This window comes from Streptococcus sp. ELY_86 (genome assembly GCF_058314495.1).
Genome location: NZ_JBZFUK010000006.1, coordinates 1 through 57,671, shown reverse-complemented (window position 1 = coordinate 57,671; position 57,671 = coordinate 1). Strand labels below are relative to the sequence as shown.

Annotated in this window: 55 protein-coding genes, 2 tRNA genes and 1 pseudogene; 47 read left to right on the top strand and 11 right to left on the bottom strand. The window is 42.4% G+C overall.

Features of this window, described 5'->3' with window-relative positions; genetic code table 11:
* The first annotated feature begins 124 nt into the window (after positions 1-124).
* From AC4HAN_RS08495 to AC4HAN_RS08480, 4 genes are all read left to right on the top strand, one after another.
* Positions 125-844, top strand: a complete 720-nt coding sequence (locus AC4HAN_RS08495; RefSeq protein ID WP_491092136.1) for a metal ABC transporter ATP-binding protein — start codon at positions 125-127, stop codon at positions 842-844.
* Positions 845-1,693 carry a metal ABC transporter permease subunit gene (locus AC4HAN_RS08490; RefSeq protein ID WP_491092135.1) on the top strand — a complete coding sequence of 283 codons (849 nt, stop codon included), beginning with the start codon at positions 845-847 and terminating at the stop codon, positions 1,691-1,693.
* A 22-nt stretch (positions 1,694-1,715) separates the two neighbouring features.
* Positions 1,716-2,633, top strand: coding sequence for a metal ABC transporter substrate-binding lipoprotein (locus AC4HAN_RS08485; RefSeq protein ID WP_491092134.1), 918 nt, complete (start codon positions 1,716-1,718; stop codon positions 2,631-2,633).
* A 110-nt stretch (positions 2,634-2,743) separates the two neighbouring features.
* Positions 2,744-3,397, top strand: a complete 654-nt coding sequence (locus AC4HAN_RS08480; protein WP_491092133.1) for a metal-dependent transcriptional regulator — start codon at positions 2,744-2,746, stop codon at positions 3,395-3,397.
* 190 nt (positions 3,398-3,587) lie between these two features.
* Here AC4HAN_RS08480 and AC4HAN_RS08475 read toward each other — a convergent pair whose 3' ends face one another.
* Entirely contained in the window at positions 3,588-4,274 is a 687-nt protein-coding gene (locus tag AC4HAN_RS08475; RefSeq protein WP_491092132.1) for a helix-turn-helix domain-containing protein, read from the bottom strand.
* Between the two features lie 242 nt (positions 4,275-4,516).
* On the opposite strand from AC4HAN_RS08475, the gene AC4HAN_RS08470 reads away from it, so the two are divergent.
* The 14 genes from AC4HAN_RS08470 (at position 4,517) to AC4HAN_RS08405 (ending at position 17,177) form a co-directional block, all read left to right on the top strand.
* Complete coding sequence (locus AC4HAN_RS08470) at positions 4,517-4,783, top strand: ACT domain-containing protein (RefSeq protein ID WP_491092131.1); 267 nt, start codon at positions 4,517-4,519, stop codon at positions 4,781-4,783.
* Positions 4,784-4,800: 17 nt separating this feature from the next.
* Positions 4,801-6,138: a PFL family protein gene (locus AC4HAN_RS08465; protein WP_491092130.1), complete on the top strand. Its 1,338-nt coding sequence runs from the start codon at positions 4,801-4,803 to the stop codon at positions 6,136-6,138.
* A 72-nt stretch (positions 6,139-6,210) separates the two neighbouring features.
* On the top strand, positions 6,211-6,921 hold the full coding sequence (locus tag AC4HAN_RS08460; protein WP_491092129.1) for a histidine phosphatase family protein: 711 nt from the start codon (positions 6,211-6,213) through the stop codon (positions 6,919-6,921).
* Positions 6,905-7,657 carry a M15 family metallopeptidase gene (locus AC4HAN_RS08455; RefSeq protein WP_491092128.1) on the top strand — a complete coding sequence of 251 codons (753 nt, stop codon included), beginning with the start codon at positions 6,905-6,907 and terminating at the stop codon, positions 7,655-7,657. Before AC4HAN_RS08460 ends, AC4HAN_RS08455 begins: the two co-directional genes overlap by 17 nt.
* Before the next feature lie 3 nt (positions 7,658-7,660).
* Positions 7,661-8,248 (top strand): glycoside hydrolase family 73 protein, encoded by a 588-nt coding sequence (locus AC4HAN_RS08450; RefSeq protein WP_491092127.1) that lies wholly within the window; start codon positions 7,661-7,663, stop codon positions 8,246-8,248.
* Between the two features lie 366 nt (positions 8,249-8,614).
* Positions 8,615-9,649: a heat-inducible transcriptional repressor HrcA gene (gene hrcA / locus AC4HAN_RS08445; RefSeq protein ID WP_491092126.1), complete on the top strand. Its 1,035-nt coding sequence runs from the start codon at positions 8,615-8,617 to the stop codon at positions 9,647-9,649.
* 76 nt (positions 9,650-9,725) lie between these two features.
* Positions 9,726-10,268 carry a nucleotide exchange factor GrpE gene (grpE, locus tag AC4HAN_RS08440; RefSeq protein ID WP_491092125.1) on the top strand — a complete coding sequence of 181 codons (543 nt, stop codon included), beginning with the start codon at positions 9,726-9,728 and terminating at the stop codon, positions 10,266-10,268.
* Between the two features lie 498 nt (positions 10,269-10,766).
* Entirely contained in the window at positions 10,767-12,599 is a 1,833-nt protein-coding gene (gene dnaK / locus AC4HAN_RS08435) for a molecular chaperone DnaK (protein WP_491092124.1), read from the top strand.
* A gap of 5 nt (positions 12,600-12,604) precedes the next feature.
* On the top strand, positions 12,605-13,048 hold the full coding sequence (locus AC4HAN_RS08430) for a hypothetical protein (protein ID WP_491092123.1): 444 nt from the start codon (positions 12,605-12,607) through the stop codon (positions 13,046-13,048).
* A gap of 215 nt (positions 13,049-13,263) precedes the next feature.
* The gene (gene dnaJ / locus AC4HAN_RS08425; protein WP_491092122.1) at positions 13,264-14,400 is read left to right on the top strand and encodes a molecular chaperone DnaJ; all 1,137 of its coding nucleotides are present in this window, start codon (positions 13,264-13,266) and stop codon (positions 14,398-14,400) included.
* Between the two features lie 251 nt (positions 14,401-14,651).
* Positions 14,652-15,401 (top strand): tRNA pseudouridine(38-40) synthase TruA, encoded by a 750-nt coding sequence (truA, locus tag AC4HAN_RS08420; RefSeq protein ID WP_491092121.1) that lies wholly within the window; start codon positions 14,652-14,654, stop codon positions 15,399-15,401.
* Positions 15,391-16,155 (top strand): bifunctional hydroxymethylpyrimidine kinase/phosphomethylpyrimidine kinase, encoded by a 765-nt coding sequence (locus AC4HAN_RS08415; RefSeq protein WP_491092120.1) that lies wholly within the window; start codon positions 15,391-15,393, stop codon positions 16,153-16,155. Before truA ends, AC4HAN_RS08415 begins: the two co-directional genes overlap by 11 nt.
* Complete coding sequence (locus AC4HAN_RS08410; RefSeq protein WP_491092119.1) at positions 16,145-16,612, top strand: ECF transporter S component; 468 nt, start codon at positions 16,145-16,147, stop codon at positions 16,610-16,612. Before AC4HAN_RS08415 ends, AC4HAN_RS08410 begins: the two co-directional genes overlap by 11 nt.
* Position 16,613: 1 nt before the next feature.
* The gene (locus AC4HAN_RS08405) at positions 16,614-17,177 is read left to right on the top strand and encodes a TIGR01440 family protein (protein WP_491092118.1); all 564 of its coding nucleotides are present in this window, start codon (positions 16,614-16,616) and stop codon (positions 17,175-17,177) included.
* Positions 17,178-17,224: 47 nt separating this feature from the next.
* On the opposite strand, the gene AC4HAN_RS08400 is transcribed toward AC4HAN_RS08405, so the two are convergent.
* Positions 17,225-18,088 (bottom strand): mechanosensitive ion channel family protein, encoded by an 864-nt coding sequence (locus AC4HAN_RS08400; protein WP_491092117.1) that lies wholly within the window; start codon positions 18,086-18,088, stop codon positions 17,225-17,227.
* 184 nt (positions 18,089-18,272) lie between these two features.
* Positions 18,273-19,088, bottom strand: coding sequence for a formate/nitrite transporter family protein (locus AC4HAN_RS08395; RefSeq protein WP_491092116.1), 816 nt, complete (start codon positions 19,086-19,088; stop codon positions 18,273-18,275).
* Positions 19,089-19,324: 236 nt separating this feature from the next.
* Here AC4HAN_RS08395 and tig point away from each other — a divergent pair, with 236 nt between their 5' ends.
* The 12 genes from tig (at position 19,325) to AC4HAN_RS08335 (ending at position 30,475) form a co-directional block, all read left to right on the top strand.
* Positions 19,325-20,608: a trigger factor gene (gene tig / locus AC4HAN_RS08390; protein WP_491092115.1), complete on the top strand. Its 1,284-nt coding sequence runs from the start codon at positions 19,325-19,327 to the stop codon at positions 20,606-20,608.
* Positions 20,609-20,851: 243 nt separating this feature from the next.
* Positions 20,852-21,514 (top strand): HAD family hydrolase, encoded by a 663-nt coding sequence (locus AC4HAN_RS08385; RefSeq protein WP_491092114.1) that lies wholly within the window; start codon positions 20,852-20,854, stop codon positions 21,512-21,514.
* A gap of 113 nt (positions 21,515-21,627) precedes the next feature.
* A complete protein-coding gene (rpoE, locus tag AC4HAN_RS08380; RefSeq protein ID WP_491092113.1) occupies positions 21,628-22,215 on the top strand; it encodes a DNA-directed RNA polymerase subunit delta in 588 nt (195 codons plus the stop codon).
* A 153-nt stretch (positions 22,216-22,368) separates the two neighbouring features.
* The gene (pyrG, locus tag AC4HAN_RS08375; protein ID WP_491092112.1) at positions 22,369-23,973 is read left to right on the top strand and encodes a CTP synthase; all 1,605 of its coding nucleotides are present in this window, start codon (positions 22,369-22,371) and stop codon (positions 23,971-23,973) included.
* A 901-nt stretch (positions 23,974-24,874) separates the two neighbouring features.
* A tRNA-Leu gene (locus AC4HAN_RS08370) sits at positions 24,875-24,960 on the top strand.
* Between the two features lie 132 nt (positions 24,961-25,092).
* Positions 25,093-25,974, top strand: a complete 882-nt coding sequence (locus tag AC4HAN_RS08365) for a class II fructose-bisphosphate aldolase (protein WP_027975487.1) — start codon at positions 25,093-25,095, stop codon at positions 25,972-25,974.
* A gap of 102 nt (positions 25,975-26,076) precedes the next feature.
* Positions 26,077-26,388, top strand: a complete 312-nt coding sequence (locus AC4HAN_RS08360; protein ID WP_491092111.1) for a hypothetical protein — start codon at positions 26,077-26,079, stop codon at positions 26,386-26,388.
* A gap of 56 nt (positions 26,389-26,444) precedes the next feature.
* Positions 26,445-26,517, top strand: a tRNA-Thr gene (locus AC4HAN_RS08355).
* A 222-nt stretch (positions 26,518-26,739) separates the two neighbouring features.
* Positions 26,740-26,928: a 50S ribosomal protein L28 gene (rpmB, locus tag AC4HAN_RS08350; protein WP_027975489.1), complete on the top strand. Its 189-nt coding sequence runs from the start codon at positions 26,740-26,742 to the stop codon at positions 26,926-26,928.
* A 98-nt stretch (positions 26,929-27,026) separates the two neighbouring features.
* Positions 27,027-27,392: an Asp23/Gls24 family envelope stress response protein gene (locus AC4HAN_RS08345; protein ID WP_027975490.1), complete on the top strand. Its 366-nt coding sequence runs from the start codon at positions 27,027-27,029 to the stop codon at positions 27,390-27,392.
* Positions 27,392-29,053: a DAK2 domain-containing protein gene (locus AC4HAN_RS08340; RefSeq protein ID WP_491092110.1), complete on the top strand. Its 1,662-nt coding sequence runs from the start codon at positions 27,392-27,394 to the stop codon at positions 29,051-29,053. Before AC4HAN_RS08345 ends, AC4HAN_RS08340 begins: the two co-directional genes overlap by 1 nt.
* A 204-nt stretch (positions 29,054-29,257) precedes the next feature.
* Positions 29,258-30,475: an MFS transporter gene (locus AC4HAN_RS08335; RefSeq protein WP_491092109.1), complete on the top strand. Its 1,218-nt coding sequence runs from the start codon at positions 29,258-29,260 to the stop codon at positions 30,473-30,475.
* Between the two features lie 4 nt (positions 30,476-30,479).
* Here the strand turns inward: AC4HAN_RS08335 and AC4HAN_RS08330 are convergent, their stop codons facing one another.
* The gene (locus tag AC4HAN_RS08330) at positions 30,480-31,358 is read right to left on the bottom strand and encodes an Rgg/GadR/MutR family transcriptional regulator (protein WP_491092108.1); all 879 of its coding nucleotides are present in this window, start codon (positions 31,356-31,358) and stop codon (positions 30,480-30,482) included.
* Between the two features lie 304 nt (positions 31,359-31,662).
* Here AC4HAN_RS08330 and AC4HAN_RS08325 point away from each other — a divergent pair, with 304 nt between their 5' ends.
* The 5 genes from AC4HAN_RS08325 (at position 31,663) to AC4HAN_RS08305 (ending at position 37,319) form a co-directional block, all read left to right on the top strand.
* Positions 31,663-33,366, top strand: coding sequence for an acetolactate synthase large subunit (locus AC4HAN_RS08325; protein WP_027975494.1), 1,704 nt, complete (start codon positions 31,663-31,665; stop codon positions 33,364-33,366).
* Positions 33,359-33,841 carry an acetolactate synthase small subunit gene (gene ilvN, locus AC4HAN_RS08320; protein ID WP_003090251.1) on the top strand — a complete coding sequence of 161 codons (483 nt, stop codon included), beginning with the start codon at positions 33,359-33,361 and terminating at the stop codon, positions 33,839-33,841. Before AC4HAN_RS08325 ends, ilvN begins: the two co-directional genes overlap by 8 nt.
* Positions 33,842-33,897: 56 nt before the next feature.
* The gene (gene ilvC, locus AC4HAN_RS08315) at positions 33,898-34,923 is read left to right on the top strand and encodes a ketol-acid reductoisomerase (protein WP_491092214.1); all 1,026 of its coding nucleotides are present in this window, start codon (positions 33,898-33,900) and stop codon (positions 34,921-34,923) included.
* Positions 34,924-35,118: 195 nt separating this feature from the next.
* Positions 35,119-36,369: a threonine ammonia-lyase IlvA gene (gene ilvA / locus AC4HAN_RS08310; RefSeq protein WP_491092107.1), complete on the top strand. Its 1,251-nt coding sequence runs from the start codon at positions 35,119-35,121 to the stop codon at positions 36,367-36,369.
* Positions 36,370-36,431: 62 nt separating this feature from the next.
* Positions 36,432-37,319 carry an SPFH domain-containing protein gene (locus AC4HAN_RS08305; protein ID WP_491092106.1) on the top strand — a complete coding sequence of 296 codons (888 nt, stop codon included), beginning with the start codon at positions 36,432-36,434 and terminating at the stop codon, positions 37,317-37,319.
* A 115-nt stretch (positions 37,320-37,434) separates the two neighbouring features.
* On the opposite strand, the gene AC4HAN_RS08300 is transcribed toward AC4HAN_RS08305, so the two are convergent.
* From AC4HAN_RS08300 to AC4HAN_RS08275, 6 genes are all read right to left on the bottom strand, one after another.
* Positions 37,435-38,073 (bottom strand): TetR/AcrR family transcriptional regulator, encoded by a 639-nt coding sequence (locus AC4HAN_RS08300; RefSeq protein WP_491092105.1) that lies wholly within the window; start codon positions 38,071-38,073, stop codon positions 37,435-37,437.
* A gap of 22 nt (positions 38,074-38,095) precedes the next feature.
* Complete coding sequence (locus AC4HAN_RS08295; protein WP_491092213.1) at positions 38,096-39,307, bottom strand: ABC transporter permease; 1,212 nt, start codon at positions 39,305-39,307, stop codon at positions 38,096-38,098.
* Positions 39,307-40,026 carry an ABC transporter ATP-binding protein gene (locus AC4HAN_RS08290; RefSeq protein ID WP_491092104.1) on the bottom strand — a complete coding sequence of 240 codons (720 nt, stop codon included), beginning with the start codon at positions 40,024-40,026 and terminating at the stop codon, positions 39,307-39,309. The genes AC4HAN_RS08295 and AC4HAN_RS08290 overlap by 1 nt, the downstream gene beginning before the upstream one ends.
* Positions 40,027-40,256: 230 nt before the next feature.
* Complete coding sequence (locus AC4HAN_RS08285; protein WP_491092103.1) at positions 40,257-40,865, bottom strand: VanZ family protein; 609 nt, start codon at positions 40,863-40,865, stop codon at positions 40,257-40,259.
* A 119-nt stretch (positions 40,866-40,984) separates the two neighbouring features.
* A complete protein-coding gene (locus AC4HAN_RS08280; protein ID WP_491092102.1) occupies positions 40,985-41,725 on the bottom strand; it encodes an amino acid ABC transporter ATP-binding protein in 741 nt (246 codons plus the stop codon).
* A complete protein-coding gene (locus AC4HAN_RS08275) occupies positions 41,725-43,278 on the bottom strand; it encodes an ABC transporter substrate-binding protein/permease (RefSeq protein ID WP_491092101.1) in 1,554 nt (517 codons plus the stop codon). The genes AC4HAN_RS08280 and AC4HAN_RS08275 overlap by 1 nt, the downstream gene beginning before the upstream one ends.
* Positions 43,279-43,590: 312 nt before the next feature.
* Between AC4HAN_RS08275 and AC4HAN_RS08270 the strand changes: the two genes are divergently transcribed.
* From AC4HAN_RS08270 to AC4HAN_RS08260, 3 genes and pseudogenes are all read left to right on the top strand, one after another.
* Entirely contained in the window at positions 43,591-44,436 is an 846-nt protein-coding gene (locus AC4HAN_RS08270; protein ID WP_491092212.1) for an ABC transporter ATP-binding protein, read from the top strand.
* A complete protein-coding gene (locus AC4HAN_RS08265) occupies positions 44,429-45,142 on the top strand; it encodes an ABC transporter permease (RefSeq protein ID WP_491092100.1) in 714 nt (237 codons plus the stop codon). The genes AC4HAN_RS08270 and AC4HAN_RS08265 overlap by 8 nt, the downstream gene beginning before the upstream one ends.
* A gap of 337 nt (positions 45,143-45,479) precedes the next feature.
* Positions 45,480-45,720 (top strand): annotated as a pseudogene (locus AC4HAN_RS08260) (hypothetical protein).
* Between the two features lie 433 nt (positions 45,721-46,153).
* Here AC4HAN_RS08260 and AC4HAN_RS08255 read toward each other — a convergent pair.
* A complete protein-coding gene (locus tag AC4HAN_RS08255; protein WP_491092099.1) occupies positions 46,154-47,056 on the bottom strand; it encodes a helix-turn-helix domain-containing protein in 903 nt (300 codons plus the stop codon).
* Between the two features lie 178 nt (positions 47,057-47,234).
* Here AC4HAN_RS08255 and AC4HAN_RS08250 point away from each other — a divergent pair, with 178 nt between their 5' ends.
* The 9 genes from AC4HAN_RS08250 to sufB all read left to right on the top strand — a co-directional run bounded on the left by AC4HAN_RS08250 (position 47,235) and on the right by sufB (position 57,245).
* Positions 47,235-49,130 (top strand): DUF2207 domain-containing protein, encoded by a 1,896-nt coding sequence (locus tag AC4HAN_RS08250; protein WP_491092098.1) that lies wholly within the window; start codon positions 47,235-47,237, stop codon positions 49,128-49,130.
* A gap of 49 nt (positions 49,131-49,179) precedes the next feature.
* Positions 49,180-50,025: an undecaprenyl-diphosphate phosphatase gene (locus tag AC4HAN_RS08245; protein WP_491092097.1), complete on the top strand. Its 846-nt coding sequence runs from the start codon at positions 49,180-49,182 to the stop codon at positions 50,023-50,025.
* Positions 50,026-50,116: 91 nt separating this feature from the next.
* Positions 50,117-50,845, top strand: coding sequence for an adaptor protein MecA (mecA, locus tag AC4HAN_RS08240; protein ID WP_491092096.1), 729 nt, complete (start codon positions 50,117-50,119; stop codon positions 50,843-50,845).
* A gap of 5 nt (positions 50,846-50,850) precedes the next feature.
* Positions 50,851-52,008 (top strand): glycosyltransferase family 4 protein, encoded by a 1,158-nt coding sequence (locus AC4HAN_RS08235; protein ID WP_491092095.1) that lies wholly within the window; start codon positions 50,851-50,853, stop codon positions 52,006-52,008.
* 74 nt (positions 52,009-52,082) lie between these two features.
* A complete protein-coding gene (gene sufC / locus AC4HAN_RS08230) occupies positions 52,083-52,853 on the top strand; it encodes a Fe-S cluster assembly ATPase SufC (RefSeq protein WP_491092094.1) in 771 nt (256 codons plus the stop codon).
* Positions 52,854-52,889: 36 nt separating this feature from the next.
* Positions 52,890-54,152 carry a Fe-S cluster assembly protein SufD gene (gene sufD / locus AC4HAN_RS08225; protein ID WP_491092093.1) on the top strand — a complete coding sequence of 421 codons (1,263 nt, stop codon included), beginning with the start codon at positions 52,890-52,892 and terminating at the stop codon, positions 54,150-54,152.
* A gap of 1 nt (position 54,153) precedes the next feature.
* Positions 54,154-55,395: a cysteine desulfurase gene (locus tag AC4HAN_RS08220; RefSeq protein WP_491092211.1), complete on the top strand. Its 1,242-nt coding sequence runs from the start codon at positions 54,154-54,156 to the stop codon at positions 55,393-55,395.
* The gene (gene sufU / locus AC4HAN_RS08215; RefSeq protein ID WP_491092092.1) at positions 55,373-55,816 is read left to right on the top strand and encodes a Fe-S cluster assembly sulfur transfer protein SufU; all 444 of its coding nucleotides are present in this window, start codon (positions 55,373-55,375) and stop codon (positions 55,814-55,816) included. Before AC4HAN_RS08220 ends, sufU begins: the two co-directional genes overlap by 23 nt.
* Before the next feature lie 13 nt (positions 55,817-55,829).
* Positions 55,830-57,245: a Fe-S cluster assembly protein SufB gene (gene sufB, locus AC4HAN_RS08210; RefSeq protein ID WP_491092091.1), complete on the top strand. Its 1,416-nt coding sequence runs from the start codon at positions 55,830-55,832 to the stop codon at positions 57,243-57,245.
* Positions 57,246-57,671 lie beyond the last annotated feature (426 nt).

Sequence of the window (57,671 nt, the reverse complement as noted above, 5' to 3'; positions counted from 1 at the left end):
TTGGTTTTTATTTTCTGCAGATTAGTACTCTGCAATTCTAGCGCAAAGAAAGTTTGTTTAATATAAAAATTAACTTGACTTAATTTTTATATTAAGCTATATTATTTATGGAAAGGAGCCTGAGATGCTGGAAATAAAAAATTTGAGTGTTGCTTATCACAGTCAGCTTGTTTTGGATAATATTTCTTTGGAATTTGCACCTTCTGCTATTACAGGGATTATCGGGCCTAATGGTGCCGGAAAATCAACCCTGTTTAAAGGCATTTTAGGAATGGTGGCTCATCAAGGGGAGAGTTTCATTGACGGGAAACGGCTGAGTCAGATGTTGGAGAGAGTATCATATGTGGAACAAAAAGCTGCTGTTGATCCGAATTTTCCAATTCGGGTAAAAGAGTGTGTTGCTCTGGGCTTGTTTTCCGGACTTGGCTTTTTTTCGAGGCTGAAAAAACAAGACTGGCTTCGTGTTCAGGAAGCACTTGCTCGAGTTAATCTGGAGGATTATGCAGAACGCCCTATCAGTCAGCTTTCGGGCGGTCAGTTTCAGCGCATGCTTATTGCCCGTTGCTTGGTTCAAGAGGCGGATTATATTTTCTTGGATGAGCCTTTTGCAGGCATCGATACTGTCAGTGAGGAGATGATTATGCAGGTCTTACAGGCGCTTAGAGCAAAGGGAAAGACGATTTTAGTTATTCATCATGACCTGAGTAAGGCTGAAACTTATTTTGATCAGGTCCTGCTTTTAAATCGAAAAGTGATTGCCTTTGGTCCTGCCAAGGATGTTTTTACACAGGAAAATTTAAGCAGAACCTACGGTTCTTCAATATTAGTGACCGGGGGTGTTTAGATGATTTTAGAATTTTTAACAGGCCTAGAGCAGTTCCATTTTTTGCAAAATGCCTTGCTGACGGCAGTGGTTATTGGCGTTGTCGCAGGGGCAATCGGTTGTTTTATTATCCTTCGCGGAATGTCCCTTATGGGAGACGCCATTTCTCACGCTGTTTTGCCGGGAGTAGCCCTGTCTTATATTTTGGGGATCAATTTTTTTATCGGAGCCATTGTTTTTGGCCTTTTCGCTTCCCTGCTTATTACATTTATCCGAGAAAACAGCATTATAAAAGGGGATACGGCTATCGGAATTACTTTTAGTTCTTTTTTTGCTCTGGGCGTTATTTTGATTGGCTTTGCCAACAGTTCGACCGATTTGTTTCACATTTTGTTTGGCAATATCTTAGCTGTAGAGGACACAGATAAATGGATTACCTTAGGGATTTCATTGCTTGTTCTTCTGGTGCTGGCCTTATTTTTCAGACCGCTTTTGCTGACCTCTTTTGACCCTACTTTGGCTAAATCCATGGGGGTACCCGTCACTTATTACCATTACCTGCTGATGGTTCTGCTGACTTTAGTATCAGTGACAGCCATGCAAAGTGTGGGAACTGTCTTGATTGTTGCCTTGCTCATTACCCCTGCAGCAACAGCCTATCTCTATGCCAACAGTCTGAAGTCTATGATCTTTTTATCATCAGCTTTAGGGGCTCTGTCATCAGTCTTAGGCCTGTTTATCGGGTATAGTTTTAACATTGCTGCGGGTTCAAGTATTGTTTTGACCTCAGCATTGATGTTCTTAATTTCCTTTATCTTTGCGCCTAAGCAGAAGTTTTTACAGAGGAAAAATGAGAAGAGCCCCATTTGAAAACACATGAAGGAGGATTGATATGAAAAAGTTCGTCTTGCTGCTTGTCTGCTTGCCTTTGGTAGTTTTGCCTGCCTGTTCTGAGCAACAGACAAGGGATAAAAAACTGAATGTGGTCGCTGCAAACTCCATTATTGCGGACATGGCTGAAAACATTGGCGGCAATAAGATTGCTTTGCACAGTATTGTTCCTGTTGGCCGTGACCCGCACGAATACGAACCCCTGGCAGAGGATGTCAAAAAGACATCACAGGCCGATGTGATTTTTTACAACGGCATTAATCTTGAAAATGGCGGTCAGGCTTGGTTTCCCAAGCTCGTTAAAAACGCGGGTAAAAAACCTGGCAAAGATTATTTTGCAGTTAGTGACGGTGTAAAGGTTATCTACCTTAATGGAGGCAAAGGAAAAGGCAAGGAAGATCCTCATGCCTGGCTTGATCTCCAAAACGGCATCATTTATGCACGCAACATTATGAAACATCTTTCAGAAAAAGACCCTGAAAACGAGGCCTATTATAAGAAAAACTTTAACAGTTACCGAGCAAAGCTGGAGAAACTCCATCAACAGGCTAAGAAAAAAATACACCGTATTCCGGCTGAAAAGAAAATGATTGTTACCAGTGAAGGCTGTTTTAAATATTTTTCGCAAGCTTATGATATTCCATCGGCCTATATCTGGGAAATTAACACGGAGGAAGAAGGAACGCCGGATCAAATCAAACATTTGGTTGAAACCTTGCGGAAAAAACGTATTCCGGCACTTTTTGTGGAAAGCAGTGTTGATGACCGTCCGATGAAGGCTGTCGCTAAGGATACAGGCATTCCTATCGCAGCCAAAATTTTTACAGACTCAATTGCTGAAAAAGGGCAGGCAGGAGACAGCTACTATACCATGATGAAATGGAATTTGGATCAAATCACAGCAGGTCTGTCCGACTAGGTTTAGCTGCCTTATGTGCCCTTGCTGATGCGAGAGCTGAGAATAAAAACTTTTATCCCTTTTTTGTTAACATTTTGATATAATGAGTTTGACAAAGAAGAGGATAAACTATGACACCTAACAAAGAAGACTATCTAAAAATTATTTATGAGCTCGGCGAGCACGGGGAAAAAATCAGCAATAAACAGATTGCAGCTAAGATGTCAGTCTCTGCTCCGGCAGTTTCAGAAATGGTCAAAAAACTTCTGCAGGAAGGCCTGATTCTTAAAGATAAGCAGACAGGCTATCTGCTGACTAAAAAAGGAATGGCTTTGACCTCGGCTCTCTACCGCAAGCATCGTTTAATTGAGGTTTTCTTAATGAATCATCTGGGCTATACGGCAGACGAAATCCATGAAGAAGCTGAGGTGCTGGAACATACAGTCTCTGATATTTTTATCGAACGTTTGGATAAACTCCTTAACTATCCAAAGGTCTGTCCACACGGAGGCACTATCCCGCAGCAGGGGGAGCCTCTGGTTGAGAAATACCATACGACCCTAAAGGGAACAGCTAAGAAGGGTACTTACATCTTAAAGCGTGTTCAGGATAATTTCCAGCTGCTGAAATATATGGAGCAGCACGCTTTACAGATTGGAGATGAATTGACGCTTTTAGAGTATGATGATTTTGCAGGAGCCTATACAGTTGAAAAGGATGGCAGACAGCTGCAGATTACATCAGCGGTTGCAGCTCAGATCTATGTCGAAGAAAAAGCCGGTTGATTTTTTCAGTTGTCAAGGTGTTCAAACAGGTAAAAAAACAGGATAAACCGATTATCTTTCAAACTATCGGTTTATCCTGCTTTTTCATTTTAAACAGTCCTCATTATCGCTGCCAGGAGATAAGGGCTTTTGAACGCCGTCTGCGGCAGAGCCTTGTCTGAAGACTGAAGACCGTTTATTAGCTGCTGTCCTAGCCTTCAAGAGGCATAAAGTTGCCGACAATCAGTCCGATAATTCGCGGATTGTCCTCGTATGGAGCAAATTTATCGGCATATTTTTTATTGAGAGAGACCAAGCGCAGGCCCTTTTCCTCGCGATAAACTTTTTTGATATAGGTTTGACCGTTCCAATCTACGGCATAAATGGCACCATCATAGTCAAATCCTGTCTGCTTGATAAGAGCCACCTCACCGTTTAGGAAAGTCGGCTCCATAGAATCTCCAAAAATCCAAGCAGCAAAATCATGGTCGATTTCCTCATCGTAAAAGACCGTATCAAAGTTACCGTCTCCAAAATAAGAGTAGCCTGTTCCTGCGGATAATTTTTCATAAACCTTGTAAGTATAACGTTTGTTTTCCATCCTTGTCACTTTCTTGTTTTGCTGTTTGAGCAGATTCTCTGAATAGTTTAGTGTTTTTTCCTTGTTGTCTGCATTTAGCTGGCTGTAAATCCGGACAATGTCATATTGGGCAGAGAAATAGGCAGGCTCAACCCTTAGCAGCTGAGCCAGTTTTGCTAAATGTTTTTGATTGGGCTTGGTTTTGCCGGCTTCCCAGTTGAAATAAGACGGCCTTGAAATGCCCAGCTGTTCAGCTGCCTGCGCTTGTGAAAGCCCAAGTTCTTCCCTTCTTTTTCTCAGTCTCTTGCCTGTAAACATAAGCCTCTCCTTGTTAGTTTATAAACTAATTACAGTTTATCATCTTCGGAGATGAAATGCAAGAAGAAGCCCTGTCCTTCTTTTTTAGGGTTAACGTTTAGGAATTTAATTGCAGGTATTATTTTTTCAGCCGGCTGAGGAAAAAATAAAAGGAAAAGCCGAACAATGATACGCTTTTGAATATAGAATTTTCATCTTTTTTATGCTAAAATAAATAAAATACCATACATTTGGAGGCTTTTATGAAGGCAATTATTACAGTAGTTGGAAAAGATACAACCGGAATTGTAGCAGGTGTGGCAACGAAGATTGCAGAACTCGGACTTAATATTGATGACATTACACAGACCGTTTTAGAAGGTTATTTTACTATGATGGCAGTTGTTTCTGCTGATGAGAAAAAAGATTTTGCCCAGCTCCGAAAAGAATTTGAGGACTTTGGTGAGACCTTGAATGTCAAAATCAATATTCAAAGCTCAGCTATTTTTGATGCTATGCACAACTTGTAAGACGGGGGCTTGAAGCAATGGATATTAAACAAGTTACTGAAACGATTGCGATGATCGAAGAGCAGAATTTTGACGTCCGCACCATTACCATGGGCATTTCCCTGCTCGACTGTATTGATCCGGATATCAACAAGGCTGCTGAAAAGATCTATCATAAAATTGTTGCTAAAGCCGGCAAGCTGGTCGAAGTTGGCGATGACATCTCAGCAGAACTGGGGATTCCCATCGTCAATAAACGTATTTCTGTGACACCGATTTCCATCATTGGTGCTGCCACAGATGCCGATGATTATGTTCCTTTGGCAAAGGCGCTTGACCGTGCAGCCAAGGACATTGGTGTGAACTTTATCGGTGGCTTTTCGGCTTTGGTTCAAAAGGGTTATCAAAAAGGCGATGAAATTCTCATCAATTCCATTCCGCGGGCTTTGGCAGAAACTGACTTTGTCTGCTCATCTGTTAATATCGGATCGACCAAGTCCGGTATTAATATGACTGCAGTTGGTGATATGGGGCGAATCATCAAGGAAACATCTGCAGCTTCTGAGATGGGACCGGCCAAACTGGTCGTCTTTGCTAATGCTGTTGAGGATAATCCCTTTATGGCAGGTGCTTTTCACGGTGTGGGTGAAGCTGATGTTGTCATTAATGTCGGGGTGTCGGGTCCCGGAGTTGTTAAGCGTGCTCTGGAGAAAGTCCGCGGTCAAAGTTTTGACGTTGTCGCTGAAACGGTTAAAAAGACTGCCTTTAAAATTACCCGTATCGGACAGTTAGTGGGAACATTGGCCAGTGAGCGCCTCGGTGTCAAATTTGGCATTGTTGATCTGTCGCTGGCTCCGACTCCGGCGGTCGGTGATTCGGTTGCCCGTGTTCTGGAAGAAATGGGACTGGAGACGGTCGGAACTCACGGAACAACGGCAGCGCTGGCTCTTCTCAATGACCAAGTTAAAAAGGGCGGTGTCATGGCCTGTAATCAAGTTGGCGGTCTGTCGGGAGCTTTTATTCCGGTTTCGGAAGACGAAGGCATGATTGCCGCAGTGCAAAACGGTTCGCTCAATCTTGAAAAATTAGAAGCGATGACAGCGATTTGTTCGGTCGGCCTGGATATGATTGCCATTCCAGCCGATACTCCGGATACAACGATTGCCGCTATGATTGCCGACGAAGCAGCGATTGGTGTTATCAATCAAAAAACAACAGCCGTCCGCATTATCCCTAAAGGCAAAGAGGGGGACATGATTGAATTCGGCGGCCTGCTGGGTGCTGCTCCGGTCATGTCAGTTAATAAAAATTCATCAGCCGATTTTATTGCTAGAGGCGGGCAGATTCCTGCGCCGATACACAGTTTTAAAAATTAAGAGAGCACTTGCAAGTTTTTTGCAAGTGTTTTCATTTAATGATATAATATAGGCTAGATTAGGAGGGTAAAAATGGCAAAGACAAAACTCTATATAGCTAGACATGGGAAAACAATGTTTAATACAATTGGACGTGCCCAAGGTTGGAGTGACACCCCTCTGACAACATTTGGTGAAGAAGGCATACGAGAACTGGGCATCGGTCTGAGAGAAGCTAAGATCCCTTTTAAGGCTGCTTTCTCCAGTGACAGCGGCAGAACCATGCAGACTATGGAAATTATTCTTCGCGAGATGGGCAATGAAAATCTGCCTTATACACGTGATAAACGCATCCGGGAGTGGTGCTTCGGCAGTCTTGACGGCGGCTATGACGGGGATTTGTTTCAGGGAGTCCTGCCGCGGACAGCTGCTTTTAATACGGGAAAGACTTTTGCAGAGGTCACTTATCCTGAGCTGGCAGCCAGTCTTGTCGAAGTAGATACAGCCAACTGGGCCGAACCTTGGGATGTTATTGAAAATCGTATTTACGGCGGTTTTGAAGCCATTGCTCAGTCTATTGAAAAATCAGGCGGCGGCAATGCTATTGTTGTCAGCCACGGTTTGACTATCGGAACTTTCGTGTGGCTGGTTGATCATGAGCAAGAAAAAGCGGCTATTGATAATGGCAGTGTGACAGTTGTTTCTTATGAGAATCAAAAATTTTCAATTGAAACCATTGCAGACATGGCTTATCGTCACCAAGGAAGAGAAATTTTAAAAAAAGCTAATGAGAAAGAAATTTAATTTACTGACTGTTTTATTGCAAATCGGAATTATTGTGCTTTTTGTTTTCGGGATTTATCTTTTCTTGCATAAAGACCAGCAAAAGCCTCACCAAGAGGCAGCAAAGCATAAAACAGAGCAGACTGCTCAAAAAAGCCCCTCGAGCCGTCAAGCAGCAGATTTGCCAGATGTTTCGCCGGATGACTGGGAGCTGGTTTTGGTTAACCGAGACCATATAACAGCTGAAATGAATCCGGATTTAGCAGATATTAACGGTGTTTCAGTGGATTCTCGTATTGCAGAAAAAACCCGCGGCTTTCTGGCAGCTGCTCAAAAAGTTGACGCCGGGGAACACCTGATATCAGGCTACCGCAGTGTTGCCTATCAAGAAGAGCTTTATAACAATTATGTGGCTCAGGAACAAGCAAATAATTCTGCTCTGAGTCAGGAAGAGGCCGAAAAAGAGGTTCAGACCTATTCGCAGCCGCCGGGAGCCAGTGAGCATCAAACAGGCTTGGCAGTTGATATGAGTACCGTTGACAGCCTGAATGAAAGTGACCCAGATGTTGTTGCCAAGGTTGCCCAACTTGCGCCTGAATATGGGTTTGTCCTGCGCTTTCCTAAGGACAAAAAGAGTGCGACAGGCATTGGCTATGAAGACTGGCATTATCGCTATGTCGGTGTGAAGTCTGCTAAATACATGGCCAAGCATAAGCTGACCTTAGAAGAATATTTAGAAAAGTTAAAGGAGAAATAGGCGGTGAGAGCAAGACTCAAATTTAAGTTTTTTGTGGCAGTGATGTCGTTTCTTTTTCTGGCTGTTTTCCTGCCGATTTTAGGCAGCGGAGGATTGGCGAGTGCTCAAAAGGAGACTGCCAGTGCTTATAGCCATAGAGAATTTATCAGAGAAATTGCTCCGACAGCTCAGAAATTGTCTAAAACCTATGGAGTGAGAAGCTCGGTCATTATCGGTCAGGCAGCTTTGGACAGCAATTTCGGCCGGACTTTGCTGGCCAGTAAGTATCACAACCTTTTCAGCATTAAAGCCGGAGCCGGTCAAAGAGGTGTCCGCCTGAAAAGCCGTGAGTACAAAAACGGCCGTTGGCATCAGGTGACCAACCGCTATCTGGTTTATAAGTCTTGGGAAGATTCTTTGTATGATTATCTGGCACTCCTGCGTCAGGACAAGATATGGGATAAGGCCCTCTATACAACAATGACGACTTCCAGCGGTTACAAAACGGTTGCCAGAGCTCTGCAGGCTGCAGGGTTCAACAGCGATCCCAACTATGCTGATGAATTGATTACTATAATAGAAGAAAACAACCTAACAGATTACGACCGATAAAACCGGGAGTCGTCCGAATGTGTGGGCAGCACGTATACGGACAGCCCGGTTTTTTACTGCGCTCATCGCTAATAAATACTTAAGTTCAATCCCTAGGGAAAGACTCCTTAAAGGACGGCGGCTGCTGATCAAGAATAAAAGGGAGGCGCTTGGGCAATAAGATGCGGGGTCTTTGCTTGATTTTTGGCCTGCCCCAAAAACAAATCAGCTCCTGGGCAGTGTTTTAGCACTCGTAGAAAAAGAGTGCTAAAAAATGATGTTTTTTCCTTGACAGAAATTGTGAATGGAGTATAATGGAATCATGAAGTTAGCAGTCGGTTGCTTAGAGTGCTAATTTTATTGAGCAGAGATTGGAGGTCAGCTTAGATGATTACCCAACGTCAAAAAGATATTCTCAATTTGATTGTTGAGATTTTTACTAAGACGCATGAGCCCATTGGTTCTAAAACGCTCCAAAATTCAATTGCTTCAAGCAGTGCAACGATCAGAAATGATATGGCCGCTTTGGAAAAACTGGGGCTCTTGGAAAAAGCACATACCTCCAGCGGGCGTCTGCCCAGCCAAGAAGGTTTTCGCTACTTTGTAGAACATTCTTTAAATCCGGATAATCTGGATGAACAGGATGCCTACCAAGTTATCAAGGCTTTTGATTTTGAGGTCTTTCGCTTAGATGACCTTTTGCAAAAAACCAGCGATGTTTTGGCGGAGCTGACAGGCTATACATCATTGATTATGGATGTGGAGCCAAAGAGGCAGTGTTTGACTGCCTTTGATATTGTTAAGCTTAGCAGTCACGACGCTTTGGCGGTGTTAACGTTAGATGAGGCCAGCCCCATAACCGTTCAGTTTGCCATTCCCAAAAACTTTTTGGACAGTGACTTGCTCACTGTTGTGAGAATTGTTCGGGAACGTCTCTTGAATCAAACGGTGCTGGATATTCATTACCGTTTGCGAACAGAACTGCCGCAGATTATTCAAAAGTATTTTCCGCGGACAGATAATGTTTTGGATTTATTTGATCATATTTTCAAGCAAATCTTTCAAGAGAAGGTTTTCATTGCCGGTAAGATTAAAACACTGGAATTTGCAGGACTGGATACCTACCAATTTTTGGATAATCCGCAGTCTGCTGCTATGGCGATTCGCGAGAGTATCCCGGAAGATGAAGCCTATCGTGTTCAGATTGCTGAAAGCCGTGAAAAGAGTTTATCAGAGCTTACGGTCATCAGTCAGAAATTTCTTATCCCTTACAGAGGATTTGGCATTTTGACGGTGATTGGTCCGGTAGACTTGGACTATCGGCGAACAGTCAGTCTGCTTACGGTTATCAGCCGTATCTTAGCGATTAAACTCGGTGATTTTTACCGCTATCTCAACAGCAATCACTATGAAGTTCACTAAGCTGAAAAAATTGTTAGCCTTTATCGGCTGAAGCAGAAATTTGTTTCAGAAAAACAAAAAGAAAAGAGGTGCTACCTTGTCGGAAAAAGAGACTAAAGAAGAAATCAAGGAAGAAGCGCAGGCTGCCAAAGAGCAGGAAGAAACGGAAACTGTAGAGGAAGCAGCTGAAGAAACTCCTGAAAACAAAGAACTGCAGGAAGCTCTTGAGCGAGCAGAAGATTTTGAAAATAAATACCTGCGTGCTCATGCTGAAATGCAAAATGTTCAGCGCCGTGCCAATGAAGAGCGCCAAAGCTTACAGAAGTACCGCTCGCAGGATTTAGCGAAGAAAATCTTGCCGAGTTTGGATAATCTGGAGAGAGCCTTGGCTGTAGAAGGCCTGACAGATGATGTCAAAAAAGGACTCGAAATGGTTCAGGAAAGTCTTGTTCAAGCGCTTAAAGAAGAGGGTGTTGAAGAAGTTGAACTGGAAAACTTTGACCCTAATCTTCATATGGCAGTGCAGACGCTTGATGCAGATGAAGATCATCCGGCAGACAGCATTGCACAAGTTCTTCAAAAAGGCTACAAATTGCACGAGCGCCTGCTCCGCCCAGCAATGGTGGTGGTATATAACTAGTCAATAATGATGGGCATTAAAATGCCTCATCATTATACGGCAACCGCTATGGCGGATTGCCTAGACTACTTACTAGTTCGTTAGCAAAATAACATCGATTTTGCTAACTCACGTCGTAACGGTTTAATAGCAACAGCGAATTAATAAATAAAAAAATAACCTTGTCCGAAATGACGGTAAACTATGAATAATATATAAAGAAGCAAGCCATAGGCTTGCTCAAAAACGATATTTTTCGCCGTGGCGAAAGTCAGATAACAAGTATTGTTATCTGACAGGGAAATTTTGAGACTTCTGGCTCAAAATTTAGCCATGAAACCAAAGGTTTGCTGGCGTCTCCGCCACCTAAGAAAAATATCAAAACGAAAAAAATATTAAGAGGAAAAAAGAAAGGAATTGAACGTTATTATCAGTCACTAGAAGAAGAAAGCAATGCTTTCTCCATCTCCTGATTGAAACAGTCCGCCGGACTATTTCAACGTTCTTGGTATCTTAACTATGTCTAAAATTATTGGTATTGACTTAGGTACAACTAACTCAGCTGTCGCAGTTCTTGAAGGAACTGAAAGTAAAATTATTGCAAATCCGGAAGGCAACCGTACGACACCTTCTGTTGTTTCATTCAAAAATGGTGAAATTGTTGTCGGTGACGCTGCCAAACGTCAAGCGGTAACTAATCCGGAAACAATTCTTTCCATCAAATCAAAAATGGGAACTTCTGAAAAGGTTTCAGCTAACGGCAAAGAATACACACCTCAAGAAATTTCAGCGATGATTCTGCAATATTTGAAGGGCTATGCTGAAGATTACCTTGGTGAAAAAGTGACAAAAGCGGTTATCACGGTTCCTGCTTACTTTAACGATGCACAGCGTCAGGCAACAAAAGATGCTGGTAAAATTGCCGGTCTTGAAGTAGAACGTATTGTCAACGAACCAACTGCAGCTGCGCTTGCCTACGGTCTTGATAAGCAAGATAAGGATGAAAAAATCTTAGTCTTTGACCTTGGCGGCGGTACCTTCGATGTTTCCATCCTTGAATTGGGTGACGGTGTCTTCGATGTGCTGGCAACTGCGGGTGACAACAAACTCGGCGGTGACAACTTTGACCAAAAAGTTATTGACTGGCTGGTAGAAGAATTCAAGAAAGAAAACGGTATTGATTTATCAACGGACAAGATGGCTCTGCAGCGTTTGAAAGACGCGGCTGAAAAAGCTAAGAAAGACCTTTCAGGTGTCACATCAACTCAAATCAGCCTGCCTTTCATTACTGCCGGAGAAGCCGGACCGCTTCACTTGGAAACAAGTCTTTCTCGTGCGAAATTTGATGATTTGACTCGTGACCTTGTAGAACGTACAAAAACACCAGTTCGCCAAGCGCTTTCTGATGCTGGTCTGTCATTGTCAGAAATTGATGAAGTTATCTTAGTCGGCGGTTCAACGCGTATTCCTGCTGTTGTTGAAGCGGTTAAAGCTGAAACCGGCAAAGAACCAAATAAATCAGTAAACCCTGATGAAGTCGTTGCTATGGGGGCTGCTATCCAAGGCGGTGTTATCACCGGTGATGTTAAAGACGTTGTCCTTCTTGATGTTACTCCATTGTCACTGGGTATCGAAACCATGGGCGGTGTCTTCACTAAACTGATTGACCGCAACACAACTATCCCAACTTCTAAATCACAAGTCTTCTCAACCGCTGCTGATAACCAGCCTGCTGTTGATATCCATGTTCTTCAAGGTGAACGTCCGATGGCTGCAGACAACAAGACACTGGGCCGTTTCCAATTGACAGATATTCCTGCAGCTCCTCGCGGTATCCCACAAATTGAAGTAACCTTTGATATCGATAAAAACGGTATTGTTTCAGTTAAGGCCAAAGACCTTGGTACGCAAAAAGAACAAACAATCGTTATCAAGTCTAACGACGGCCTCAGCGAAGAAGAAATTGACCGTATGATGAAAGATGCCGAAGCAAATGCCGAAGCAGATGCAAAACGTAAGGAAGAAGTTGACCTTAAGAACGAAGTTGACCAAGCAATCTTTACAACTGAAAAAACCATCAAAGAAACCGAAGGCAAAGGTTTTGACAGCGAACGCGATGCTGCTCAGGCTGCTCTTGATGACTTGAAGAAGGCCCAAGAATCAGATAACACGGAAGATATGAAAGCTAAACTTGAAGCCCTCAACGAAAAAGCTCAAGCACTTGCCATGAAACTTTACGAACAAGCGGCTGCAGCACAGCAAGCACAGGCAGGTCAAGAAGGCGCAGCTGATGCTGGATCATCAGATAAAGGCGGCGATGATGTCGTAGACGGTGAGTTTACGGAAAAATAAAAATCATGAGTTCACAAATTAATCTTTTTTATACCAATGATTCAAAAGAACAATACGATAAATTTGTTGCTCTTGCGGTTGAGGACTATGAGGAATTGCAAAATCAACTGAAAAATCAATTTAAGTCAGAAAATGATGAAGAAAAATTACTTGCCTATAAAATAAATATTTTTGCAGAGAGGCAATATTCGGAAAATAATAATAATATTGCTGTTAATCTTGTTCTAGGTATACTATTACCAGCAGTAATTACTTATATTACTACGGCGATGACCTCTAATTTAAAAATAAATGAGGTGGGAATAGCAGTGATACAATTTGTAATTGCGTCAGTAATTGTATTGGCTTCGTTGTTACTTTTAATTCAATATAAGAAAAAAAGAAAAAATCTTGATAATATTAATATAAAAAAAGCTTTCTTGTTTCTTGAGTATTTTGAGATTAAATAAAAAAACTAAACTCAGAGATTGGACCCCAGTCAGTCTCTGTTTTTAGATAAAAGTGACAGCAAAATAACCTTCTAAAATTACAGAAAGGAAGAAGTGTTCGCAACTGAACACGGGCTAGGGACTGTGCCAAAAAGATAATTTTTTCTAGGACGTAAGACGTCCGTCGTCAAAATTCCTATTTTGGCGGTGTCCCTTTAACGCCCTTTGTATCTTATATGAATAATACAGAATATTATGATCGTCTGGGGGTGTCAAAGAACGCCTCTCAGGACGAAATTAAAAAAGCCTATCGCAAGATGTCTAAAAAATACCATCCCGACATCAATAAGGATCCTGGGGCTGAGGAAAAGTACAAAGAGATTCAGGAGGCCTATGAAACGCTAGGCGATGAGCAAAAGCGTGCAGCCTATGACCAATACGGTCCCTCAGGGGCCAATGGCGGCTTTGGCGGTGGCGCAGGTGGCTTTGGCGGCTTTGACAGCTCAGGTTTTGGCGGTTTCGAGGATATTTTTTCAAGTTTCTTCGGCGGCGGAGCTTCCAGAAATCCCAATGCACCCCGTCAGGGAGATGATCTGCAGTACCGTGTTAATCTTCAGTTTGAAGAGGCTGTTTTTGGGACGGAAAAAGAAGTCCACTATAACCGTGAAGCGACTTGCCATACCTGTGATGGTTCGGGGGCTAAGCCGGGCACCAGTCCTGTTACTTGTACTAAGTGCCATGGTTCAGGTGTTATCAATGTTGATACTCAGACACCGCTTGGTATGATGCGCCGTCAAGTGACTTGTGATGTCTGTCACGGCACTGGTAAGGAAATCAAGGAACCTTGTCAAACCTGTCATGGAACAGGTCACGAAAAACAAAGCCATAAGGTTTCTGTCAAAATTCCTGCCGGTGTTGAAACCGGTCAGCAAATTCGTTTGGCAGGTCAAGGCGAAGCCGGCTTTAATGGCGGCCCTTACGGAGATCTCTTTGTCATTATCAATGTGATGAAGAGCGATAAATTTGAGCGTGACGGCTCAACCATTTACTACAGTCTGAACATTAACTTTGTTCAGGCAGCTCTCGGAGATACCATTGAGGTGCCGACTGTTCACGGCAATGTTGAGCTGGCTATTCCTGCCGGAACGCAGACTGGTAAGACCTTCCGTCTCAAAGGTAAAGGGGCACCGCGTTTGCGCGGCAATGGGCAGGGAGATCAGCACGTGACCGTTAATGTTGTTACACCGACAAAACTGAACGATGCTCAAAAAGAAGCCCTGCAGGCTTTTGCTAAGGCCAGCGGTATCGATCCGGTTCACCCTAAGAAAAAAGGATTTTTTAACAAGGTAAAAGATGCTTTTGATGATATGTAAGAAATAAAAGACCAAGGGAATTCTAAACTGCCTAAAAGTTGGACGAAAATCTAACGGTTAGGACAGTTCAGGAAATCCTTTGGTCTTTTTCAATTTTAATCGTTTTGAGACAGTAGCCTAGATCAGTTTTTTTCTATATGGCTGGCGCAGCTGGCTGCGACTTGTCCCGATTCTATGAGCTTTAAACTGTCCCCATACAGATAATAGCTCTTTATCTTGTCTCTTAGCTTTCAGCATGCTATAATGCAGCTATGGTACGTTATAAAGCGATTATTTCTTATGATGGAACAGCTTTTTCCGGCTTTCAGAGGCAGAAAAATGCCAGAACTGTTCAGGAAGAAATTGAGAAAACTCTTTGTCGATTAAATTCCGGTAAGGCTGTTAAAATTCACGGCGCAGGCCGGACAGACGCGGGCGTTCATGCCTACGGTCAGGTGATTCACTTTGATTTGGATGAAAAACGTGATTTAGAAAGACTGCGTTTTGGTTTGGATACGCAGACACCGGATGATATTGATGTCATCAAGGTTGATAGTGTTTCTGAAAATTTTCATGCAAGGTATTGCAAACACAGTAAAACCTACGAGTTTCTGGTTGACCTGGGACGTCCTAAAAATCCCCTCATGCGCCACTATGCAACGCATTTTCCCTATGCCGTTGATGTTGCTGCTATTGAGCGAGCGATAAAAAAATTGCGTGGAACACATGATTTTACAGGATTTACGGCTTCCGGAACGAGTGTTGACAATAAAGTAAGAACCATCAGCCGTGCAGATGTTGTTTTTGATGAGCAGAAACAATTTTTGATTTTCACTTTTACGGGAAATGGGTTTTTGTATAAGCAGGTTCGCAATATGGTCGGAACCTTATTAAAAATTGGCAATGGCCGTATGCCCATTGACCAGATTGACCGTATTTTAGAATCCGGAGACCGGCATCTGGCGGGTCCTACAGCCGGCCCAAACGGATTGTATTTAAAGGATATTAGTTATGACGAATAAGTTTATTTTAGCCATTTCAGGCAATGATATTTTCAGCGGCGGCGGTTTGTCTGCCGATCTGGCAACCTACACCGTTAATGGGCTGCAGGGCTTTGTAGCAGTAACCTGCCTCACTGCTGTGACAGAAAATGGCTTTGAAGTGTTTCCTGTAGACAGCGGCGTTTTTGCCAAGCAGTTAGACAGTTTGGCAGATGCTCGTTTTTCGGCAATCAAACTGGGTCTTCTTCCCAATGTGGCAATAGCTGAAAAAGCGCTGGATTTCATTAAAAAACAAACAGATGTTCCTGTGGTTTTAGATCCGGTACTTGTCTGCAAGGAAAATCATGATCTGGAAGTCAGCGCGCTGAGAGATGAGCTGATTCAGTTTTTCCCCTATGCTACTGTTGTGACGCCCAATCTGGCGGAAGCGCAGCTCCTGACCCAAACAACCATAAACAGTTTGGAGGACATGAAAGAGGCAGCCAGGATACTGCATGGTCTGGGGGCTCAAAATGTGGTTGTTAAGGGCGGCAATCGTCTCAGCAAGGATAGAGCTCTTGATGTCTTTTATGACGGGCAAAACTTTCGGGTATTGGATTATCCTGTCTTAGAAACTAATAATACAGGGGCGGGCTGCACCTTTGCATCAAGCATTGCCAGCCATTTGGTGCTTGGAAAGACTGTTCAAGATGCGGTCAGAGAAGCTAAAGAGTTTGTCTATCATGCGATTGAGCACGCAAATGATTTCGGAGTAAAGCAGAATTATGAAAGATAACAAGGTACGACATTTAAGTCTGATTGCAGTCCTGACCGCTCTGAGCCTTGTCTTGGGTCTGTTTTTAAAGATTCCGACACCGACAGGCTTCTTAACTTTTCTGGATGCCGGTATCTATTTTACGGCCTTTTACTTTGGCAGTAAGACAGCAGCGGCTGTTGGGGGTATGTCCGGCCTTTTGCTCGATTTGACTGCCGGCTATCCCAATTGGATGGTGTTTAGTCTTTTGGCACACGGGCTTGAGGGGTATTTTGCCGGATGGAAGGGTAAAAAACGCAGTTTAGGTCTTGCTTTAGCTTCTTTGGCCATGGTTGGGCTCTACTTTTTGTTTTCTATTCCTTTTTATGGTCTGGGAGCGTCACTTGCAGGTATCTGGGGCAATGTGCTGCAAAACTTTTTTGGCATGCTGATCGGTTACCTTATCTATTTAGCTTTTAAAGGTTTAGAAAGGAGATAAGATGAATTTACAAGAGTTGGAAACAAAGACGCAGGCGATTATTGCTGATTTGGCTGAACGCAGCGGAATTAAAAAAGGTCAGATTTTTGTGCTGGGCTTATCCAGCAGTGAAGTTGCCGGCAGTACTATTGGGCAGAATTCCAGTCTTGAGATTGGCGAGGCTGTGGTTAAAACGATTTTATCTTATCTTGATGACAGAGGGATTTACTTGGCGGTTCAGGGCTGTGAGCATCTCAATCGTGCTTTGGTGGTTGAGCGTGAACTGGCTGAGAAAAAAGATTTGGAAATTGTCAATGTTCTGCCGACACTCCATGCCGGCGGGAGCGCTCAGCTGGCAGCTTTTAAATACATGAACGACCCTGTTGAAGTTGAAGAAATTACTGCCTATGCGGGTCTTGATATCGGCGACACAGCTATCGGTATGCATGTTAAGCGTGTGCAGGTTCCTTTGAGGCCTGTCCTGCGTGAATTGGGCGGAGCTCATGTCACTGCCCTGGCCAGCCGTCCTAAGCTGATTGGCGGGGCGCGTGCTAACTATCAGAGCGATCCTATTCGTAAATTTTAAAAAACATCCCCTTAGCAGATTGGCTCTGACAAAGGGGCTGTTTTGTTTTATTTTTGCGCTTGAGTCTGAGGCATAATATTAGCTGTAGGCAGAGCAATACCGGCAGCAGTAAGCGCTTCTTGATAAAGGCGGTAAAAAATGTAGTAAATCTGGATTTGTTTGCCGTTTTGCACAAAGATATCCACCCGAAAGACCATCTGTCCTGTAGTTGCAGAAGCTGTCGCACCCAAGATATTGGGAACGCCGACAATTTCAGGATAATTGGGAACATTTTCCTCGTTGACTTTTTTGATAATGGAAGTTACTGTTTCAAGATTGGTATTAGCATAGATAGGAATATCGATCTGCGCACGCATATCGCCGCGTGACAGATTGCTGACAATGGAAATATTGCGGTTGGGAATGAAATGCAGGGTTCCGTCAAAGTCGCGAATTTGTGTAGTTCGGATACCAACATTGGACACTGTTCCGGCAATGTTTCCGGTTACTGCATTCAGTCTGACAGAATCGCCGACATCAAACTGACGCTCAAGCAAAATGAAAAAACCATTGACCAAATCAGAAAGAAAGCCTTGGGCTCCGAGCCCGATAGCAACACCTGCAATTCCTGCACCGGCCAATAAACTGGAAACTGGCAGCCCGATAATCGCTAACATCCAATAAATCAACAGAAAATACAGACTGTAATCCATCAAGTTATGGAAGAGTTTTGCCAGAGTTTTTTGCCGCGCCTGACTGTATTTAGCCAGAGAGATAGATTTCGAAATGGCTTTGTTAAAAAGGTAGTTGATGACCTTTTTAGCGATAGCGAAAACTAAGAGTAAAAGAATGATGGACAAGAGTTTAGAAGAAAAAGCAAATATGATCTTCTCAAAATCAAAATTGCCCAGATAAGAAGTCATAAATTTCATGGTTTTAGTGTATCAAAAAAACAGAAAATAAAAAAGAGGATAAAAAGGAAAGTATCCTTCAATCAAGCTAAAAATAACCGGCGTTTTCCATTTTCTCTTTGTTTGCAGGGGCAGGGTAAAATAAAAAAACGCAGTAAAATCAGTATCGGTAGAGCATTGATTTTACTGCGCTTTTTATTCTTGTTTATTGTTCTTTGTGCGGAGTTTGTGTTTGATTGAGCCAAGCATAGGCTAGACCGATGAAAACACCGCCGCCAATCCAGTTGCCAAAGAATACGACAGTCCACTGGCGCAGGACATTGATCAGTTCGAGCCCTTTAATATGTTCGACGGAGCTGAAAGCTGCCAGCATGAAAGAAGCAAAGTTGGCGATCAAATGCTCATTGACTAAAAAGACAAACATGAAAATGGCAGAAAGGGCGATTGTGATTTTGGCGCTTTCTTCTTTGAGGAGCATGTAGCCCAGAATAGCGATATTAACGAACATGTTGGCTGTAATGCCTTCAAAGAAGTTTTGCCAATCCGTTTTAGCCAGCTTGGTTTGAACGGCGTTGACTAAAAAACTCTTGTTTGTCAGCTGATCAAAGGAGAAAGACTGATTGAAGAGCCAGGCTAAAATAATAGCACCGATCAGATTGAAAAAAGTACAGGTTAGCAAAATGATTGCAGCCTTTTTGAAGGAAATGTGTTTGTAGTAAGCTCCTGAAGACAGAAACATCATGTTCGATGTTGCCAGTTCGCCGTTAAAGAGCAGGACATAAACCAAGCCGAAACTAAAAATAAAGGCGAAAGCGAAGCGGCCAAAAGCCGGCGAAAACTGGGAGATGATATCAGCGGCAATAGCACCGACAGCAGTACTCATTGTTAAATAGGCGCCTGCAAACATGGAACGCAAGGCATAACGGCCGAGACTTTCATCAAAAAGAGCCTCTTTTTTACGGCAGGCTGCAGCTATCTTTTCCTGAAAAGGACTGGGTGTAGCAGTTGTGGTATGAACCATAAGAGCACCTTTCTAAAAATGATTTTGAAAATTGTTGTTATTCTCCCCTATAGTATACCTTTTTTCGAGAAAAATGAAAAGGGTTTCAGAAAAATCGGCGGGCTTTCTCAGTTTAAAACAGACCCTGTTGCTTTTTCCAAAATTTAGCCGCTTTTGAATGGAAGAAAAAACTTCCAAATTGACAATAAATGTGATAAACTGGAAAGTGCAAATAAATTTTAAGGAGAAATGACTTCATGTCTACATCATTTGAAAACAAAGAGACAAATCGTGGGGTTGTTACATTCACGATTGGCCAAGATAAGATTCAGCCGGCTCTTGACCAAGCCTTCAATAAAGTGAAGAAAGATATTTCAGTTCCAGGATTCCGCAAAGGACATCTGCCGCGTGCCGTTTTTAATCAAAAGTTCGGTGAAGAAGCTCTTTATGAAGAAGCTTTGAACAGTATCCTGCCATCAGCATACGAAGGAGCTGTTGCAGAGTTGGAACTTGACGTTGTGGCTCAGCCAAAAATTGATGTTAAATCAATGGAAAAAGGCCAAGACTGGGAAATCACAGCAGAAGTAGTCACAAAACCGGAAGTAAAACTCGGTGACTACAAAAATCTTGAAGTATCAGTCGAAGAATCTAAAGAAGTTACTGATGCAGAAGTGGACGAAAAAATCGAACGCGAACGCAGCAATCTGGCTGAACTCGTTCTTAAAGAAGACGCAGCCGCTGAAGGCGATACTGTCGTTATCGACTTTGTCGGTTCGGTTGACGGCGTTGAATTTGACGGCGGCAAAGGGGATAACTTCTCACTTGAACTCGGGAGCGGTCAGTTTATCCCAGGTTTTGAAGACCAATTAGTAGGCAAAAAAGCCGGAGAAACAGTTGATGTAAACGTTACTTTCCCAGAAGATTATCAAGCAGCCGACCTTGCCGGCAAGGATGCTAAATTCGTCACAACTATCCACGAAGTCAAAGCTAAGGAAGTTCCTGAATTGGATGATGAATTGGCTAAAGACATTGACGAAGAAGTGGAAACTTTAGATGAATTGAAGGCTAAATACCGCAAGGAACTTGAAGCGGCTAAGGAAACTGCTTATGATGATGCAGTTGAAAGTGCAGCTATTGATTTGGCTGTTGCCAATGCTGAAATTGTTGAACTGCCGGAAGAAATGGTTCACGATGAAGTTCACCGTGCTATGCAGGAATTCATGGGCAATATGCAGCGCCAAGGAATCTCATCAGAAATGTACTTCCAATTAACGGGTACAACTGAAGAAGATCTGCACAAACAATACGAAGCAGACGCTGACAAACGTGTGAAAACTAACCTGGTTATCGAAGCCATTGCTAAGGCAGAGGGCTTTGAAGCTTCAGATGAAGAAATCGAAAAAGAAATTGCTGATCTTGCAGCTGAATACAGTATGGATGTTGAACAAGTGCGTTCACTCCTTTCACCGGATATGCTCAAGCATGATATTGCAATGAAAAAAGCTGTTGATACAATTACAGAAACAGCAACTGTTAAATAAGACTCAGCAAGAGCTGCTTTGGTTTTTTAAAATAGGACTTGGGGATTTTGCCTCAAGTCTTTCATTTTTTACGGGTTTTATAGGACAAGCAGAAGTTCCGCCGGCCCGTCCTTGAGTAAAACCGGAAAAGTGAATCTAAACACAGATTTTTTCGTGTTTTTCTAGTAAGGCGTTTAACAAGTTGTTATAATAAGGTTGAAGAAAGCACTCAATCACATTCGGTCTTATATGGAGGAGCTGCCTATGATAAAGCTAATTGTTTTTGATATGGATGGTGTTATTGTTGACACTGAATATCTGGATTTTCAATTACAGCAGGCCTATATAAAAGAAATTGCCAAAGAGCCGTCTAAGCTGACGCATGACGATTTTTCCCGGCTTGTCGGACGATCCGGCAAAGATTTGCTGGGGAGAATTAAAAAGCTCAGTCAGTCAGACCTTACTGAGGAAGAAATTGAGCAGGGCCTGCAAAAGGTTGAATTGCAAAAATACCGTAAGGAAAGCTATCTGCCGCTGTTTCGAAAAGATATCCTTGCTGTTTTAGATTATGCCAGAGCTCATGATATGGCCTTAGCGGTTGCTTCATCAACGCAAAAAAAGTACATTTTAGAAATTCTGACCAATTGCGGGATACAAGATTATTTTGATGCTGTTGTCAGCGGTGAAGATTTTGAAGCAAGCAAGCCCGATCCGGCTATTTATCTGTCGATTCTTAAGCGTCTGGGGATTCCGGGAGAACAGGCACTCGCTGTTGAAGACTCTCCTTCAGGGATTGCGGCGGCTAAGAAAGCAGGCATGAAGACAGTTGCCTACGAAGAAAAACGCATGTCTGTTGATCAGTCGCAGGCTGATTATATGGCTAAGGATATGCTGGCTATTCTAGAGTATGTCAAGTCTTTCAGCTAAAAGCAGTGCTGTAAGTAAAGCGTTGGCAAGAGCGGCTCTTGCATAAATCTCTTTTGACTTACTGCTGAAAATATCGTAAAATATAAGTTAACGACAAAATAAGGAGAACCACCTTGGAATTAGAAGTATTTGCTGGACAAGAAAAAAGTGAACTCTCAATGATTGAAGTTGCCCGTGCTATCTTAGAAGAACGCGGCCGGGACCATGAGATGTATTTTAGTGACCTTGTTAATGCTATTCAAGTTTATTTAGAAAAGTCAGATGCAGACATTCGTGAAGCCTTGCCGTTTTTCTACTCAGATTTAAATGTTGACGGCAGCTTTATTCCGCTCGGTGACAACAAATGGGGTCTGCGCTCTTGGTATGGCATCGATGAAATTGATGAAGAAATTGTCACTCTTGAAGATGACGAAGACGGTGCGCCAAAACGTAAGCGAAAACGCGTCAATGCCTTTATGGACGGCGATGAAGATGCTATCGACTACAGCGATGATGATCCGGAAGATGAGAGCTTTGATTCGCCTGAAGAAGATACTGATTACGATGATGACAATCCGGATGATGAGAAATCAGAAGTTGAGTCTTATGATTCTGAAATCAGTGAAATTATTCCGGAGGAAGATCTGGATGAAAATGTTGATTTAGATGAAGAAGATGACGATTACTCCGACGATGAGGAAGAGGAAGACGACGAAGAGTAATTTTCTTCCTTTCAGATGTGTCCAATTCTTCATTGACAAATGAAGTCAGATAGTTTATATTATTTACTGGGCACCTCTTTTGAGGTCGGATAAGCTTCCTAGTTTTAGGGGGCATTTTTCTTTTTTCTCCCAAATTAAGTAAAGGAGCATTTAATGACAAAGTATATTTTTGTAACCGGCGGTGTTGTTTCTTCAATTGGTAAAGGGATTGTGGCTGCAAGTCTCGGCCGCCTTTTGAAAAATCGCGGTCTCAAGGTAACCATTCAAAAATTCGATCCATATATCAATATTGACCCGGGGACAATGAGCCCTTATCAGCACGGTGAAGTTTATGTGACCGATGATGGTGCTGAGACAGACCTGGACCTCGGACATTACGAGCGTTTTATTGATATTAATCTTAATAAATATTCAAATGTGACAACAGGAAAAATATACAGCGAAGTCCTTCGTAAAGAACGCAAAGGAGAATACCTTGGAGCGACGGTTCAGGTTATTCCGCATATCACAGATGCTCTCAAAGAAAAGATTAAACGCGCTGCTACAACGACTGATTCTGATGTGATTATCACTGAAGTCGGAGGAACGGTCGGCGATATTGAAAGTCTTCCTTTCCTAGAAGCTCTGCGTCAAATGAAATCTGATGTGGGTTCTGATAATGTTATGTATATTCATACCACTCTGCTGCCTTATCTGAAGGCAGCCGGTGAGATGAAAACCAAGCCAACTCAGCACTCAGTGAAAGAGCTCCGCGGTTTGGGAATTCAGCCCAACATGCTTGTCATTCGGACGGAAAAGCCTGCTGGGCAGGGCATTAAGAATAAATTGGCTCAATTTTGCGATGTGGCTCCGGAAGCCGTCATTGAATCACTCGATGTAGACCATCTCTACCAGATTCCGCTTAATTTGCAGGCGCAAAATATGGATCAGATTGTCTGCAATCATTTAAAACTGAATGTGCCGGCTGCTGATATGACAGAGTGGTCTGCCATGGTTGATAAGGTGATGAACCTGAAGAAAACCACAAAGATTGCTCTGGTCGGCAAATATGTGGAACTGCCGGATGCTTACCTGTCTGTTGTTGAAGCTCTGAAACATTCAGGCTATGTCAATGATACGGCTATTGATTTCGATTGGATCAATGCTAATGACGTCACTGCTGACAATGTTGCTGAATTGCTGAAAAGTGCAGATGGGATTATTGTGCCGGGCGGCTTTGGCCACCGCGGTACCGAAGGAAAAATCGAAGCCATTCGCTATGCGCGTGAAAATGATGTGCCTATGCTTGGTATCTGCCTTGGCATGCAGCTGACCTGTGTGGAATACGCCCGTCATGTGCTCAATCTTGAAGGGGCTAATTCTGCTGAACTGGATCCGGACACTAAGTATCCGGTTATCGATATTATGCGCGATCAAATTGATATCGAGGATATGGGCGGTACACTGCGTCTGGGGCTTTACCCATGTAAGCTGAAACCGGGCAGTAAGGCAGCAGCGGCCTATGACAACCAAGACGTTGTTCAGCGCCGCCACCGCCATCGCTATGAATTTAACAATGCCTATCGTCAGCAGTTTGAAGAAGCCGGCTTTGTCTTTTCAGGAGTATCTCCGGACAATCGTTTGGTAGAAGTTGTGGAACTCTCAGACAAGAAATTCTTTGTTGCAGCCCAGTACCATCCGGAACTGCAATCACGTCCTAATCGTCCTGAGGAATTATATACGGCCTTTGTGACAGCAGCAGTCGAAAACAGTCACTGATAATAACATAAGATTTAGACAAATTAGGCTCTGTAATCTCCGCAGCAGGTAATGGCTTTGGAGATTGCAGAGCTTTTGCTGTCTATCAAAAAAAGCCCCATATAACTATAATAAACAGCAAGAGAGCCATTATCGTAAGTCATATGGGACCAACCTTAAGTAGCATAGAATTAATTGAATAGATATCCGACTAACAAAATATTGTTTAATTCAAAAATGAAAAAAACATATTAGCTATTACTAAGATGCATTCCAGTATAAAAATTCCAAAACAGATAAGCTTGACAGCACCACTTTGACTCCGCTTAGAAATTAAGACTAATACTGCAAAACTTAATAATATTAACGAGTAAATAGCATATATCATATATTTAACTCAACCTCTTTATAATGGTGTATTATAGCCAACTCCAGCGCCAACCCAGCCTTGACCTTGAATTTGAGCAAGATTATCAGCATCCAAAGATTCGAACGCCTCGAAAGCTAAAGTATTCATACTGAATATCCTTTAAATAAATGTGATTTTTATGCTCATTGTGCTAAAGAAAATTGATTAACAAAACGAATACGCCTATAGTCTAGGTCTTTTGACAGAAAAATTCAAGGGGATTTTCAGTATTGTTATTAATTACTCATTTTGGAGAAATCTTTTGATTATTTTTCTGGATTTTTTAACTTACTTCTCATCGACATATAAGAACCTTATTTTCAGTGCCTCTCTAATATGTATAATGTCGGCTGCAGTGATGTCCAGGACTTCTCTGTGTCACCTTTTCAACTATCCAGCCGGCTAACTTCATGTTAGAACTTTTAAGAAAAAGACAATTTGAGGATTTTTATAAAAATATGGGAAATATCCTTGACAGCAATATAGGAAGTTGATATAATTTATTTTGTTGCTGCGGGGATGGCGGAATTGGCAGACGCGCAAGACTAAGGATCTTGTGACCGCTTTTGGTCGTGAGGGTTCAAGTCCCTCTCTCCGCATATCAGCTGGCCTTTGGCCGGCTTTTTTGTTTTGATGAGTTTTCAAGAAAAGGCTGGAAATTTTACTGTAAAAGTGATAAAATAAACAATGTAATGGGTTTGACCCAAAAAATATTTAGGAGGCCTTTAAAAATGGCAATCGTTTCAGCAGAAAAATTTGTCCAAGCAGCTCGTGACAACGGTTATGCAGTTGGTGGATTTAACACAAACAACCTTGAATGGACACAAGCGATCCTGCGTGCAGCGGAAAGCAAAAAAGCTCCAGTTCTTATCCAAACGTCAATGGGTGCTGCAAAATACATGGGCGGTTACAAACTTTGTAAAGTTTTGATTGAAACTCTTGTAGAATCAATGGGTATTACTGTACCAGTTGCAATTCACCTTGACCATGGTCACTATGAAGATGCGCTTGAATGTATCGAAGTTGGTTACACTTCTATCATGTTTGACGGTTCACACCTTCCAGTTGAAGAAAACCTTGAAAAAGCTAAAGAAGTTGTTGAAAAAGCACATGCTAAAGGTATTTCAGTTGAAGCTGAAGTTGGTACTATCGGCGGTGAAGAAGACGGTATCGTCGGCCGCGGTGAATTGGCACCAATCGAAGATGCTAAAGCAATGGTTGAAACTGGCATTGACTTTTTGGCAGCAGGTATTGGTAACATCCACGGTCCATATCCAGAAAACTGGGAAGGTCTTGACCTTGGCCACTTGAAGAAATTAACAGAAGCTGTTCCAGGTTTCCCAATCGTGCTTCACGGTGGCTCAGGTATTCCTGATGATCAAATTCGCGAAGCTATCAAACTTGGTGTTGCTAAAGTCAACGTTAACACTGAATGTCAAATTGCATTCTCAAATGCAACTCGTGCCTTTGCGCGTGCTTATGATGCAAATGAAGCTGAATACGATAAGAAAAAACTCTTTGACCCACGTAAATTCTTGGCTGATGGCGCTAAAGCTATCCAAGAAGCAGTTGAAGAACGTATTGATGTCTTTGGTTCAGAAGGTAAAGCTTAATTGTCTGACCATAGAAGTAACAAAAAATCTCGCCTAGGCGGGATTTTTTGTTATACTGAATAAAACGAGATTTTCAAAGCAGAGAATTGATAAGGAGCTTGTATGATAGAAGCAATTACTGAGATTATTTTTCATGTTCTGTTTGACGTTCCAAAAGGGAAAAAGCTTCGCTCTTTAATTGTTTGGTTGGCTTTTTATCTTGCGCTGACTTTTCTGATGGGTCTTTTAATCGGTCTTTACGTGCTCATTGTGATGATTTGGACGTTGTTTAAGCCCCTAGCTATTTTCTTGTTTCTTTTGTTGTTTGCCCTAATTGTTTTTATTGCTGTAGTGTTGAAAAGTTTATATCAGTTATGGAAGCAAAAAGGGAACATTAACTTATCGAAGGATAGCCATTTCTCAGAAGATTCTTAAATGGCTGCGCCTATTCTATTGACAAAATTTTTAGAAATAGTAAAATATTACTGTTAGCCGATTTAGCTCAGCTGGTAGAGCAACGCACTCGTAACGCGTAGGTCACAGGTTCAAGTCCTGTAATCGGCATTAGTTAGCTGCAAGCAACACTTTAAGATTTGTGTGATAGGTCTTAAGGTGTTTTTTTCATATTTTCAACTGGCTAACGTCATTTTAGAATTTTCACATCTGTGCTAAGCCGCAGTTCTGGAAAAATGTTTGAAGACCTATTGTCAAACGATTGGTATTTTGCTATAATATTACGGTATGTGGTGACTTCACCCCTAGACTAAGCAGGAGGATGACAGATAAATGGCTAAAGTATGTTATTTTACAGGACGCAGAACTGTGTCAGCAAATAACCGTTCACACGCAATGAACAAAACCAAACGCACAGCAAAACCAAATCTTCAAAAAGTGACTGTTCTTATTGACGGAAAACCTAAAAAAGTTTGGGCTTCAGCGCGTGCGCTTAAATCTGGTAAAGTAGAACGTGTTTAAAATGAAAGAAGAGTCTTCGGACTCTTTTTTTGTTAATTTTTTACAAGATATCTATATTATGGTAAAATAAGCTGATAAAAACTTTTTGAGGTAGCGAAATGACAGTAAAAATTAACACAAAAGACGGTCAAATTGAATTGTCAGATGACGTGATTGCCACAGTTGTTGGCGGTTCAGCCAATGAAATCTTCGGGGTAGTCGGCATGGCCAGCAAGAGTGCTATCAAAGATAATTTTCAGGCACTGCTGCGCAAGGAAAACTATTCTAAGGGTGTTGTCATAAAATCAACAGATGCCGGTATTTCAGTTGATGTATACACTGTGATGAGTTACGGTGTTAAAATCAGTGAAGTATCTAAAAATATCCAAGAGCGCGTTAAGTTTAATCTTGAAAATCAGCTGGGCATTTCTGCTGATACGGTTAATGTCTATGTACAAAATATTAAAGTTGTGGGAGAAGATTAGTGGCTAATATTACAACAAGTTTATTCCAAGGGATGGTTCAGGCAGCTGCAACACGCCTTGGTAAACAAGCAGAGTATGTCAATTCACTGAATGTCTTTCCTGTCCCGGATGGTGATACAGGTACCAATATGAGCATGACCATGGACAATGGTGCTAAGGAAGTCTCTGATAAACCGGCTTCAACAGTTGGAGAAGTCGGTCAAATTCTTTCTAAAGGATTGCTGATGGGAGCGCGCGGGAACTCAGGTGTTATCACTTCTCAGCTTTTCCGCGGTTTTGCCCAAAGCATCAAGAATAAAAAAGAACTGACAGGTAAGGACTTGGCCCAAGCGCTTCAAGCCGGGGTTGAGGTAGCTTATAAGGCCGTTATGAAGCCGGTTGAAGGAACCATTTTGACAGTATCGCGCGGAGCGGCATCAGCAGCCATTAAAAAGTCTGAAAATACGGATGATGCTGTTGACGTGATGCAATCTGCGCTAAATGGTGCTAAAGCGGCCTTGGCTAAGACGCCGGATCTGCTTCCTGTTTTAAAAGAGGTAGGTGTTGTTGACTCGGGCGGCCAAGGCTTAGTTTTCATCTACGAAGGTTTTTTGTCGGCCTTGACAGGTGAGTATATCATGTCAGAAGACTTTCAGGCTACTCCTGCTAACATGACAGAAATGATTAATGCTGAACATCATAAGTCTGTTGTCAGTCATGTGGCAACACAAGACATTACCTTTGGCTACTGTACAGAAATTATGGTAGCACTTAAGCAGGGTTCGACTTATGTCAAAGATTTTGACTACGAAGCCTTTCAAAATTACCTGAGTAATTTAGGGGATTCTCTGTTAGTTATCAATGATGATGAAATTGTTAAGGTTCATGTTCATACTGAAGATCCAGGTCTGGTTATACAAGAAGGACTCAAATACGGGGCTCTTGTCAAGGTAAAAGTTGATAACATGCGCAATCAGCATGAGGCTCTTCAGGAAAAAGAGGCAGAACCAAGAGCTAAAGAGCTGAAAGAATATGCTCTGATAGCCGTTGCGGCCGGCGACGGTTTGGCGGAAATTTTTAAATCACAAGGTGTAGATTATATCATTTCCGGCGGTCAGACCATGAATCCGTCAACGGAGGATATTGTCAAGGCTATTGAGTCTGTTAATGCGAAGAACATTATTATTTTACCGAATAATAAAAACATCTTCATGGCTGCCCAAAGTGCCGCGGACGTTGTTGATGTTCCGGCTGCGGTTGTGGAAACGCGGACTATCCCGCAAGGTTTCACCAGCCTTTTGGCCTTCAATCCTGCCAATTCCTTGGAAGATAATGTCGCAGCTATGACAGACAGTCTCACAGAGGTTGTCAGCGGCAGTGTAACGATGGCTGTTCGTGATACGACTATTGATGGTCTGACTATTCATAAGGATGATGTTTTGGGAATGGTTGACGGCAGCATTTTGGTTTCAACGCCAGATATGGATCAGGCTTTGCGCCAAACTTTTGATAAAATGGTTAACAGCGACAGTGAAATTGCTATTATCTATGTTGGTGAAGATGGCAGCAAGGAGCAGGCCCAAAATCTTTCAGACTATTTGGAAGACCGATATGAGGACTTAGAAGTTGAAATACATCAAGGAAATCAGCCTGTTTACCCTTATATAATGAGTGTAGAATAAAAAATAATATCAAAGAAAGCAGATGGTGCTTTCTTTTTTGTTTTGCCAATAACTGGGTTCGCTGTCAGAGGTGAAAAATTTAAAAAGCTGATATTCGTATTTGAATATTTCTTAAAGCGGCAATTTTCTGTGATAAAGTATATTCGGAACTGTTAAACAAAAGAGTTCACTTTGTATTAGATAGGCTAACAAAAGGGAAAAGTTATGCGGACATTTTTTACCGAAAATAAACACTTTACACAACTAGTTGGTATTAATTTACTGTCGAAAGTCGGTGATAGATTATTTTATACTGCGATGTTAACAGCAGCGGCTTCTTTACCGAATGGCAGTTTAGCAGTTATGATTGTGTCGGCTTCAGAGACACTTCCTATTTTGATGAGTTTATTTCTAGGTGTGGCAGCTGACAGACAGCAGCAAAAACTAGTTCACTTAGTTAGCAGCTCGCTTTTTAGAACACTGATGTATCTTGGTATCGGCTTTATCTTTAGCTATCCGCCAACCCTGCTTTTAATCCTGGCAGCTTCGCTTTTAAATTTATTATCAGATATTAGTGGAAATTATTCGACGGCACTTTTTTCACCCTTTACTAAAACTTTGGTGAAAGCAGACGATATGGAAGAAGCTCAGGGACTTGTTAGTTTGGGAACCCAGTTGGTGAGTGTCTTAGCAACTTTTGCCGGAGCATCCTTGCTGACAGTTTTTAGGGAAAGTTCTTTAGCGCTGATAAATGCCTTGATTTTTTTAGCGGTGGCAATACTTTATGGGCTGATGCGGCCCTTTCTTAAAGAGCAGGAATCTAAAATAAAGACATTTAAAGAGAAAACGACTCTTTCAGCGGTTAAAGATAATTTCAAATCTTTTCTGGCTGACCGGATTTTACTGATTAATCTGATTCAGTTAACCCTGTTAAATGGTTTCTTCGGTGGCTTGATGCCTTTGTTTGCTTTATTTATCAAGGAAAATCAGGAATTAGCGACGGTGAGCAATCCCCTTAAAATTTCGGTCTTATCAGGGATCATTACCCTGTTTATGATAATCGGAAACAGTTTAACAGCTAAAGTGTTTAGAAAACATTCTATTTTTGTTATCAATCTTTGGGCTGATATAACAATTCTTCTGGCAGGGCTGGGGTTTATAGCTGATAATATTTGGCTAATTTTCTTGGCAGACAGTCTCCTTGCTTTTTTAGTAGGAATTGTTTCTCCGCGCTTTTCAGCTGATATTGTCAATCGTTACCCCGTCGAAAGAATTGGCGGCATTGTCACCAGTGTTAATTCTCTTTTGGTATTGGCACCGCCTGTAACAAGCTTGCTGTTTCCGCTCTTATCAACCATCAGCAGCTCTCTGGCTTACTTTGGCTTCATCATTTATGCCTTATTATTACTAATCATCAGTTTAGGTATGAAAAAGAACTCTTGATGTCTCAAGAGCTCTTTTCATCAGCTAACAAATTCGTTAAGTTTTCTTGGAGAAATGCTGCAGTTTCTTCCTGTCCCACGTTTCTGACATTATGAATATAATCGTCCAAGACAGACTTATCGGTGATTTTTCTTTCCTGATAGGCGAGAACTTTCTTTAAAAAAATGAGAACCGTCTTTGCAAACATATCTTGATAGGTCAGGGTATTTTCCAGGTGTTTTATAAAATAATCGGCATGGCTGTTCTGCTTTCTCTCTAATAACACAAAGATAATATTTAAGAAAAGCAATTGCGTTCGATGTTTGTTATTGGGGATTGACAAATAGGCGGTGGCTCTTTCAATAAAAGCTTTTCCCAGAAAAATTAAGTCACTGTCCGATAAAATGGACAAAGTGTTCCCAAAAATATAGAGCTCATATTCTGTCCACGCTTCAATATTATAAAGATAGGCTGTGACTAATTCTCTGTCCTTTTCTGTGATACGATGCTCTGGCTTTAAATCATGAATGGCACAGCGGATGACAAGTTTATTGAGCTGATTGTATGTATCGTAAACTTCAGAATTTTCATCATAACTGTTCAGAAGTTCTTCCAATCCCGTTATATCCTTATTTGCATGGTGTTCAGCGATTTTTTTGGCCAGCTGGAAAAAGGAACTGTCTTCATACTGATGATAAGCATGTTCAAATTCAGCAAGGCTCATGTGGATAGCGGAGATGGCAGTTATTAGTTTATCTGCAGAGAGCATGGTCTGTCCGTTTTCAAATTTAGACAGCTGAGATTGTGATAGCTTGTCATTTGCAATATCTTTCATTTTAAGTCCTCTGGCTAGTCTGAGCTCTCTGTAAAGTTCGCCGAGATTGAATGAATCTAATTTGGTCAAAGCAGCCTCCTTTGCTTATCTTCATTATTATTTATTCTAGCAAAAAAATCTTCTTTGCAACAGAAGTCAGCTACGTGACTGGCCATGCTAAGTTGTTAAGGAGTTGATGGACGATGCGAAAAAGCATATGCGTCAGCACGGTCATTCATAAGAATTCACCAACCTTTTTTGCCTATAAAAAGAATGAAAGCAAAGATTAGATAATTGCAGAAGGGACTTGCAAAATTTTTCAAAAATGTTATGATATTAACTAAGTGATTTGAATTTTTTGAAAATTTGAACAATAATTGCAAAGGAGGTTCCCGTGGAAAAAATACAGCTTAAAAATCCGAGATCAGGATCAGAATTACTGCTTGATACCTTGGAAAGTTTAGAAATCACAACCATTTTTGGGTATCCCGGCGGTGCTGTCTTACCGCTCTATGATGCGATCTATAAAAATGATACGATCCGCCATATTTTAGCCCGTCATGAGCAGGGAGCAGTGCACGAAGCGGAAGGATTTGCCAAATCTACCGGAAAACTTGGTGTCGCTGTGGTGACAAGCGGTCCCGGTGCAACAAATGCCATCACCGGTATTGCTGACGCCATGAGTGACAGTGTGCCTATATTGGTCTTCACTGGTCAGGTTGCAACCCCCGGTATTGGTAAGGATGCCTTTCAGGAGGCTGATATTATTGGTGTTACGATGCCTATCACCAAGTACAATTATCAAGTCCGCGATGCAGCAGATATTCCGCGTATTGTAACAGAGGCTGTTCATATTGCAACGACCGGGCGTCCCGGTCCGGTTGTCATTGACCTGCCTAAAGATGTTTCTGAGAAAATGGTCAATTTTTATTACAAGACCGATCTTAACGTCCCCGGCTATCAGCCGACCGTTGAGCCCAATAATTTGCAGGTCAGAAAAATTTTGTCCCAGCTTAAAAAGGCGAAAAGACCGTTGATTTTAGCAGGCGGAGGCGTTAATTATTCGGGAGCTTCTGCGGAATTAGTTGCCTTTGCCGAGCGCTATAATATCCCTGTTGTATCCACGCTTTTGAGTTTGGGAGTAATGCCGATTGAACACCCTCTGTCTCTGGGAATGGGGGGCATGCACGGGTCTTACGCGTCTAATATGGCGCTGACAGAGTGCGATTTCCTGCTTAATTTTGGTTCGCGCTTTGCCGATCGGCTGACAGGCAATCCTAAAACCTTTGCTAAAAAGGCCGTGGTTGCCCATGTGGATATTGACCCTGCTGAAATTGGGAAGGTTGTCAAGACCGCTATTCCGGTTGTCGGAGATGCCAAACAGACATTGAAACAGCTCTTGGAAGCAGATAAAGTTTCCACAAGACATCGGGAGTGGACAGACAAGGTCTTGCAAAATAAGGCCAAGGCTCCTTTTAGCTATAAGTTTGATGAGGACATTATCAAACCGCAGCATGCGATTGAAACGATTGGCAAGCTGACTAAAGGAGAGGCGATTGTTATCACAGACGTCGGACAGCATCAGATGTGGGCGGCTCAGTTTTATCCTTATAAAAATGAACGTCAGATTATCACATCAGGAGGGCTCGGAACAATGGGCTTTGGTATTCCTGCAGCCGTTGGTGCCAAGTTGGCAAATCCTGACAAAGAAGTTGTCCTGTTTGTAGGTGACGGCGGTTTTCAAATGACCAATCAGGAACTGGCTATTTTGAATGGTTATGGTGTTCCAATCAAGGTCGTTTTGATCAACAACCATTCGCTGGGCATGGTTCGCCAGTGGCAGGAGTCCTTCTATGATGAGCGCCGGAGTGAGTCAACTTTTGATGATGAGCCGAATTTCCAGCTTTTGGCTGAATCTTACGGTATCAGTCATTATAAGTTTTCTGATCCTATGACTTTGGAAAAAGATCTGGAAGTTATTTTGGAAAACAAGCCGATGCTGATAGAAGTTAATATTTCCAATCGTGAACATGTTTATCCAATGGTACCGTCAGGTAAGAGCAATGCGGAAATGTTGGGGGTGACTTTTAATGCGTAGAATGTTAACAGCCAAACTTCAAAATTCCACCGGAGTCCTCAATCGTTTTACCGGGGTGCTTTCCCGCCGGCAGGTGAATATTGAGTCTATTTCAGTCGGTCATACCGAGGTGCCCAATATTTCCAGAATTACCATCATTATTGATGTTGATTCACTGGAAGAAGTGGAGCAGATTATTAAGCAGCTCAATCGTCTGATTGACGTTGTCCGTGTCCGCGATATTACGGATCAGCCCCACTTGGAACGTGAAGTCATCCTGATAAAAGTAGCCGCTCCGACCAGCAAGCGTGCCGAAATTTTAGCGATTATTCAGCCTTTTCGTGCCAGCGTCATTGACGTGGCACCAAAGTCAATCACTATTCAGATGACCGGCGATGCAGATAAAATTGAAGCTCTTATTCGAGTGATTCAGCCTTACGGTGTTAAAAATATTGCCCGGACAGGCGCGACAGGATTCACAAGGGATTTATCTTAAAAGCTTTAAAGAAGTTATCCAACCTTAGCAATAATAAAAATAGAAAAGAGAGATATATTATGGCAGTAGAAATGTTATATGAAGCAGATGTAAAAGTTCCCGCACTTGACGGTAAAAAAATTGCCGTTGTCGGATATGGTTCGCAGGGTCATGCCCATGCGCAAAACCTGCGTGATTCAGGTCATGATGTGATTATCGGTGTACGTCCCGGTAAATCTTTTGACAAGGCGAAAGAAGACGGCTTTGATGTCTATGAAGTGGCAGAAGCTACTAAATTGGCTGATATCATCATGATTTTAGCACCGGATGAAATTCAGGCAAAACTCTATGCTGATGAGATTGCACCAAACTTGAGTGCCGGTAAAGCTCTTGGCTTTGCTCATGGCTTTAACATCCGCTTTGAATACATCAAAGCACCGGAAGATGTTGATGTATTTATGGTTGCGCCAAAAGGACCCGGACACTTAGTGCGCCGTACCTACCAAGAAGGCTTCGGTGTACCTGCGCTCTTTGCTGTTTACCAAAATCCAAGCGGCAATGCACAAAATATTGCTATGGACTGGGCTAAAGGCATCGGTGCTGCACGCGTTGGGCTTTTGGCAACAACCTTCAAAGAAGAAACAGAAGAAGACTTGTTTGGTGAACAGGCTGTTCTTTGCGGCGGTTTAACTGCTCTTATTGAAGCTGGTTTTGAAGTGCTTACTGAAGCCGGCTATGCGCCGGAATTGGCTTATTTTGAAGTGCTCCATGAAATGAAATTAATCGTTGATTTGATTTACGAAGGCGGCTTCAAGAAAATGCGTCAGTCTATCTCAAACACCGCTGAATTTGGTGATTATGTATCAGGTCCGCGTGTCATTACGGAACAAGTTAAAGAAAATATGAAAGCTGTTCTTGCTGATATTCAAAACGGCAAATTTGCTCAGTCATTTGTGGATGATTACCAAAACGGACGTCCGCGTCTGGAAGCTTACCGCAAAGAAGCTGCAAACCTTGAAATTGAAAAAGTTGGAGCAGAGCTCCGCAAGGCTATGCCGTTTGTCAATCAAAATGATGACGATGCTTTCCAAATTTATAACTGATAGAATTGCTGAAAATGCCGGATTTTTTCCGGTATTTTTTTGTTTAAAGGCATGAGACTCTGTAAGCAATAAGGGCTGCAGCCCTGTAAATATTGAAAAATACTGCAGGCTGTCTGGCTTGCAAGCTCTGTCTATCATTTTATAACTTTTTTTGTTATAATGAATAGACTGAATATTTTGAAAAAGAGGAGAATTATGATTTCAGCTAGAGATGTGGTTGCAGCCAACGAAGTGTTAAAAGATGTCGTTGTCCGTACACCGCTTGAATTTGACCGTTATTTATCTGAAAAATACCAAGCGACTGTTTATTTAAAACGTGAAAATATGCAAAAAGTGCGTTCGTTTAAACTGCGCGGGGCCTACTATGCCATTTCACAGCTGTCTGCTGAGGATAAGGCGAGCGGTGTTGTCTGTGCTTCTGCCGGCAATCACGCGCAAGGGGTTGCTTATACTTGCAATGAGATGAAAATTCCTGCAACTATTTTCATGCCCGTAACCACTCCTCACCAAAAGATCAACCAGGTGAAATTTTTTGGCGGCTCCTTTGTTGATATCAAACTGGTAGGAGATACCTTTGATGCCTCAGCCCAGGCTGCTCAGGATTATACCAAGGCTGAAGGGATGACTTTCATTGATCCGTTTGATGATGAAAACGTTCAGGCTGGGCAAGGAACAGTTGCCTATGAAATCTACGAACAAGCTCAGGAAGACGGTCTGAGTTTTGATGCCATTTTGGTACCGGTTGGCGGCGGCGGTTTGATTTCAGGAATTGCTGCTTATATCAAAGATGTTGCACCTGAAATCGAAGTGGTCGGTGTTGAAGCCATGGGGGCGCGCAGCATGCGAGCAGCTTTTGACAAGGGCCATCCGGTTAAACTGGAACATATTGACAAATTTGCCGATGGCATTGCAGTGCAAAAAGTGGGCCGTTCAACCTATGAGGCGGCCAGAAAATATGTTGACAGATTAATTGGTGTTGATGAAGGCCTGATTTCTGAAACCTTGATTGATATGTATTCTAAACAAGGGATCATTGCAGAGCCTGCAGGTGCAGCATCCATTGCAGCGCTGGAAGTCATGAAAGAAGATATCAAGGGGAAAACAGTCGTCTGTGTGATTTCCGGCGGCAATAATGACATCAACCGCATGCAGGAAATGGAAGAGCGTGCCTTGATTTATGACGGTGTTAAGCATTATTTCGTTGTTAATTTTCCGCAGCGCCCAGGAGCTCTGCGTGAATTTGTTAATAACATTTTAGGACCTGATGATGACATCACACGTTTTGAGTACATCAAACGCGCCAATAAAGGAACAGGCCCGGTTCTTATCGGCATTACTCTGGCTGATAAGAATGACTATCAAGCCCTGATCGACCGCCTGAGTGCTTTTGACCCAAGCTATATCAACCTTCACGGAAATGAAAGCCTGTATAATATGCTGGTCTAGTTTTCCTTGTCAAGGAGCAAGGAATAGTTTATAATAGGTGAAACACAAATAAGGAGATTATTATGGGAATTTTTATCTTTCTTTGCATTGTATTGTTATTTTGCATTATTTTAATTGCCAGCGGTCTGTATGTTGTTCGTCAGCAGACAGTTGCCATTATTGAACGCTTTGGCCGTTACCAAGTCACAGCGAGCAGCGGGATTCATATTCGTTTGCCTTTTGGTATTGACAAGATTGCTGCGCGCATTCAGCTGCGTTTACTGCAGTCTGAGATTATCGTTGAAACCAAAACCAAGGACAATGTCTTTGTAACCCTTAATGTTGCAACGCAGTACCGTGTCAATGAACAAAACGTGACGGATGCTTACTATAAACTGATGCGCCCGGAGGCGCAGATTAAATCTTATATTGAAGATGCTCTGCGTTCATCTGTTCCCAAGCTGACTTTGGATGAACTGTTCGAGAAAAAAGATGAAATTGCCCTTGAAGTTCAGCATCAAGTGGCAGAAGAGATGTCAACTTATGGATATATTATCGTTAAGACCTTGATTACCAAGGTTGAACCGGATGCTGAAGTTAAGCAGTCAATGAATGAAATCAATGCTGCTCAGCGTAAACGTGTGGCAGCTCAGGAATTAGCAGAAGCTGATAAGATTAAGATCGTTACGGCAGCCTCTGCGGAAGCAGAAAAAGACCGTTTACATGGTGTCGGTATTGCCCAACAGCGTAAGGCAATTGTTGATGGTTTGGCTGAGTCTATCGCTGAGCTTAAACAAGCTAACGTTGGAATGACTGAAGAACAAATCATGTCTATTCTCTTGACCAACCAATATCTTGATACTTTGAATCAATTTGCTGCAGGCGGCAATCAAACCCTCTTTTTGCCTAATAATCCGGAGGGTGTCGAAGATATGCGGACGCAGATTTTATCAGCTTTAAAAGCACAGTAATGTAAAAAGAGAGTTTTCCGCTTCAGATTTCCCAGAGGGTTTGAGTGGATTGACTCTCTTTTTGTTTATAGAAAAAGGAAATAGGGAGCTGTTCAGTCTGCTTTCTTAAAGGCATTTAGTTTTTTGTCAGGGTCAAGAGTGTCAGGATTTGTTTTTCGATGAGAGCCAGATCTTCTTGCTCGTCTGAGCTGGGGATGCCAAAAATAAAACGCTGAGCAAAGTAAGCAAAGAGCAGACCGATATTAATCCGGACAGCCTCCAAGGCACTGAGATTGCTGATCTGAGGATTGTTTTCTATTAAAATCTGCCAATAGTCCCTAAAATCTGCAGCTATCGCTGTTTCAATAGTTGTCAGCAGTGTTTGCCGCAATTCGGTATTGACCAGACATTCCTGAATGAGAATTTTAATCAGCTCTGCATTTTGTGCTAAAAACTGAAAACGATCCTGAACGATAAAGTGGACAGCTGCTTGCAATTCGGTATGGGTCTCTAGTTGCGGAAGAAAGGCCTTTTTTAACTCAGGAATCATGGGCTGCATGATTTCTGCCAGCAGATCGCTTTTGGTTTTAAAATATTTGAAAATAGTTGCCTGACTGACGCCGGCCTTATCAGCAATTTGCGCGGTAGAAGTACCGTTGTAGCCTCGTTGAGAGAAAAGCTCGATAGCAGCAGCCATGGTTTTCTTTTTTCCTGCCGGCATTTGATGGTGTTCCAGCCAGTCACGGTAGCTGCCCAAAATGTTATTTTTATCCATAATTACCTCATTCTTATCTTCATTATACCTTGCGGTAGCGTTTAAGTCCAATAATGTTAAGACTTGTCAAACTGAAAAGAAAAAGAAAGAGGATCGATACATCGCTTTGAAGATTTAATAGACTGCTGCCGTTCAGGATAATTTTGGACAGAGCATGTCCGGCATAATACAGAGGCAGGATTTTCCCCAAAGACTGCACCCAGTCTGCCATAGAGTCCAGAGGAATGATGCCTGAAAAGAAAATTTGCGGAACGACAATAATAGGAATAAACTGCATCATTTGAAATTCTGATTGAGCTAAGGTAGACAGCAAAAGGCCAAAGGCTAAAGCAACAAGAGCAAAAAGAATGTTAATCAGGATTACATGGCTAATACTGCCGACTACCTGAAGATCTAAAAGCCAGATGGTTGAAAAAACAATGACTGTTGTTTGAAGAGCAGCGATAAGTCCGTAAGACAGCATGTAGCCAAAGACAATATCGGAGCGTTTGACTGGTGTCGCTAAGAGCCGATCCAGTGTCCCTGCTGTACGCTCTTTAAGAAGAGCCATGCCTGAGATAAGAAAAACAAAGAAGAAGACGAAAAATCCCATAAGAATCGGTATCATCTTGGTAAAGAAAGTTGTATCTTTGTTTCCGTAATTATAGCTTTCAGACAGGTCAAACGCGCTTTGTTTGCTATCAATTTCGGTTTGCTTATCGTCAGTATTATTGGCAGCTGATGCCTGTGTGCGGTCATTATTTTCAGACTGCTGGGGATTAGCTTGTTCTTGTGCGGATTGTGCCTGCGCTTTCTTAGCAGCTTTGGAACTTGCTTGCCGGGCTTTTTTGAGGTTTTGAACCAGTTCTTGAACTTGAGTCTGTTTCAGAGTGTTTTTGATGGCTTGGCGAGCCAGATTGGTTTTGCTGGAATCCGTATTTGCATAGGTAATGTCATAGTGCTTCTTATCTTTATAAACAAGAACAGCGTCAGCTTTTTCACCGTTTAAGGCCTTGATGGCACTGCTTTTATTATCGTAATTTTTAAGGCTGATATGGTCGAGTTTATCCAGTGAATCATAAACGGTCTGCGGAAGATCAACTGCAGCAAATGCCACCTTGGTTTCAGTACTGGCAGAAAAAGCAGCGTTCATCAGCCACATGATGAAAACAGGTGCTAAAAACAAAAGTAGCAGCGAACGTTTATCGCGCAGCAGTTCCGTCAAAACCTTTTTTGAAATAGCTAAAATTCTCATCATAATTCTCCTTCTGCTTTTAAGAAAACCTCTTCAATAGAATGAACACCATAAGCTGATTTTAGGTTTTCCGGGCTGTCAAAAGCTATCATTTTGCCATCCAGCAGCAGGGCAACCTTATCTGTCAGTTCGGCCTCATCCATGACATGGGTTGTCAGTAAGATGCCGACACCGTCTTTTTTTAACTGGTGCAGTTCCTGCCAGACCTTGCGGCGCAGTGCGGGGTCAATTCCGACAGTCGGTTCGTCCAGAATCAAAAGACGGGGCTTGCCCAGCAAGGCAATAGCTAGGGACAGACGGCGCTTCATACCGCCTGAATAGCCTGAAACAGCCTTGGTTAGATGCTCAGATAAGTTGACAATTTGACAGGCATACTCAATAGCTTCCGGAATCTCACGTTTAGGGAGTCCTTTCATTTGGGCGAAAAATTTCAGATTTTCTAAGCCGGAAAGTGAATCATAAAGGGCGTCGGACTGAGCCATATAGCCGATTTCTCCAAGAACATGGCGGTCGGGCATATGGCGGCTGAGAACAAGAGCGTCTCCGCTGTCTGCTTTCTCCATGCCCAGCATGGTTTTTATCATGGTTGATTTCCCTGCTCCGGACGGACCGATCAAGCCGACAATTTCACCTGAGTTTAATTCAAAACTGACTTTATTGAGAACAACTTGCTTGCCAAAGTTTTTTCTCAAAGCCTGCAAATTCAGTAGTTTTTCCATAATATAGCCTCCAACAGCAGGTTGGTGAGTAATCACTAACTTTTATGACAACTATTATAGTGAGTGTTTACTCACTTGTCAAGAAAAAGATTGTTTTTTATAAAATTTACGGCAAACAAAAAAGGAACAAGCGAGACAATCAGCCAGCGGCAGTGATTATCTCGCCTGTTCCTGTATCGTAATCGGTCCGCCATTTAAAGCCTGTAAAGAGTTTGTTCAGGCTTATTGTGTTATGGCTGGTGAGTTTGGCGGACCATATGTCTTTCAATCCAGCTGGGCAGGCGGCTGATATGGAGCATATTGCCAATAAGCAGACTGATAAAGTTTAAGCTGATGTCACCTAAATCCAAAACACCGAGATGAAAGACATACTGGCAGCTTTCTAAAAGAATCAGCCCCAGCAAGGACAGACTGACATTGGCTTTTGACGGTGGGTACAAAAATCCTATAGGAATAAACATCAGTAAGTTCATTACCGGAACGAATCTGCTGCCGTTTGCCATGTCATGGATAAACGAGAAGGGATTGAGGATCAGTCCTTGGTGGCCGATATTTTTCAAGAGGATAACATAAACAAGCAGGAGGCTGTAAATGAAGTAGGAAATGACGATGCTGGTGTTTTTAATTTGCTGGGTGCAGCAGAATTTGAACAAAACAAAAGTAAAGTAAGACAGTATAAGAGTGATGATAAGATTTAAAAATAAGGCAAAGTCCATACCGTAATTTGAAATATAGTGAGCATAAACTCTTAAAAAGCTATCATAAAACCATTTTGCAGCTATAAAAGAGGTAAAAAAGAGCAGGACGTTAGCAGCAGAATTATTTTGTTTAATTACCATAGTTTTGTCCTCCTTTGCGTTTTGATCAAGTATAGCGGAGAAAACTTATAATTTCTTTAAGGCAAAAAATAAAAAAAAAACAAGCAGCCGCCTCATGGAGCTGCTTGTTTGACTTAACTTTAGTTCAAAAAACGCTGTAAGAAAATCTTAGTTCTTTCTTCCTTAGGGTTTTCAAAGATTTGCTGAGGAGTGCCGCTTTCGGCAATAACTCCTTGGTCCATAAAGATCACGCGGTCTGATACGTCGCGGGCAAAATCCATTTCATGGGTGACAATCAGCATGGTAAGGCCTGACTGAGCCAAATCTTTAATGGTTTTTAGGACCTCTCCGACCATTTCAGGGTCAAGAGCAGAGGTCGGCTCATCAAAAAGAATGGCTTCAGGGTTGACAGATAAGGCACGGGCAATAGCGACACGCTGTTTTTGACCGCCGGAGAGCTGACTGGGTTTTGCTTTCCAGTACTGCTCAGTCATTCCGACCTTGTTGAGGTTTTCTTTAGCGATTTTTTCAGCCTCGGCATGCGGGCGTTTAAGCACAGTGGTCTGAGCAACAATGGCATTGTCTAAAACATTGAGATTATTGAACAGATTAAAAGACTGAAATACCATGCCCAGATTTTCACGGTATTTTGTCAGGTCATAACCTTTTTCAAGCACGTTTTGACCGCGGTAGAGAATTTCACCGCCGCTGGGTTCTTCCAGCAGGTTGATCGAGCGCAGCAGGGTGGATTTGCCCGAACCCGAGGAGCCGATGATTGAGATAACCTCTCCCTTGTTGACAGTCAGAGAAATATCCTTGAGGACCTCGTTTTTACCGAAGGATTTTTTTAAATGGTTGATTTCTAAAATAGTATCGGTCATCAGTGCGCCTCTCCTTCAATTTGGGTGTAATTATCCTGGTCCATCTTTCTTTCAATCAAGCGAAGAATCCGCGTCACAGTGAAGGTTAAAATGAAATAAATGACAGCGATAATAAAGAATGTTTGGAAATATTGATAGGTCTGTGTGGCTACGGTGTTTCCGGAGAAATAGAGTTCCACAACGGAGATCACATTCAGTACGGATGTATCCTTGATATTGATAACGAATTCATTGCCGGTAGCCGGCAGGATGTTGCGGATGACCTGAGGCAGAACAATTTTTCTCATGGTCTGTCCGTGGGTGAAACCAAGGGCTGTCGCAGCTTCGAACTGTCCCTTATCAACGGCAAAGATACCGCCGCGGACGATTTCACTCATGTAGGCTCCGGTATTGATGGAAACGATAAAAATCGCGGCCAGCGTACGGTCAAGAGAAACACCAAAAGCTTGGGCAGTACCGTAATAAATAACCATGGCCTGTACAATCATTGGCGTTCCGCGGAAGACTTCAATATAGACATTGAGCAGCCAGCCGAAAAGTTTTTGCAGCCAAGCCAAAATAAGATTAGAAGCCTTTGGTGCTGTGCGGTAAACACCGATTAAGAGCCCGATAAGGAGCCCTGCAACCGTACCGATGATTGAAATCAGCAGGGTGACGCCGGTTCCGCGCAGCAAAGCCTTCCAGTTATTTTTGAGAATCTTGCTGACTTGGTTGAAAAAGCTGGTTTTGGTTTTGCCTTGGCTATTGTCATCGTGGCTGGGCTGCAGCGGAATAATATTATCCATCAAAGCAATCTGTTCTTTTAAAGGAAATTGGGCGAGGGCAGCATTGACCTGACTCAAGCGCGGATCGCCTTTGCGCATACCGACAGCGATGGCAACGTCAGATTCACTGACCTTAAAGCCCTTCTTCAAAGAGACCATCTTAAAGTCTTTATTGGCCTTGATGGATGAGGTGGCTTCAGGACGTTCGGAAACATAAGCATCAATAACATTGGAAGCTAGAGCCTGTCTCATCTGAGAAAAGTCTCCCATAGCTGTTTCCTGCGAAACGTCAGGAATCTGGCTGATCAGATTGTAAAGGTAAATGCCTTGCTGGGAGGTTACCTTGGCACCTGAAAAGTCATCAAGGCTCTCAGCTTTAGCATATTTTCCGTCTTTGCGAACCACAAGAACGGGCTCGCTGGTATAATAGCTGTCAGAAAAGGCAATTTGCTTTTTGCGTTCTTCTGTCGGGCTCATGCCGGCGATAATCATATCAATTTTACCGGATGTCAGGGCCGGCACAAGTCCCTCCCATTTTGTTTTAACAATTAACGGCTTTTTGCCTAAAGCCTTGGCAATTTTTTTAGCTGTCTGCACATCATAACCGTTGGCATACTGCTTTGTGCCTTCAATTGAAACAGCGCCGTTGCGGCTGGTGTCCTGGGTCCAGTTGAAAGGAGCATAAGCAGCCTCCATCCCAACGCGTAAGTACTCATCTGCCTGAACTCTTGTCATGCCAGCAAACAGCATAAAAAGAGCAGCAAGACAGCTTAAAAATGTCTTTTTCATTAGAAGACTCCTGTATAAAATTTTTCCTCTATCATTTTACAGGAAAAAGAGCTGCATTTCAATATAAGTATCGAAATATAGGGTATATTCCAAACAAAAAGTACCAATAATTTTTGACATCGGATTAAAGTTTTATAATGTTGCTGTGAAAAGCGACACAGTGAGTCTCAAGTGATATTGATTTGACAGAATTTCTCGGTGCTTTATCAAGCAATTGTTATAACGGCATCAATGTCAGGTGACATTAATGTCGTTTTCTTTTTGTTTTTTATCCTTTATAATAACGCCATACTGTTTAAGAAAGGAAAACGTATGAATACCCCAGTTATTGTTGCCCAAAGTATTAGAAAATCTTTTAATAAGACTCTTGCACTTGATGCAATTAGTTTTTCGATTGAAAAGGGCCAGATTTTTGGATTTCTTGGTCCTTCGGGATCAGGAAAAACGACAACTATCAATATTTTAACCGGACAGCTGACACCAGACAGCGGAAGGTCCTCTATTTTAGGACAGGATTCGCATAAATTAACGGAGCAAGAATTAAAGGGAATTGGCTTAGTCAGCGATACCAGTGGTTTTTATGAAAAGATGTCTCTTTATAATAACCTGCTTTTCTATGCTAAATATTATGGAATAGCTAAAGCCGCTGTTGATGCTCTCCTTCGGCGGGTAGGACTCTATAACAGTCGCAAGACAGTGGCCGAAAAACTCTCGACAGGCATGAAACAGCGAATGCTTCTGGCTCGTGCACTCATTAATAAACCTCGGGTTTTATTTCTTGATGAGCCAACCTCAGGCCTTGACCCAGCCACTTCTCATACTATTCATGAGTTGATTTTAGAACTGAAAAAATCTGGGACAGCCATCTTTTTGACCACCCACGATATGAACGAAGCGACCTTGCTTTGCGATAAGCTGGCCTTACTTAATGACGGTCGGCTGGTTGAACAGGGCAGTCCAAAAGATTTAATCCAAAAATATAATCAGGACAAACAGGTAAAGCTGAGCTATCAGAACGACTCGGAAAGAACTGTGGATTTTGCTGAACTGGCGCAAGTAATGGCTAGTGATGGTGAAAAAATAATTGCTATTCACTCCTGCGAACCTACATTAGAAGACATTTTTATTCAATTAACAGGAGGGAAACTTAATGTCTAGACAATTTACGGCTCTTCTTTGGCTGCGCTGTCAGATTATCCTATCTAATAAGAGCGTTCTCTTGCAAGTACTTATGCCTGCGGCCTTGATTTATCTTTACCGTTTCATGATAGACAGTCAATCTGGTCCAAAAGACCAAATAGCTCTTGCTTATCTCATGATCTGTATTCCTTTTGCCATTGTCTTGGCTGTGGGCAGTCCGATCTTGACTATTTTGGCAGAGGAAAAAGAAAAGAACAATCTAAAAACGCTGTTGCTAAGTGGTGTTGGCACTAATAAATACCTCTTATCAACATTGGTTGTTCCAATAGTTTTATCAGCAATCTACCTGATAATTGCTCCGCTTATTTTGGCTGTGCCGATTGATAATTTACCAAACTATTGTATTATTGGCAGCGCTACAGCTTTAGCAATCGTACTTCTCTATTTATTGCTGGGTTTACTTGTGAAATCACAGGTTATGGCACAGGTTGTTACGGTTCCAACGCTCTTAATTTCAGCTTTCTTACCGATGCTCTCCAGCATGGATAAGACGGTTGCCAAGGTAACAGACTACAGCTTTATGGGCCTTTTTACTAAATTTTTCACCCAATGGGAAGATTTTTCCTGGCATCGTGCCATCTTACAAACATCAAGTTTGATTGTCTGGATTATGGTACTTTTAGTATTAATTGTTCTAGCAGCCAGACAGCAAAAGAAAAATTAGAGAGTAAGCCATTGAAAGGAGGTAAGATTGTGCAAAAAGAAAATGATACAGAATTACAGATTTTTGAAGAAGTTACTGTAGAGGAATTAAACACTAACTTTGGGAAATTAAGTTGGAAAGCATTGCTGCAACCGGTTGTTCTATAAGCTGGTGAAATGCTCAATATGATTTTGAAAGGGGGTGGAATGGAAGAAAAAGTTTCTCAATAGATACAATTTGAGGAAATTAATTCAGAAGAATTAAATGGTTGGGGATCTTATGCTTTAGGCGTGGCAGTAGGCGCAGGAGGAAGTTTAGCCGTTGCTATTGCTATAACTTAATATAGAGAGGAGTTCCTGTGAAAATATTACTTTCAAGAAAGCTATTCTATTTTGAAGTTTTCATAACATTAATATTAGTATTTTTAGGTTCAAGTTTTTTAAAGAATCATGAGGTGCTAACGAATTTTCAAATTTTATTAGTTAGTATGTTGTCGATTCTTGCTATTTTTACAGCAGGAGTTGCAGTTGCAAATTTAAAAACAAATCAAAAAATTAAAAAGAAGGAGAAAAAATGATGGAAAAAGAGTTGCTATTTGAAGAGGTCACAGTTGAAGAATTGAATGGAGTTAATCTTAATGACTTTAATAGTGGGGTTCTGGCAGGAGCGGGACTTGCCGCTGTTCTGACATAGGCAGATATAATTCTTTAAGATGGAGACAAACTTCCTTGTGGAGGCTTGTTTTTTGTTTATTTATTTGAATAGGTTACAGTAAAAAGTGTTCTGCCCTGATCTAATAAATCAAAAAAACCCTGTAATATCCTTAGCAGATGAATATACCCACTATAGATATCATAGAGATATTTACTATCATTAATAACTTATTGGAAATTGCCTAACTAGGGAAAATGTTTCCTAATAGGTGTTCATTATTAACGCACGGCCATTACTAACATAACAAGGGTCGTTAAAACTTCCAATACTTTTTTCAAGTTCATTTGTTATGATTAGAAAGTCTAATGACATCTCTTACTAGTCTATCCCATCACTTGCCATCTCCATCTTAACATCTGCAATGATAATAGAGTCACCTAAGATTTCTCCCATCATCAAAGCTTGTTGGTAGAGTTTTTTGGCTTTTTTCTTGTCCTTAACGACCTTGATATAGTACTTGGCTTCAAGCTCTAAAAGGGCTGGTTTATAAGTGGGAAGCTGAGCCTTATCAATAATTCGCTGAGCCTTCTTCAGTAAGGGAAGAAGATCCTGATAATCATCATGAAGGACATAAACGCCAGTTGCCTCCATAACAGCAATCAAAAATTTAATATTATAAAGTTCATCTGCTGCCAACTCTTGCTTGAGCAATTTTTGCTCAAGCAGTTTGAAAGTTGTCCGATCATAATCTGCTGTTTTGCCGCACTTCTGTAAAAAATAGCTCATATAAAGATAATCATTAAGAGTAAACGTCTCTTTATTAAGTACTTGCTCAAAGGCATCGTCGTAAATCTCCTCGATGTTAGGAATATCTTTCTCGTGGGAACTCTCTAGGATATTTTCTGAAAGATCCAAAAAGAGCAGCTCATCTTCAGGCAGGATATCAAAGTACTTGTCATAAATCTCCTCAATCAATTCCTCCTTTTGCCGGAGTCTTTCTTTATCTCCGTAAGTGGGAAACTTAATAATCTGCCCCTTTAGCTTCCAATAATCATCTGGCAGCTGGATATCGCTGCCTTCCAGTAGATCAGCTATTTTAATTCCTAAGCGATCAGCAATGAACTCTAATTTTTCTAGAGTTGGCAAAGACTGCCCGCCCTCAATCCGCTGAAGCTGTCGAATGGTCAGCTTTGTTTCGTCTCCGCACAAAAGGCTTTGTGTCAGTTGCTGTTGATTTCTTTCGTCTTTAATCCGCCGTCCTAAGTCTTCTTTTATTGCCATGGTGGTCTCCCTAGTCTTTTTGTATGTTCATTATACCGTTCTCCCCTATATTGTGCAATATCATGAAAGGGACAATTTGATGACGATTTAAAGATCACTGGTTTATGAATATCAACAAAGTTTATCTTTAAACAGTTTTTATGATAGAATAGGGAAAAGGATTTTTGGGAGAGAGCATATGAAAAAATTACTGCTACTTTTGACCATCTGCTGCAGTCTGATGATGTCAGGTCTGGCTGCGGCTGACGATGTTGATTACAGCATCCGTCTTTATAAGGGGGAGCTGACAATCAATAAGGATAACAGTGCTGATTTTCGGCAGGATATTGTCTATGACTTTGACTCCGACTATAGAGGCCAGTATGTTACTCTGGGAACGGCTGGGAAAGTTCCTAAGGGTTTTCAAATTGACAGACATCCGGATGTTGCTGCTTACAAAATAGACAAGAAAGGACAGCGCCACAAAAACTCAGTAAATGTACAAGTTGAACAGCTGTCTGAGGGCTATCGTGTAAAAGTCTATAACGGAGGACAGCGCGGCGACCGGATTGCCCTTTCTTTGAACTGGAAAATAGAACATTTAACGAGTGTTTATTCGGACATTGCTGAGCTCAATTGGTTTCCAATCAGTGACTGGGATGCTGCCTTGGATAAGGTAGTTCTGACTGTTAAAGGACCGGAAAGTTCCCTCAAAGGCAGCAGGCTCTATGCGCACACAGGTTATTTTAAAAGGCAGCCTAAGGTCAGCCGCAAAAACGGTACCTATAGGATAAACCTCAATCATTTAGGCGAAGGCAAACAAGTGGAACTGCATGCCTATTGGCCAAGTTCGGCGTTTTCGCTTGCAAATGCTGCGTCCGGTAAAAAATTAGAACAGTTTCAGGCTGTCGAAAGGGAAATTGCCCGCAAGCAGAAATTCTATCCTTTCCTTGTCGGTAAAATGTTGCCGCTTGCTGCAGCCGGCTTACTGCTGCTGTCTGTTATCGTTTATGTGATCTGGGTAGCGATGCTGGGACAGAAAAAAGTTTCCAGGAATACCCATCTCTTCAGTCCGCCGGCAGATTTGCCGCCCTTGCTCTTGGCACGCTATGCCTATGATTTAGAGATCAAGGAACTCGCTCCTGTTAAGGGGAGAAAACGCCGTTACGATCTGGACTTTAAGGAAGTGGTTCAGGCCGGTCTTTTGGATTTGATTGATCAAGGCAAACTTAAAATTTCCGATAATCACAAATTCTTTACCATCACTGATCAGCAGAAGCTGGAGCCTTATGAGCAGGCTTTTATCACCTTTGTTTACGGAGAAGGTGTCATGACGATTGAAGATGCTTTTGCTGATTACAAAATAGATAAAAGTATTCTCAAAAAGAGCAATGAAGCAGCGATTCGCCAGCGCGGCCAAAATATTCTTAATCTGTTTGAAGAGCGTGTTCAAAACTTAGATAATCGGATTACAGAAGCGGTTGCAGATTTAGGCCTGGAAACAATTCATCGCGAACGAACGGAAAAAGAGCAGTTTGTCCTGTCAGCAGTTTATTGGCTTGCCGGTCTTGCCTCATTGCTGTCCTTGATTGTAGCTATCTTTAGTTTGTTTAAGGGCTACTGGTTTGGCTTAGGAATCAATGCTTTCGTGTTGTCCTTATCGTTCATCTTTTTGATTGTTTATTATCGAAAAGATGACTATTACAAGGTCTCGGGTCTGCTGACTCAGGAAGGTCTTACAGTCAGACAGAGCTGGGATGCCTTTAAAAATATGATTCGCGATGTGAAGACATTTGATGATGTTGAGTTAGAAGGTGTTGTCGTTTGGAACCGAATTTTGGTTTACGCTACTTTATACGGCTATGCCGATCAGGTTCAGGACTATCTGAAACTTAAAGACATCAGATTGGAAAATCCGCAGATGATCAGCTATATGGATATCAACCCCGGCTATTATGTGGGGCTGTCGGCTGGTTATTTGTCAAGCTATACCTCAGTCGCCGGTCTTGCCTCCAACTTTTCAGTGTCGTCAGGAGGCTCAATAGGCGGCGGTTTCTCTGGCGGAGGCGGAGGTGGCGGGGGCGGAGCCTTTTAATCCGCAGCCTTTCACCGCCAATTGCTCAGACTAAATAAAAGGAGACGATATGTTATTAATTGAACTCATCAAAGCCATTATTTTCGGGATTGTAGAAGGCATCACGGAATGGCTGCCCATTTCCAGCACCGGACACTTGATTCTGGTAGAAGAATTTATTAAATTTAAGGATGCCAATGCTCCTTTTACCAACATGTTTAATGTGGTCATTCAGCTGGGAGCCATTTTGGCGGTTGTTGTTATTTATTTTGACAGGCTGAACCCTTTTAAAAAAGGGAAAACAGAGCGTGAAGTGCGGCTGACCTGGCAGCTTTGGCTCAAAGTCATTGTTGCTGCCTTGCCGGCCGCTGTTATTGGTCTGAAATTAAATGACTGGCTGGATGCGCATTTTCAAAACTTTTTCACCGTGGCTTTGATGCTGATTATTTACGGTGTAGCCTTTATCTATGTGGAAAAACGCCACGAAAATGTTGAACCAAGCATTACCCGCTTAGCAAACATGCCCTATAAAACAGCCATTTATATCGGGTTGTTTCAGGTTTTATCGCTCATTCCCGGCACCAGCCGTTCAGGAGCGACCATCTTGGGCGGGATTTTAGTAGGCACCAGCCGTGAAGTTGCGACAGAATTTACCTTTTTCCTAGGTATTCCGATTATGTTTGGTGCCAGTCTGTATAAGGTTTTAAAATTCATTCAGTCAGGTACCGTTTTAATGGGCAGCCAGCTCCTGATCCTGCTTGTCGCTATGGTGGTCGCGTTTGCAGTCAGCCTTTACGTTATTCGCTTCCTGACAGACTATGTTAAAAGCCATGACTTCACCTTCTTTGGGAAATACCGCATTGGTCTGGGGGCTCTCTTAATCATGTATGGTCTGATTACAGCCATTTTTGGTTAATCTGTCTGCTTTTGCTGTTTTTCTTCTCCAAAATTGAAAAAAGTAGGCTTTTCTTGTATAATGAAATAACTACTCGCATGAGGTAAAGATTATGGAAATGAAACAAATCAGCGAAACAACGCTAAAAATCACTATCAGTATGGAAGATTTGGAAGAAAGAGGCATGGAATTAAAAGACTTCTTGATTCCGCAGGAAAAAACAGAAGAATTTTTCTATACGGTTATGGATGAATTAGACCTGCCTGAGAATTTCAAAGACAGCGGCATGCTGAGCTTTCGTGTGACACCGAGAAATGATCGGATTGATGTTTTTGTGACAAAATCAGAAATCAATAAGAACCTCAATTTGGAGGATCTGTCTGACTTTGATGATATTTCAAAGATGTCTCCTGAGGATTTCTTCAAAACTTTGGAAGAAACCATGAGAGAAAAAGGAGACACAGCAGCTTTAGATAAACTGGCCGAAGCAGAAAGAAAAGAAGAAGAGGAAGCCCAAAAGCACCAAAAACAAAATGAGGGAAGCAGTCAGCCGGACTATATTCATTTTGTGCTTGATTTTCCAAGTTTGAGAGAAGCCGTTAACTTTGCTAAAACAGTTGATTATGATGTAGAAGCGTCGGAACTCTTTAAGGAAGTCGACGCCTATCACATGACGGTCCTTCTCAACCTTGAAGACAAGCCGGATTATTATGCCGATCTGATGTTTGCCAGAATGTTAGAACATGCTGACAAAGGAACCAAGACACGGGCCTATCTTTTAGAGCACGGCGTTCAGCTCATTATGTCAGATGCTCTGCAAGAACTGCAAATGATTGGATGATATAGATGATACCAATTACACTGAAATTTGTTCTTGTACTGATTGCGACACTGCTGATGTCCCTTATTTTGACGCCCTTAGTCAGATTTTTCTCTTTCAGAGTGGGTGCAGTGGACAATCCTAATGCCAGACGGATTAACAAGGTGCCCATGCCCAGTGCCGGTGGACTGGCTATTGTGATTTCTTTTACTGTCTCTGCGCTGGTGCTGATGCCCATGATTTTAAAAACGCAGATCTGGGGTCAGTCTTATTTTGAGTACATTCTGCCGGTTGTTATCGGAAGCTTGGTGGTCATGCTGACCGGCTTTCTTGATGATGTCTATGAACTGTCGCCCAAGGCAAAATTTCTGGGCATTCTGATTGGGGCTGTTATTATATGGAGTTTTACGGACTTTCGTTTTGACAGTTTTAAAATTCCTTTTGGCGGTCCGATGCTGCAGTTTAATCCCTTTTTAAGCTTCTTTCTGACTATTTTGTGGGTCGTAGCTATTACGAATGCAGTTAATTTGATTGACGGCTTAGACGGTTTGGTCAGCGGTGTTTCCATTATCAGCCTGACAACCATGGGGCTGGTTTCCTACTTTTTCCTGTATGATTCCGATATCTTTTTAACCTTTACCATTTTTGTTTTGATTTTTGCTATCGCCGGTTTTTTCCCTTATAATTATCACCCTGCCATCATTTATCTCGGGGATACCGGTGCTCTCTTTATTGGCTTTATGATTTCAGTTTTGTCGCTGCAAGGGTTAAAAAATGCGACTGCGGTTGCTGTGGTAACGCCGATTATTGTTTTGGGTGTCCCTATCGTTGACACAGCAGTTGCCATTATCAGACGGACTTTGTCGGGGAAAAAGTTTTATGAAGCTGATAATATGCACCTGCACCACAGGCTGCTGGCTATGGGATTTACCCATCGCGGAGCGGTTTTAGTCGTTTATGGTATTGCCATGTTCTTTTCCCTTGTGTCCCTGCTTTTAAATATCTCCAGCCGTCTGGGGGGGATTCTCCTTATGCTGGGGGTCGGCTTTGCTTTGGAAGTCTTCATCGAAGGTTTGGAGATTTGGGGGCCCAAGCGAACACCGCTGTTTAAACTTCTGGCCTTTATCGGCAACAGCGACTACCGGCAGGCAGTCGTTGCCAAACACCGCCAAAAGAAGAAATAATTTGTGAACGCGAGAAAAGTCCAATCGGACTTTTTTTGTTATAATGATTACTGATAAGATGAAAGGAGTGTACTATGTCTGTACTAGAGATAAAAGATCTTCATGTATCGATTGAAGATAAAGAAATTTTGAAGGGGGTCAATCTGACGCTTAAAACCGGAGAGATTGCAGCTGTTATGGGCCCCAATGGAACAGGGAAATCAACCCTTTCAGCAGCAATCATGGGCAACCCTGCTTTTGAAGTCACACAGGGAGAAGTGCTTTTAGACGGTGAAAATATCCTGGAGATGGAAGTTGATGAACGCGCTCGTTTAGGGCTTTTTCTTGCTATGCAGTACCCATCTGAAATTCCGGGAATTACCAATGCTGAGTTTATCCGTGCAGCTATGAACGCCGGCAGAGAAGATGATGACAAGGTTTCTGTCCGTGAGTTCATTACCAAATTAGATGAAAAAATGGAACTTCTCGGCATGAAAGAAGAAATGGCTGAACGTTACCTTAATGAAGGTTTCTCAGGCGGTGAGAAAAAGCGCAATGAAATCCTCCAGCTGCTGATGCTGGAGCCTAAGTTTGCCCTCCTTGATGAAATTGACTCTGGTCTTGACATTGATGCACTTAAGGTGGTTTCTAAAGGTGTCAATGCTATGCGCGGTGAAAACTTTGGTGCGATGATTATTACGCACTACCAGCGCCTGCTGAACTATATTACGCCGGATGTCGTACATGTGATGATGGACGGACGTGTTGTACTGTCAGGCGGGGCGGAGCTGGCAGCTCGTCTTGAAAAAGAAGGCTATGCCCAAATTGCTGAAGAACTTGGTCTTGAGTACAGCGAAGAAGTCTAATTTGTAACTTCTGACAAGAAAGAAAGGGAGTAACAAATGACAAAAGAATCTATTTTAAATTTTTCACAGTCAAAGGCAGAACCTCAATGGCTGCAAGAGAAGCGTTTGGCAGCCTTTGACAAAATTGCTGACCTGGATCTGCCGAAAATCGAACGCGTTAAATTTCAGCGCTGGAACCTCGGTGACGGAACAATTTCAGAAAGTCCTGTTTCTGCTAATGTTCCTGATTTTACTGCTGTGGGAGACAATCCTAAACTCGTTCAGGCTGGCACTCAGACCGTCTTAGAAAGTCTGCCTGCAGCGCTGGCTGAACAGGGTGTGGTTTTCACCGATTTTCATTCGGCCTTGGAGGAAATTCCGCAGATTGTTGAGAAGCATTTTGCTACAGCTCTCAAATTTGACGAGGATAAACTGGCAGCCTACCAGACAGCCTATTTTAACAGCGGGGCTGTTCTTTATGTGCCGGACAATGTCGAAGTGGATCTGCCCATTGAAGGTATTTTTCTGCAGGACAGCACAAGCGATGTTCCGTTTAATAAGCATATTTTAATTATTGCCGGACGCAATGCTAAGGTTAGTTACTTGGAGCGCTTTGAAACAATCGGAGACGGTGATGTTAAGACCAGTGCTAACATTGCTGTTGAAGTTTTGGCTCAGGCTGGCAGTCAGGTTAAATTCTCAGCTATTGACCGTTTGGGTGACAATCTGACAACTTATATCAGCCGCCGCGGACGTCTGGGCAATGATGCCAGCATTGACTGGGCTATAGGTGTTATGAATGAAGGCAATGTGATTGCCGATTTTGACAGTGATTTGATAGGAAACGGCAGTCATGCAGAGCTCAAAGTTGTCGCTGCCTCAAGCGGCCGTCAAATCCAAGGCATTGATACACGGGTAACCAACTATGGTAATAATTCTATCGGACATATCCTTCAGCACGGGGTTATCTTAGAGCGCGGCACACTCACCTTTAATGGTATCGGACACATTATCAAAGGTGCAAAAGGTGCAGATGCTCAGCAGGAAAGCCGTGTTCTCATGCTGTCTGATAAGGCCAGAAGTGATGCCAACCCTATTTTGCTGATTGATGAAAATGAGGTTACGGCAGGACATGCGGCTTCTATCGGACAAGTTGATCCAGAAGATATGTACTATCTGATGAGCCGCGGCATTGATAAGGAGACAGCTGAGCGTTTGGTTATTCGCGGCTTCCTTGGGACGGTTATTACCGAAATTCCGATTAAGGCTGTTCGCGATGAAATGATAGCTGTCTTGGATGAAAAATTGGACAAGAGATAAAATGGCTAAGTTAGATATTCAAAAAATCAGGCAGGATTTTCCGATTTTAGATCAGTATGTTAATGATGAACCGCTGGTTTATCTGGACAATGCTGCAACCACACAAAAGCCTGATCAGGTTTTGGCCTCTTTAAGGGACTATTACCATCAGGATAATGCCAATGTGCACCGCGGTGTTCATACTTTGGCAGAGCGGGCGACGCATGAATATGAGGCTGCGCGTGAGAAATTGCGTGCCTTTATTAAAGCTAAATCAACCAAGGAAGTCCTCTTTACAAGAGGAACGACTACCGGACTTAACTGGGTGGCTCGCTTTGCTGAGGAAGTGCTGCAGCCGGGAGATGAAGTAGTTATCTCAATTATGGAGCACCACTCCAATGTCATACCTTGGCAGCAAGCCTGCCGCAGAACCGGCGCTAAACTGGTCTATGTTTATTTAAAAGACGGTCAGCTGGATATGCTTGACCTTGAGAATAAAGTCAGTGATAAGACTAAATTTGTCAGTCTGGCTCACGTTTCAAATGTTCTGGGATGCATTAATCCGGTCAAAGAAGCAGCGGCGCTGGCCCATCGGCATGGAGCTTATATGGTTGTTGATGCCGCTCAGTCTGCTCCTCATATGAGTATTGACGTTCAGGATTTGGACTGTGATTTTCTGGCTTTTTCAGGCCATAAAATGCTGGGTCCGACAGGAATTGGCGTTCTCTACGGTAGAGAGGAGCTGCTCAATCAGATGAGCCCTGTCGAATTTGGCGGTGAGATGATTGATTTTGTCTGCGAGCAGGAAGCCAGTTGGAAGGAACTCCCTTGGAAGTTCGAAGCAGGCACGCCTAATATTGCCGGTGCTATTGCTTTAGGGACCGCGGTTGATTATTTGGAAAATTTAGGGATGAACAGTATTCATGCTTACGAACAGGAGCTAGTCCGCTATGTCCTGCCCAAACTGCAGGCTATTGAAGGCGTGACTATTTACGGTCCTCAGTCTGCTTCTAAGCGTTCAGGGGTCATTGCTTTCAATCTGTCCGGACTTCACCCCCATGATGTGGCAACGGCGCTTGATTATGAAGGAGTTGCCGTTCGTGCGGGGCACCACTGTGCCCAGCCTTTGATCAATCATCTGGGTATCTCTTCAGCAGCGCGGGCCAGCTTTTATATCTATAACACAAAAGAAGATTGCGATAAGTTAGTTGAAGCAATCATAAAAACAAAGGAGTTCTTTAATGGCACTCTCAAGATTAGATAGTCTTTATATGGCTGTTGTGGGAGATCATTCAAAAAATCCCCACCACCACGGTTTTTTAGAAGGAGCAGAGCAGGTCAATCTGAACAATCCGACTTGCGGCGATGTGATCAGCCTGTCTGTTAAATTTGACGGCGACCGAATTGCAGACATTGCTTTTGCAGGTGAAGGCTGCACCATTTCAACAGCATCATCCAGTATGATGACCGATGCTGTTATCGGAAAGACCAAAGAAGAAGCGCTTGAATTAGCCGATATTTTTTCTAAAATGGTTCAAGGGGAAAAAGACAAACGGCAAAAAGAATTAGGAGACGCAGAATTTCTTGCAGGTGTTTCCAAATTTCCTCAGCGGATCAAATGCTCAACCTTGGCATGGAATGCCTTGAAAAAAGCCATTGAAAGACAGGAAACAGCAGAAAAATAAGGAAAGGACATTTATGCCCGAAAACATACAAGTAAAACCAAAACCCATTGATTTAGGGGACTATCAATTTGGCTTTCATGATGACGTAGAGCCTATTGCGACCACTGGGAAAGGGCCGACTGAAAGAGCTGTCCGTGAGATGTCCCGAATTAAAGGCGAACCGGAATGGATGCTGGATTTTCGCCTGAAGTCTCTGGAAGTATTTAATAAAATGCCCATGCAGGAATGGGGTCCGGATTTATTGGGAATTGATTTTGATGATATTATTTATTACCAAAAACCAACCGATAAACCGGCCCGTTCTTGGGATGAGGTGCCCGAGAAGATCAAGGATACTTTTGAGAAAATCGGAATTCCTGAGGCAGAGCGTGCCTTTTTAGCCGGTGCTTCTGCCCAGTACGAATCAGAAGTTGTTTATCACAATATGAAAGATGAATATGATAAACTTGGCATTATCTTTACAGATACCGATTCAGCCCTTAAGGAATACCCGGAGCTCTTCAAGAAATATTTTGCCAAATTGGTGCCGCCGACCGACAATAAGCTGGCTGCACTGAATTCAGCTTTCTGGTCCGGCGGAACCTTTATCTATGTGCCCAAGGGTGTCAAGGTTGATATTCCCTTACAGACCTATTTCCGCATCAACAATGAAGGAACCGGTCAGTTTGAGCGCACCTTGATTATTGTGGATGAAGGTGCCAGCGTTCACTATGTTGAAGGCTGTACGGCACCGACCTACTCAACAGCCAGCCTTCATGCTGCCATTGTTGAAATTTTTGCCTTGGAAGGCAGCTATATGCGTTACTCAACTATTCAGAATTGGTCGGATAATGTTTATAATTTGGTTACTAAACGTGCCAAGGCGGCTAAAAATGCGACGGTTGAGTGGATTGACGGCAATCTCGGCGCTCATACAACCATGAAGTATCCGTCCGTTTATCTTGATGGTGAGGGTGCACGCGGGACCATGCTGTCCATTGCTTTTGCCAATCAGGGGCAGCATCAGGACACAGGGGCTAAAATGATTCACAACGCTCCGCACACCTCCTCGTCCATCGTCTCAAAATCCATTGCCAAGGGCGGCGGCAAGGTGGACTACCGCGGACAAGTGGCTTTTAATAAAGCTTCCAAGAAGTCTGTCAGCCATATCGAGTGTGACACCATCATCATGGATGATCTGTCAGCATCAGATACTATTCCCTTTAATGAAATTCACAATTCACAAGTTGCGCTGGAACATGAAGCCAAGGTTTCAAAAATTTCCGAAGAGCAGCTCTACTATCTGATGAGCCGCGGTCTTACAGAATCAGAAGCTACTGAGATGATTGTCATGGGCTTTGTTGAACCTTTTACCAAGGAACTTCCAATGGAATACGCTGTGGAGCTCAACCGTCTCATTTCTTATGAGATGGAAGGGTCTGTCGGCTAATAAAAAATTAAGCTTTAGAAACATTGTTGCGGCAATGTTTCTAAAGCTTTTTTTGTTTGCTTTCCTTTCGGCAAAAGCAAAGAGCGCTAAAAAGTAAGAAAGACCTGAAATGGCTGGCTGCAGCCAATAGATTCCTTAGTCATGCTGCTTTTGCGGTTATTCTTCTGCTGATAAAAGTCAAATCATAGGTTAAAACTATGAAAAATATAATAAATATCAATTTGAACAATGTATACGGTTACATTATAATTGATGTAATCAAAAAAATTGAAGCCGCCTGCGATTATTTGGAAAAAGACAAGTGTTTCCTTTGGATTGCTTAACGGCTCAGTATCTTATAAAAAGACAAACTATAAGAAAAGTCAATAGTTTTAGATGAATTTATATTTTGTTCCCATTATGAGTTTGAGAGTACACTAAAAAGCC

Bases quoted from the DNA above. Each gene is read 5' to 3' on its own strand.
- AC4HAN_RS08400 (WP_491092117.1), bottom strand. From the start codon at position 18,088: ATGAAATTTATGACTTCTTATCTGGGCAATTTTGATTTTGAGAAGATC.
- AC4HAN_RS08255 (WP_491092099.1), bottom strand. From the start codon at position 47,056: ATGGCAATAAAAGAAGACTTAGGACGGCGGATTAAAGACGAAAGAAAT.
- ilvA (WP_491092107.1), top strand. From the start codon at position 35,119: ATGATTTCAGCTAGAGATGTGGTTGCAGCCAACGAAGTGTTAAAAGAT.
- AC4HAN_RS08250 (WP_491092098.1), top strand. From the start codon at position 47,235: ATGAAAAAATTACTGCTACTTTTGACCATCTGCTGCAGTCTGATGATG.
- AC4HAN_RS08275 (WP_491092101.1), bottom strand. From the start codon at position 43,278: ATGAAAAAGACATTTTTAAGCTGTCTTGCTGCTCTTTTTATGCTGTTT.
- AC4HAN_RS08415 (WP_491092120.1), top strand. From the start codon at position 15,391: ATGACGAATAAGTTTATTTTAGCCATTTCAGGCAATGATATTTTCAGC.
- sufD (WP_491092093.1), top strand. From the start codon at position 52,890: ATGACAAAAGAATCTATTTTAAATTTTTCACAGTCAAAGGCAGAACCT.
- AC4HAN_RS08220 (WP_491092211.1), top strand. From the start codon at position 54,154: ATGGCTAAGTTAGATATTCAAAAAATCAGGCAGGATTTTCCGATTTTA.
- AC4HAN_RS08455 (WP_491092128.1), top strand. From the start codon at position 6,905: ATGAGAAAGAAATTTAATTTACTGACTGTTTTATTGCAAATCGGAATT.
- sufB (WP_491092091.1), top strand. From the start codon at position 55,830: ATGCCCGAAAACATACAAGTAAAACCAAAACCCATTGATTTAGGGGAC.
- AC4HAN_RS08300 (WP_491092105.1), bottom strand. From the start codon at position 38,073: ATGGATAAAAATAACATTTTGGGCAGCTACCGTGACTGGCTGGAACAC.
- AC4HAN_RS08485 (WP_491092134.1), top strand. From the start codon at position 1,716: ATGAAAAAGTTCGTCTTGCTGCTTGTCTGCTTGCCTTTGGTAGTTTTG.
- AC4HAN_RS08495 (WP_491092136.1), top strand. From the start codon at position 125: ATGCTGGAAATAAAAAATTTGAGTGTTGCTTATCACAGTCAGCTTGTT.
- AC4HAN_RS08405 (WP_491092118.1), top strand. From the start codon at position 16,614: ATGAATTTACAAGAGTTGGAAACAAAGACGCAGGCGATTATTGCTGAT.
- AC4HAN_RS08480 (WP_491092133.1), top strand. From the start codon at position 2,744: ATGACACCTAACAAAGAAGACTATCTAAAAATTATTTATGAGCTCGGC.
- AC4HAN_RS08305 (WP_491092106.1), top strand. From the start codon at position 36,432: ATGGGAATTTTTATCTTTCTTTGCATTGTATTGTTATTTTGCATTATT.
- hrcA (WP_491092126.1), top strand. From the start codon at position 8,615: ATGATTACCCAACGTCAAAAAGATATTCTCAATTTGATTGTTGAGATT.
- tig (WP_491092115.1), top strand. From the start codon at position 19,325: ATGTCTACATCATTTGAAAACAAAGAGACAAATCGTGGGGTTGTTACA.
- rpmB (WP_027975489.1), top strand. From the start codon at position 26,740: ATGGCTAAAGTATGTTATTTTACAGGACGCAGAACTGTGTCAGCAAAT.
- AC4HAN_RS08395 (WP_491092116.1), bottom strand. From the start codon at position 19,088: ATGGTTCATACCACAACTGCTACACCCAGTCCTTTTCAGGAAAAGATA.
- sufC (WP_491092094.1), top strand. From the start codon at position 52,083: ATGTCTGTACTAGAGATAAAAGATCTTCATGTATCGATTGAAGATAAA.
- AC4HAN_RS08385 (WP_491092114.1), top strand. From the start codon at position 20,852: ATGATAAAGCTAATTGTTTTTGATATGGATGGTGTTATTGTTGACACT.
- AC4HAN_RS08270 (WP_491092212.1), top strand. From the start codon at position 43,591: ATGAATACCCCAGTTATTGTTGCCCAAAGTATTAGAAAATCTTTTAAT.
- AC4HAN_RS08235 (WP_491092095.1), top strand. From the start codon at position 50,851: ATGATACCAATTACACTGAAATTTGTTCTTGTACTGATTGCGACACTG.
- AC4HAN_RS08475 (WP_491092132.1), bottom strand. From the start codon at position 4,274: ATGTTTACAGGCAAGAGACTGAGAAAAAGAAGGGAAGAACTTGGGCTT.
- AC4HAN_RS08365 (WP_027975487.1), top strand. From the start codon at position 25,093: ATGGCAATCGTTTCAGCAGAAAAATTTGTCCAAGCAGCTCGTGACAAC.
- mecA (WP_491092096.1), top strand. From the start codon at position 50,117: ATGGAAATGAAACAAATCAGCGAAACAACGCTAAAAATCACTATCAGT.
- AC4HAN_RS08345 (WP_027975490.1), top strand. From the start codon at position 27,027: ATGACAGTAAAAATTAACACAAAAGACGGTCAAATTGAATTGTCAGAT.
- truA (WP_491092121.1), top strand. From the start codon at position 14,652: ATGGTACGTTATAAAGCGATTATTTCTTATGATGGAACAGCTTTTTCC.
- AC4HAN_RS08245 (WP_491092097.1), top strand. From the start codon at position 49,180: ATGTTATTAATTGAACTCATCAAAGCCATTATTTTCGGGATTGTAGAA.
- AC4HAN_RS08430 (WP_491092123.1), top strand. From the start codon at position 12,605: ATGAGTTCACAAATTAATCTTTTTTATACCAATGATTCAAAAGAACAA.
- sufU (WP_491092092.1), top strand. From the start codon at position 55,373: ATGGCACTCTCAAGATTAGATAGTCTTTATATGGCTGTTGTGGGAGAT.
- AC4HAN_RS08290 (WP_491092104.1), bottom strand. From the start codon at position 40,026: ATGGAAAAACTACTGAATTTGCAGGCTTTGAGAAAAAACTTTGGCAAG.
- ilvN (WP_003090251.1), top strand. From the start codon at position 33,359: ATGCGTAGAATGTTAACAGCCAAACTTCAAAATTCCACCGGAGTCCTC.
- AC4HAN_RS08460 (WP_491092129.1), top strand. From the start codon at position 6,211: ATGGCAAAGACAAAACTCTATATAGCTAGACATGGGAAAACAATGTTT.
- dnaK (WP_491092124.1), top strand. From the start codon at position 10,767: ATGTCTAAAATTATTGGTATTGACTTAGGTACAACTAACTCAGCTGTC.
- AC4HAN_RS08280 (WP_491092102.1), bottom strand. From the start codon at position 41,725: ATGACCGATACTATTTTAGAAATCAACCATTTAAAAAAATCCTTCGGT.
- AC4HAN_RS08285 (WP_491092103.1), bottom strand. From the start codon at position 40,865: ATGGTAATTAAACAAAATAATTCTGCTGCTAACGTCCTGCTCTTTTTT.
- AC4HAN_RS08265 (WP_491092100.1), top strand. From the start codon at position 44,429: ATGTCTAGACAATTTACGGCTCTTCTTTGGCTGCGCTGTCAGATTATC.
- AC4HAN_RS08410 (WP_491092119.1), top strand. From the start codon at position 16,145: ATGAAAGATAACAAGGTACGACATTTAAGTCTGATTGCAGTCCTGACC.
- AC4HAN_RS08360 (WP_491092111.1), top strand. From the start codon at position 26,077: ATGATAGAAGCAATTACTGAGATTATTTTTCATGTTCTGTTTGACGTT.
- AC4HAN_RS08465 (WP_491092130.1), top strand. From the start codon at position 4,801: ATGGATATTAAACAAGTTACTGAAACGATTGCGATGATCGAAGAGCAG.
- pyrG (WP_491092112.1), top strand. From the start codon at position 22,369: ATGACAAAGTATATTTTTGTAACCGGCGGTGTTGTTTCTTCAATTGGT.
- AC4HAN_RS08295 (WP_491092213.1), bottom strand. From the start codon at position 39,307: ATGAGAATTTTAGCTATTTCAAAAAAGGTTTTGACGGAACTGCTGCGC.
- AC4HAN_RS08470 (WP_491092131.1), top strand. From the start codon at position 4,517: ATGAAGGCAATTATTACAGTAGTTGGAAAAGATACAACCGGAATTGTA.
- dnaJ (WP_491092122.1), top strand. From the start codon at position 13,264: ATGAATAATACAGAATATTATGATCGTCTGGGGGTGTCAAAGAACGCC.
- AC4HAN_RS08490 (WP_491092135.1), top strand. From the start codon at position 845: ATGATTTTAGAATTTTTAACAGGCCTAGAGCAGTTCCATTTTTTGCAA.
- AC4HAN_RS08335 (WP_491092109.1), top strand. From the start codon at position 29,258: ATGCGGACATTTTTTACCGAAAATAAACACTTTACACAACTAGTTGGT.